We start from the raw sequence: 56,168 nt of genomic DNA on the forward strand, positions 1-56,168 counted from the left end.
TGTTCGGAGTAGTTCTTGCGGGCCATGGTCAGGATCATCTCGCTTACTCCAGCAACTGCTGGATTCGGCGTGTCCAAGAACCAGGGTCAGGGCCCCCTGGGCGGGCGAGAAAGTCTGACATCGGTATCCGTTGAGCCGCCGTGGCCTGGGACATGCGTCCTGGGCTGTGGAATCGACGACTGAACGGAGCGGCTTGTGGGCGAGCAGATGTCCAGTGATGAGGGTGTGCTGCGGCGGGTGGTTGAGTTGGTGACTCGGGCTGAGGGGATTGTTGAAGGGATTGAGGCTGCCGCTGCGGATGGGCGGTGGGCGATGACGGCGTTCAGTCGGTATCGGTTGTGTGAGTTGCTCGAGATCATGCCCTACGGCCGACCGGAGGCTGATCTTGATGCGGACCCGGTGGTGTTGCTGGATGAGGCTGTCGGGTTGGTGGATCAAATCGATGTGGCGATCGAGGATCTGAGCTGGCGGCTCGCGTTGGGGGATGCGTTGCGGGCGGCGGCCGCGGACATTCGGGTGGTGCGGGATGCCGGCGAGGTCTAAGTCCTCTGTTGGCCTGGATCGGGGATCCAGGATAGGAGTTTGAGGCGTCTGTTCGTTGAGCACTGCAACCGATCCACCGGGAGGTTGCTGTGGGCAAGGGACAGGTGCGGGCGGAGGATCTCCATCGGGCGCTCGATGCGGAGATCAGCAAGGTACGGACGGGTTCCGACTGGGCCAGGTTGCTGGACGTCGCGACGTTGTTTCCGACGTACGGCTTCGGGAACGTCGTTCTGATCAACTTGCAGATGCCGGACGCAAGCTGGGTCGCTCGTGCGGAGACGTGGGAGAAGCTCGGGCGGCGGGTGCGGACGGGGCAGGCGATCCGGATCTTGAAGCCGTTGCGGTCGCGGACCGCGATGGCGGACGCGCTGAAGGTCGCCGGCCGGAAGTACGGCGACGAAGGTTTGGTCGAGCGGCAGGTGATCGGCTTCCAGGTCGGTTCCGTGTACGACGTGACGGCAACTACCGGGCCGCCGATCTACCTGCCGCGGACGCCATCGCATTCCGATGCGGTTACGGCGCGAGCGCTGTGGGCCGGGTTGGAGAAGGAGGCCGCTTCGGAGGGGTTCGTCGTCGAGGTGTGCGCAACAGGAGATGCGTCGGAGGGCTACACCGACTACCGCGCGAGGCGAGTGGTGGTCGCGGACCACCTCGACGAGTTCCGTGCGGTCGCGCGTCTGGCGCACGAACTTGGACATGTCCGGATGCACTCACCACAGGTTGGAGACGGGATGTGTCGCGAGGTTCGAGAGGTGGAAGCCGAGTCCGTCGCGTACGTCGTACTCGCGCATCACGGCCTGTGGATCGATGCGGAGTCCTTCGACTACATCCGGAGCTGGGCGAGAGAGGTCGACCCCGTCGAGCCCGCGAACGTGATCAAGGCGACTGGCGCTCGGGTCATCAAGGTGGCTCGGCAGTTGATCGATGCAACGGACAGGCATCTGAAGGAGCACCGGGCTCCGCTCGGGCAGGTGCCGGCGCGGCCGCTGGACTCGGCGTTCCTGGCTCCTGATCTCGACGGACCGGCGTTCTGAGGTGCGCCGGGTATGGCAGCGAGTGAGCGCGTCGCCGCGCTACGGCGCGCGCGGGAACGGCAGGCACGGATCGAGACCGCGACGTCTCGAACGCTCAAAGCACAGGCGTCCATGCAGCGCGCGGTCGAGGCCAAGGCGGTCGCGATCGATAGGCACGACGAACGGGTAGCCGCGGCCGAGGAGGCCTGGGTGGCGGAGATCGCCGAGCTCGTCCGTACCTGTCGATCTGCGGAGGCCGCGGCAGAGATCCTCGGCTGGTCTGCTCGCGAGCTTCGACGCGTTGTGAAGGCCGATAGGGATCGGCATACGCCGCCTGAGCCGCGGATGGGAGATACCGATGCCAGCTGCTGAACCGGATCCGCTGTGGGACATCGATCAGGTTGCGGCCTACCTGGACGTGCCGAAACGGACCCTCTATCGCTGGCGGACGATCGGTTACGGGCCGCGAGGCAAGAAGGTCGGCCGGCACCTGCGATACCAGGCGAGCGACGTCATCTCGTGGTTCGTCGAACTGAGCGACGAGATCCTCGACGAGAGGTGGGACTGAACGATGATCGAGATCACCCACACGGCAGACAACGGCACTGTAGCCAGGGGAGTGGCGCAGAACGACGCATCGGCGGCGATCTTCGGCGCCAGCTGGCATTGGTCGCCTGACCTGGAGGCATGGCGCCTGCCCGGGGAAATGAACGTGTCGCTTGCTGGCGCGACCGCAACGGAGCTTCGGCGGGCCGGCTTCGACGTCGAGGTACAGCTCGACGACGGCGCGGAGCGGTCAGAGACCAAGTACTCCATGAGGTGGGTCGGACGTCAGATCGAACGTCTGGAGACGACGCTGCGGAAGCTAGACCGTCAGCTCGACGGTCACTTCCGGAAGCTTGAGTTGGGTGCAGAGGGCTCGGCTATGTCTGAGCTGTGGTCGATCCGCATGTTGCTTCGGCGTACCGATCTCACCGAGGAACTGCGCCGCTGGCACGAGGTGAGCGACCAGATGTCGGCAGGTGCACCTGCCCATACCCCACAAACTGTCCACCCGGGCGACTATGTTCGCATCTCGGGGCAATGGCGAAAGATTGCCCGAGTCAACCAGAAGTCGGTCACGGTCGAGACGGGCGAGTCCAGGACTGGACGGGCGCCGTACTACGACATCACAGGTCACCGGCCTGCCGACGTGCCAGATGGGCCATCGCTCTGATAGTCAGGTGCGAGCGGATCGCTCGTGACGCGCAGAGTGGTGTAAGTGCGGCGTACGACTTCCGCGAAAAGTGACGCCGCTGCAGCCGTGCCGATGTAGTCGACGATCAGGTAGCCGCCGAGCCAGCCGGATACCCGGTGAAATGCGTCGCGGTCCTCTGCCACTAGGACCGTCCTGACGTCTCGAGGCGGGTGAGGTGGCGCGCGATCTCGGCGCAGTGATAGTCGAAGTCGTTCGGCTCGTCCCACGTGATCAAGAGCCAGATTGGCCCCGCGCTGTGAACGGTGCCGGGACCGTACTCGAAGTGGTAAACCCTGTCGCCGTGCTTCAGGTCGTTCCACTGCACAGGAGTCCTCCGAACAGGGGATGCCCTGCCACCGCCCAGGGGTAGACGGCGGCAGGGCCGGGGCCTCGCCGGACATGGCGAGGGGTGGAGCGGCGCGACCGGCGCGGAGGTGAGGCTCACACGTCCGGCCTCGCCGGCTTAGATGGCGCAGGCGGTGAGCGCCGGCCCCTCGTCGGGATCGAACGGATCTGGATCGAGCCAGCGGATCTCCGACGCGCCGAGGTGACCATGAACTTCCAAGAGCTCCGCGATGCCGGGCCAGAACGTCAAGCACGGATTCGGTCCGAGCCACTTGGCGACCACCCACTGATGGCCGTCCTCGTTCGGCGGGAACTCGACCACCAGCGCGACGACGCCGGTTCCGCTGACCCCTGATGGATCGCGATATCTGTACAGCTCCCCGCGGCGCATCCTGCCCCCTCTCCTTGGGTGATCTTGTGTGTCTCAAGACTCCCGGTTCCGGACTGGACAGGAGAACCGTGTCCACGGACATTTGCGGACGTTTCGTGCTACGGTCCGATCAGACATTTACCGACATCTACCCATGGGTAAGGGTTGGCGATCCGAGTGAACGACGTGCTTCGGCGCGCGATGTACGCAGCGAATCTCACCGACGTGGACCTGTCCGCGGAGCTGGCCGTCGATCCCAAGACCGTCCGGAACTGGATGCGTGGCCAGGTGCCGCACCGGCGTACCCGAGAGGCGTTGACTCGAGTGCTCGGCGTCGACGAAGAAGCGATCTGGCCCGAGCTTCGGTCTATGAGTGCGGACAATGGGCGGCCGGAGGAGATCGCCGGGGTCTACGCACGGCGTACGTCGATCAGCTCGCAGAACTGGCTGACGTTCTTCGAAGCCGCGAAGACGGAGATCGGGATCCTCGCCTACAGTGCGCTGTTCCTCGCCGAAGACGCTCGCATCGTGCGGCTCCTGCGTCAGAAGAGCGACACCGTCCGGATCAGGATCGCCCTCGGTGCACCAGAGGGTATGAACGTCGTCGAACGCGGCGTGGAGGAGGAGATCGGCGAGGCGATGTCGGCGAAGATCCGGAATTCACTTGCTCTCCTTGAGCCGCTTCTACAGTGCGAAGGCGTCGAACTCAGGCTGCACGACACAGTGCTGTACAACTCGATGTACCGGTCGGATGACGAGCTCTTGGTCAATCAGCATGCGTACGGGATTCCGGCGGCGCAGTCGCCGGTGTACCACTACCGTCATTCGGATGCGAGCGAGATGTTCGACTCGTACGTCGCTAGCTTCGAAGCCGTCTGGGCGCGGGCCATGACCTGACAAAGCTGCGGTGCGCGTCGTATTGTCTGGCAGATGATGACTGTTGCGGAAGCGAAGTCGCTGGCCTGCCGGCTGCTAGCTGACGAGCTGCCCCGGCGCTGGGCACACACCCAGGGTGTAGCCGACCGCGCTCGGACCCTGGCGCCCATCCTTGGCGATCGGTCCGAACTCATCGAGGTCGCTGCCTACCTGCACGACATCGGCTACTCGTCGACCTTGAGCTCGACTGGATTCCATCCGCTGGACGGTGCGCGCTATCTGCGCGACGTGGTCGGCGCCGACGTAGCGCTGTGCGAGCTCGTCGCGCAACACTCGGGCGCTGCGGTCGAGGCGGAGGAGCGGGGGATCGACGCCCTTGGGCGGGAGTTCGCCGCACCTGAGCCGGCTCTGCTTCATGCGTTGACCTATTGCGACTTGACCGCGGACGTGAACGGCCAGCCGGTGAGCGTCGAGGAGCGGCTCACGGAGATCCTGGCTCGATACCCACGCGAGCATGTGGTACACCGCTCGGTCGTTCGTTCAAGCCCGGAGCTGCTTTCGGCAGTGGTGGACGTTCAGCAACGCCTGTCCGCTTAGCCGTTCTCGTAACCGGGTCGTTCAGGCGGCTGGTGTGACTCTTGGACGGCGAGGATGCTGCAGCCTGATGACGCCCTTGCGTTGTGGGACGGGTTCCCGGTTGATCGGCGGCCGCGGCCGATTGTGGTGATGGGTTCTTCGATCGGTCCGGGCGGAGGTCCGAAGGTCGAGGACAAGACCCGCGTCTTGCGGAATGCGCCGGTGGTGTCCGACGTCGACATACCGCCGTGGCTCCTGGAGGCATTGCACCCGGCATGTCCAGCGCAGCAGCAGTCCGACCCGGTGCGGGTGCCCGGCGAATGAGGCTAGCGGTGGCGGACAGCACCCACCGTTGTGGCTATGGCAGCGCCTATTCCCGGTCGGTCCGCATCTAGCTAGTCGAAGTAGAGCGTTGCTCCGGGCTCGAGGTAGTGGTCGATGCGGCGGCGCATGGTCGGGTTCATCAGGAGGTCGTTGAGTTCGGATTGTGGGATCCATCGGACCCGGGTGCTTTCGCTGCTCGGCGTCGGCGTGCCACCGGTCGCGCGGGCGCGAAGCAGAATCGAGAACTCTTGCCGGGCTTCGCCGTTGCTGGTGTAGAGAATGATGTGTTTGGGATCGGTGTAGATGCCGAGGACGTCGAGGATCTCGCAGTCGATGCCAGTCTCTTCTCTGGTCTCGCGTACGCCGGCCTGTGACATGGACTCACCGAGATCGATCGCTCCGCCGGGCAGTGCCCAGTTGCCGTTGTCGGAGCGTTCGATCATCAGGATCTCGCCGGCGTCGTTCTCGATGACGACGTTCACCGACGGGACCATGCTGTTCGCGGCCGGTGCGTCGGGATCGTCGTAGTAGTCGATCCGCTTGGCCATCACGTCTCCGTCGTCGGGATTGCATCGTCCCACACACGTTCGAAGCTCTGCAGATAGTGCTGCGCAAGTTCACCGCCGGGGATCCTACGGAGGTGCCACAGCGGTGCCTGCGCTGCTGGTAGGCCGTACACGTGGGTGTTGACGAACAACCGATCGTCTGCGCGGTAGATCGAGTTGTAGAGCACGGTGCGGTGGAGTCTGAACTCGATCCCGGGTGTGCCTATGAGCCCGCGGTACAGCACCAGCGCGTTGCGGATCTTGGCGGCCAGCGCGTCGCCGATGCCTTCCTCCTCAGCACGATCTGCAACTCGTTCGTCGGCCGGGTCGCCCAGGAGAATCCGTACGCGGGCGCCAGTCTTCGCCTTCTTCCGGAGAGTTCGTTGAAGACCGCTGTCCTCGGCGAGAAACAAGCCTGCGTAGACGAGGATGCCGATCTCGGCGCCGGCGGACTCGAACAGTTGACGCCACTCGTCGGCTGGGACGTCGGCGCGGTGCGGATAGACTCGGACGAGCTCACTCTCGGACAGCGCTGCGGCACGATCGCGTGTCAGGGCATCCGGCCACAGGTACGACTCGTCTCGGCCGAGTCGCATCGCCAGGCGATGGCGGTTGCGTGGGAACGGGAGGATATCGCCCGTGACCCAGCGCTCGACGGACTTGACATTGACTTCCAGCTCCTCTGCGAGTGCATGATGGGTCAGCCCTTGCTCCACCATCGCTGCTCGCAGTCGTTCGTTAGGCACAGGATCTAACCTAAGACATTTGAGGACATTTCGAGCGGATCCAGGACATCCTGGAGATGTCTCACCATGCGGTGACGCTGTCCGCGCCGCCGCGTCCATGCTTTCTGGCATGAAGAAGGGTGAGAGGCGCCCGAACGTTCTGCTCCGCGAGGCCCGCGGTTCGATGACGCAGGGCCAACTTGCCGACCTGGTTAGTGCAGAGATCTTTCATTCCACGGGCGAGGAGATCCTCGTCACCGCGAAGTCCATCTCCGACTGGGAGCGCGGCTGGTACACGTGGCCGTCCGCCGAGGTGCGGCAGGCGCTGTGTCGCGTGCTGCAGAAATCTGATCCCGCATAACTCGGCTTCTTCTTCAAGCGACGAATCAGCGTGCCAGTGGCAGCCGAACCGATCTCTGCTCTCGATCTCCTGGCCGGCCACATGTCCCCTCAGGGTTCTGGTGTACTGAGGCTGCCCGCCGGCCGTTCGTACGCCGGTGTGGATGTCGCAGCGCACTACTGCGAGGCGACGTTTCCGGGGCAGGGCTGGCTGATGGTCGACCCCGGTGCGGAAGCCGTGCTGAACCGGCCGGACCGCCGATCCCTTGTCTTGGTTGTCGACGATGAGCATCGGCACTATGTCTCGGACGGGCGGCGATTCGTCGACCGCGCCGGACGTCGCACCGGTCCCCAGCCCATCTCCTCGGCGATGGTCCTTGACGATCTGACGGTCGGCATCATCTGGGCAGCCACGAATACGGATGTCGCGCTCCTGGCCGATGACGCGCATCTCGCGATGAGCCAGGCGCGCCTGGCTCACTACGAGCGCCGGCACAGATCCGACGTACCGCTGACCGAGGTACCGACGCTGAACCCGGTCGGGGGCCAGTGGTTGGGCTCCAGATTCTGTGCTCGCCACATCACTCGCAACCTGGATCGGTTGTCCGGTGAGCCGTTCTTCTGGACCCGGGAGAGCCGGGGCGAGGAGGCGGCGTCCTGGTTGTTGTGGCGGCACAAGTTCGAGTATCTCCGTCGTACTTCGCGTTGGTACCCGGGGATGCGCCGCGGCTTCCGGATCTCAGAAGCCGATGTTGCGGACTCTCCTCCGTACGAACGGGTACTGCTCCTGCTTGCGATCGCGCTGATGGAGGCCTTCGGCATCACGGTGCTGCTGAGCCCGGAGCCGGAGCATGCGGCTGTCGAGGGATTCGCGCTCGGCGGCGACGCGATCGTGGCGAACTGGCTGGGCGGCTCCGGGCTCTGGTACGTCGACGCGAGCGCGCCGGCGTCGCGCCGCGCGGTGTTTCGTGACGTCGTCGGCGAGGTGTCGGAGGCGTCGTTGGCTGCGGCGCCGGACGGCCGGCTGCGCATGGAGGCGGTTGCCGACTACCTCAACGTGTCCTGGTCCTGGTTTCGACGTCGGTGCGCAGAGCTAGCGACGTCGGGCGTAGACGATCTCGCGAACCCGCGGAGCCGGCTGCTGTCGACGCGTGGTCTGAACACTGCGATTCGGTACGTTGCCTACATCGACACTCTCGAAGGAGCAGAACTTGCATGCCGCTGAACTGAGGATGGGCCGGACCTTCGCGGTCCATTTCGACCACGGTGACGACTTCTATCCAGCGTTGGCCGAGTTCTGCGCGGAGTACGGCGTGCGGCAGGGGTTCATCCCTATGTTCATCGCCGGCATGCACGACGTCCAGCTCGTCGGTACCTGCGAGAAGCTGGCGAATCCGGACGCACCGGTGTGGAGTTCAGTACACCTCGAGAACGTCGAGGCGATCGGTGGCGGCACACTCGCCTACGACAAGGAGTCGGGGCAGGTCCTGCCGCACATCCATGTCTCGGTCGGGCTGAAAGCTCAGTCTGCGACTGGTCACACCAGCCACCTGCTCGGAGCCAAGATCCAGTTCCTGACCGAGATGTATCTCGTCGAGGTGACTGATCCGACCTTCTCCCGTGTACGACAGCCCAACCTCTTCGACGTTCCGTTGCTGTCCTTCGAATAGTCCTGGATCTCTGACGCCAGGTTCCGGCATGGAGGCCGCGCGACGAGTCTCGAGGTTGTGCCACGCAATCTGCCGGATGAACCACGGCCGCGCGACCCGAACTCCACACCGACGATCGCCGAGCGGAGGCGGCTGCTCGACGTCAACCGAGCAGCCGCAATGTTCTATCGCCGGGAGTTGCTGCGGGCAAAGAAGAGCTGGGCGAGGACCTACCTGACCGACGCCGGAGTTGGCGAGGTACTGGATCCCGGATCAAGCTGGGCGATCGGATACGCTCCCGACTCGCGTTCACGGCTGGTGGACAGCTTGCGTTCGAGAGGCTTCGACCTGGCCAGCGTGCGGAACGCGGGACTAGGGCTTCTCGATCCGGACGATCGAACGATCGACCGGTTGCGTGACCATCTGATACTGCCGGCTCGCAACGAACGGCTGGAGACCGTCGGCTTCATAGGAATGCGGACAACGACGGCCCCGTACTACATGGCCTCACCAGCAAGCCAGGTGTACCGGCGCTCCAACGCGCTTGTCGGTGTTGCGGAGCAACTTGACCTCCTGTCGGAGGGTGCAGTGCCAGTGTTGGTCAACCATCCAGTCGATGCGCTGGCCGTCGAACGTATCAGCCGCTTGAGTATCGGCAGGTGGGCCGGCATCCCGTTGTGCGACACGCTCCTGTCTGTTCAGCAAGCCGCTCTTCTCGCCCGCTACACCTCAGCTGACACCGCCATCGTCGCCGTCCCCCACGCTGCGGCTGCACAGCGCGCGGCAACGGGGTTCCTTGACGATCTGAACCGGTTCTTCCCGCGGATATGGGCGGTCGAGCTTCCGAGCATGTTCCCGGATGGTCCTCCTCACGACGACCAGACCGCTCAGCAGGCCCTCCACGACGCCTTGCTGGTAACGCGTCCCTTGTCTGACTACCGCCGACCAAAACAGCGGAGGCCCCGCAGGCAGGACGGGCCCGCATCGGAGGCGCCAGGTCATGGGCCTGAGCTGTAGCGAGGATTGCCGTCGCATCTCGCTGTTCCAAGTCGACTCGGTCCGAACGTTGATCTCCGGTCCTGTGACAACGCGAAGGGATCTGAGATGAGGACAGTCGAGACGTACGCGTCAGTTGTCGGCCTGGTCGTGCATGCGGAAACAGGCGGCGCCCACCGCCAGCGGGAGGACCCCGCCCGCTGGACTATTCCAGCCTTCACCGGCCACCGCCTGACCGAGATGCTGCGCATCGAATCGAATCTGCCCGACAGCGCCGATCCCGCTGCTGACCATGCAGCGCTGTCCGGCGAAGCTGTGGCGAGCGCCGACGAGCACCTGCTTTGGCGCTCGTCACGGGCTGAAGCGTTCCGGCCCGTGCCGGCCGAGGTGTGGATGGTGTGCGGTGCGTGCGACGTATGACGAGTTGCTCCGAGTCGCGCGTCGGCGAGCGGTTGAGGCGTACAACTCGGCCGACAACGACCTGTCGGACTTGGTCGGCGGCTGGCAGGCGACCCTGTCGGCAACGCGGAACCATCTGCGATGGCTGCGGGTTGAGCTGTCGACGGCGGATTTCGGCGTCCGGGACGATGGTCCGGGGGAGGGTCCTTTGTTCCGGCTGGGGGAGTCGATCGGCGCGGCCGCCGATCTCCTTGCTTCGCAGAACAGCAACACGGCGATCATTCTGGAGGAGCAGAAGGGGCTCGTCGGTGCGCGGTCGGAGGTTGCGAGCATCGCGGCAATGGGCGCTCGTGCAGCATTGACTCGCCTCGCCCTGCGAGGGAACGAGATCGACGCTAGCGATCGGGAGGTGTACAAGCATGTGGTGGCGGTCATGGCCGAGCTGGAGTTCCTGCGTGAGCGAGGAGGACAGGACATCGGCCCCTTGGGGCGCTTGGTGACGCGACTGCCGAAGCACGGCGAGGACGAACCCACGAGGATCAGTCGCATGGCCGCGGCCTGGCAACGTGCGCACGAGGCGACATCGCCAGGCGAGCTGCTGACTCGGGACTTCCGATCCACCAGCGCCCAACTGCGGACTGTCGCCGGCTACCTCGCCCACATGGCGAGGCTTCTGCACGCCGCCAAAGCCGCGCCGTCTGCCGACCTTCGGCCGCTGGTCAGCAGCCTCCGCGAGGTTGCTGCGGCAGAGACTCGAGTAACCCAAGCCTGGCGTTCGAGAATGTCAGACGACACGGGACGTACCGACAGCCCTGTCGAGCCGGTGTTCCTGTACCTCCTGGATGCTTTGCAGGGCTGGCTCCGCGATGGCGACAAACTCAAGCCGTTCCCTGACGTCATCACAAGTCTCACGGTCGCGGACCAAGCCCGTCAGGCACTCGACGAGCTCGTGCACGCGGCCCATCGCGTCGCCGTCGTGCAGGAAGAGTCGACGCAGTGGGTGGTCGGTGCCGGACGGCTGTACGTTCCGAAACCCGCGGCCGCGGTCCGGGATCCGGAGTTCAACCATCGGCCATCGGTATGGCGGCTGCGACATCCGCAGCCGTACTGGGTACGCGCCACTCAGATCTCATGCTTCGATGAACTCCTGTCCGCCGTGGCAGACGTAGCGACACACCTCGCCGATGCCGCCAGCGCCGGTCGCCGGATCGCCGGCACCGACGACCAGCACAGACCGTACGGTCTGGACATCGGCAGCACACCGCGCGCGGCGAAGAAGTCACCCGCGCGCTGGTACCAGCCGATCTCCGACAACGACATCCCACCGATTTACGCAGAACCTCCCGGCCTCGGTGTGTGAGGGCTAGAGCGGGCGGAGGTCCTAGCCGGGGACCCAGGCGAGTTCGCCGTTCTTGTCGCGGAACTTGCCGAGCCATTCGCCGTTGTGCCGGATCCAGACCTCCAGTTCGCCGGTGGACCAGGTGGCCCGCTCCACCGGCTGGCTGGGGTCGATCCTGTTGGATCCGTCGTCGGACGGGCGAACCGTGAACCGACCAAGCATGTCTCGAGGTTAACCTATTTTCGAACAGATGTTCGTGCGGGTGGAGATGTCCATCATGTAGAGGACGAAGTCGCTTCCGGGGGTAGCGGCGATCACCGTATGCCGTTACCTAGGGTGTTGTCGACGCGGGCGAGCTCACGGGCCCAGAGGCTAGGTCTGTGCATGCATGCAGGTAGATCGGTGCGGCCCGTATGCGTGCAAGACTTCGCTGTCATGGCGTGGTTACCGATCACGGTCGTCCCTGACCCGAACGACGCGCGGGCGCGTCAGGCGTGGATTGATGCAGTCGCTGGCACCGTTTCGTTGCGAATGCTGCTCGATACCGGCACGTTCCGGTCAGCCATCCCACAGCGAGCCAACGGGACCACGCTCCTTGTGGATCACGTCTCTTCAGGGCGCGGCCTTTCTGGTGCGGCGGGGCCTAATCAGCGAGCGACTCTCGGAGGCTTGTCGGCGGGCCCGATCAGGCAGACCGATATGGTTGTCGATATCCAGGATGCAGAGCGGCCTCATCCACCGTTGTTGGGCAGAGATGTTTTCCAGCATCATCGCTGTGACTTCCAGTTCAGCAACGGAGGCGTTGAGATCGACCCTGTCGATGATCCTGTCGATCTGGCCACCTGGGGCACTTGGGGTTCCAGCGATGCCCCCGGTGTTGAGCTGCGGTGGGGCGACACTGCGGTTCGCGCGGTCTGGGACACCGGGGCGGGCATCACGATCGTTGATCGGACATGGGCCGAGAGACACCCCGAGGCCATCACAATCCTCCAGGCCGAGGACCACGGAACCGACGTCACCGGCGCTTCGGTGACCGGCGTTCGTGGCCAGATGGCCAGCTACGCCGTGGGGGACCTGGGCTTCCCGGAGCAGCAATGTGGCGTCGTTGATCTATCCGATCTCAACGCTCAGCTCACCCAGCCGATCAACATGCTCCTGGGATTGCCGCAGATCGAACTCGCCGACTGGTATCTCGACTTCCCGGAGCGGCGGTTGGGCGCGTACCTGTCACCTGCAACCTCCAGCGGAAGCCGGCAGTCACGCTGACAGTGATGGATCCACTTGGGCACCGCACGACAAGCGTCCCCCTGAATCGTCCCGAACGTCGGCTAGTACACGTCCGTCCGGCTGACTTCTTCCCTTGGAGCCACTGAGACGAATCCGCGCGCCGGGGCGAGTGCTACGTAGGCCTGCGACATCGCTGCGGTCACAGCAACTGAGCGAAGTGTCTTGGGGAGGGGTTACTGTTTGGCGGCCGGCCTGCGTGGTCGGTCCTTAATGGCCTTTGAGAATTCCTCGGGGCCGGGGCGCAACTGGGCGACGGCATCAGGTGTGCGCCATTTGAGGGCGTCGTACGGACGGATCTCAGGAGGATGAATTCTGTCAGGATTGTGCTGAGGCTCGCTCCGGCCGGACGAGCCGGATGGCATGCTCGTGTTTCGTACCCTCAAGCGCTCTATGTCCTCCAACAAGCGCTCCCTGAAGCCGAAGAGTTCGGCCAAGACGCCGAGCGGAGCCGAGAGGGCAAGCAGCGGCGAGATCACTACGACCAGTCCGCTGTCGACGGATCGCTCACGGATCACGGCCAGGAGTGGCCCGGAGAATAGAGCCGCAGTCAGCATCAGTGGAGAAGAGTTGCTCTCCAGGAGCAAGAGAATCCCGATTGTCAAACCCAGCGGTCCACGAGTGGACTGCCAACTGGCTGCGCCGAGCCTTATACCGGAAACCGCAACGAAGGTAAAGAGAATCCCGACAACTTCGGTCGCGGTCCTCCTGTCGTGCAGCCATGTCGTTATCGATTGAACGGCCCAATGGATGCCTGCCCAGTCGACCGCCGCCTGGAGCACCCTTCCGGGTTGGCGGCGTTGCGACAGCGAAACTACGGCCAGCCATGTAACGCTTGACTTCATCAGCACCTGGCTGGATCGCGTGACCATTCCGCTGGCGCGGTTCGTCACTGCGCTCGCGACTGACGAGACCATCTCAATCATGTCTGAAGTCTGCCAACAGCCACCGACAGATTCCGACCGAGGGACTCAATCCTAAGGCCGAGCAATCATTCGCAGTTGGTGAGGCGATGTGAGATTCTAGGCTCTGTGTCGAGTTCCGCTAGCCCTGGCAATGGGCCCGGTTGGCTCTCTGGGAATGTCTGGGCACGGCCCGAGAATTTCGAGAACAACCCTGTGCAACACTTGGTCGTACCCGCTGGCCGGTTTACCACGCTGTCGGGAGTCGTGGGCCAACTGACTGTGTCGAACAACTTCGGCACTTGGCCGGCCGCGACGGCCGGCCAACCCTTAGGTGCGGACGCTCTTTGGCTGAAGGTCCAAGGAACACCGGAACCGGGTGACGAATTCAAGCCAGCCGGATGGAACCGACCACGCGACATCGGCCGGTTGCCGGTCGACGAAGTTCTGGACAGCTATCGAGGAGCAATCGGGCTGGTCGACGCCGGCCGGGGCGAGCCGGGACTGCGTACGCCGCAACTGGGTGCTGTGCATGCCGTCCTGGGCTACTGGACGACCAATCGGCGGACGCCGGCGACGGTGGTGATGCCGACTGGCACCGGGAAGACCGAGACCATGGTGGCGCTGCTTGTCGCTGCCCGGCTCCCGCGACTGATGGTGCTGGTCCCATCGGATGCCCTGCGCGAGCAGGTAGCCGCGAAGTTCGCGACGTTGGGTGTGCTGCAGGAGTTGGGGATCGTGCGCAACACGGCCCACCGGCCGGTCGTCGGACGCCTTAGACACGGCTTCCGAACCGCAACTGAGGCGCGCAGCTTCGCGGAAGCCTGCAATGTTGTCCTGGTGACGCCGAACGCGCTGCGCCATTGCGAAGAGAAAGCCCGCGCAGTTCTTCTCGGGAGCTGCTCACACTTGTTTATCGACGAGGCTCATCACGTCGCGGCGACTTCGTGGGCTGAGGTTCGAGCGGCCTTCGAGGACAAGGAGGTCGTGCAGTTCACAGCGACCCCGTTCCGCGAAGACGGCCGCCCTCTGGCCGGTCGGATGATCTACGCCTTTCCTCTGCGCGAGGCCCAGGCGCAGGGCTACTTTTCCGAGATCGCGTATACATCGGTCATCGACTTCGCCGACGTCGATCGGGCCGTTTCCGAGCAGAGTGTGGCGAGGCTGCGCGCCGATTTGGCCAAGGGGTATGACCACGTTCTTATGGCCCGAGTCCGGAGTATCTCGCGGAGCAAGGAGGTGCTCGAACACTATCGGGCCTTAGCCCCCGACCTGCGTCCGATCACAATCGACAGCAGGATGGGGCAGCGCGATCAGGACGCGGCCCTCACCGCTCTGCGAGCTCGCGATTCGAAGATCATTGTCTGCGTCAATATGCTCGGCGAGGGCTTCGACCTCCCAGCGCTCAAGGTCGCCGCAATTCATGATCCGCAGAAGAGCCTCGGTGTGACACTCCAGTTCGTCGGCCGGTTCGCCCGTACGTCGACCAACGCCGCCTACGGGACTGCCTCGGCCTTCGTCGCTCGAACTGAGCTCGAAGTCGACCGCCGTCTTCGAGAGTTGTACGCGGAGGACGCGGACTGGAACCTGATCCTCCGTGACCTATCACAGGCAGCTGTGCAAGAGCAGCAGGACGCAAGCGACTTCGAGGAAGGTTCACGAGTCTTCCGGAAGAGATCGACCTTCGGAGTCTCCTGCCGAAGATGAGTACAGTCGTCTATAAGGCCCCCCGCCATGAATGGGAACCCCATCGCATTCTCGACCACTTCGGCCAGGAGAACCTGTTCACGCTTCCGATCGGGCTCAATCTGGCGGCGGGCGTCGCCTGGTGCGTCGTCGAGAACCGCGGAACAGTCCGGTGGGGCAACGTCAAGACGATCCAGGAGGTCACCTACGAGCTGTTCGTCCTCTATTTCGACCGTGATCGAAGACTCTTGTACATCAACAACTCCGCGAATGACGGAGTCTTCGAAGACCTCGCCGAGTCGGTTCTCGGGGCCGGCGCGGAGCGTTTCACCGGCTCCACGGTCTATCGCGTGATGGCCGACATCGATCGGCTCGTTCCGACCAACGTCGGTGTGATCGACATCCACGACCAGTTCCGGAGGTTCTCGATGCACGTCGGGTCCGACGTCACGGCGAGCTTCTCCGAGGCGGAAGCAGGGACGAAGGCACAGACGAACATCTCGGGCGGGGGCTTCCGTCAGGGCGAGCATGTGAACATCAGCGCGTCCTTGAAGGGGCGTATCTGGTCCCATGCGACAGCTACGAGCCTCAAGGACTGGCGCGAATGGTGCGACGAGATCGGAGACAAACTCCTCGACGACACGATCAGCATCGAGCAGGTCATCAACCAGTTCATCCTCCCGGAACGTCTGAAAGACAGGCCGCCCGGCGTGCTTCTCGCGCTCGAGTGGCCTTGGATGATCCAGCTGCAGCAGGCTGAGACAGTTCGTCTAGCGTTCGACGGCAAGACGCATGAAGCTGCCTACACAGACCTTGTTCCGGACACCAGCTCGACCACCGGACCCTTCCAGTTTGAGGTTCGGTCAGGGTCGTGGTCGGTCCGATACGAGGCATCGGTCGATGCCACCGGTCACCTGGTTTACCGCTGCCTCGGTGCCAACGAAGTGATGGTGGTCCGAGCCCGGTCCGAGGTGCCGCTCAGCGTTTGGCTTCAAGCCAACGGACTCGTGTTCCTGCTCGACGACGACAGGCTGATCGAGGACGACCTGCTGTACCGGCCCAAGGCCGGCGGCGCCCCATTTGATCGGGGACAGCTCCACGTCGTCGACTGGTCAGGTAGCGGAACTGACCTGACTGTCGAGTCGCAGACGAAGGACAAGTTCAAGCACTCGATCCAATATCGCGCGATTCAGGACCTGCTGGCCGCGACGCCTCCTTGGGATGTCGTCATAGACGATGACGGTACGGGCGAGATCGCGGATGTTGTCGCTCTGCGCATCGATGGTGACGAACTCGTGGTACTTCTCGTGCACTGCAAGTTCTCTCACGACAAGGCTCCAGGTGCCCGGGTCGCAGATGTCTACGAGGTCTGCGGACAGGCACAGAAGTCGGTCAGATGGCGCCGTAACGACCTCCGGCCGTTCTTTCGCACTCTCGTGGACCGAGGGCGGAAGAAGCAGGCGCGCACCGGAGTCAGTCCGTTCGAGGCCGGAGACCTACGCAAACTGTTCGAGATCCAGGACATGGCCGCCGTGCTTCGGAGACGTGTGGAGATGATCATCGTCCAGCCCGGCCTCTCTCAGAGTATGGCGTCGGAGCAGCAACTCGACGTCCTGGCGTCGACTCAGGCGTACCTGCGCACAACGATCAACGCCTCACTGGCTGTCTGGTGCAGCAGTTGACGACCATCCTGATTGAGGGTCAGCGGCGGTCCCCCCGTTCCTGTAGCGGTGAGCGAGACCGAGGTCGAGCCGGGCAAGCAAGCCACGATCCGTAACCGGCGTTGCCTGTCGGACCTTGGCAGCGCGAACGAGCAGCCGTCTTCTATGACGTGAGAAGTCACGAAAGTTTACGGATCCCGACAAGTTCCATCGTGATCGCCTTGCAGAACACGGACTCGGTCCCGAAGGCAGCTAGGCGGCAACGGCCGCACCGTATGGCAGCGCGCAGGGGAGTCTCGACTCTGCGTTGGGATCGTGCTGCGGCCAGCCTCAGTGTCAGCGGCTGCACAGCAGGTTGGTCGGGCGGTTTGGCCGCGGATGGTCGCCGGGAAGGTACTCCACAGGCTGACGCGGCGCTCAGCGGTTGCCGGGGAACCTGCGGGCCAGAGGCACTGAGGTTCTATGGATCGTGGGATTGGCCCAAGTCGAACTCGCACATGGCACATTTTGTCGCCGTCACGTCGGTCAACAGTGCGCGGGGCTGCACAGGTGATCGTCTCCAGACTGCGCAGCTACGAGGTCTCGAGCTTGTCGCGGAGCGCGGTCGACGACTTGGTGAAGGTGAACTGCAGGCCGCATCGGCGGCGCAAAACGACTGTTGCAGCGCCGATGCGGACAGACGCCGACCCATGTCAAGCCGGCTGAGCTAACTGCGTGGCGACCTGCGCTGCTCCGTCACTGCTCCGTGGGACGCTGACAAAGGTCCATCACTGGTGCGCGCGGATGAGGGATAAACCTGCAGGTCAGAGCTGTGTCGAAGCAGTTCTAGTACTCGCCGTAGATCTGGACCTTGGTGCCTATTGGGGTGTCCTCGAAGATTTGGTGGATCTCCGGGCGGAGGACGCGGACGCAGCGGTGGCTGTCGGGGTACGGCTTGACGAGGGAGTTGACGCGCGAACCGTGCAGCGCGATGCCGGGGCGGTCCTTCAGGAAGTACAGCGAGTCGTACATGTACGCGTCCGGGTACAGGCTGCTCTCGTGCGCTCCGGCCCACTTGCGCCACACCTTGCCGGTGCGGTTCGGTGTCTCGTACCCGGGGCCGCCGGTCGAGATCCAGACGATCCGCTTGTAGGTCTTGCCAACGATTTGGTACAGGATCTGGCAGGTCTTGTTGACGTAGATCCCGGGCTCGCGGGTCGGTGCCGGGCGGCTGGTCGCGTTCAGGACGGAGTACGCGTCGTCGAGCGTCAGGCCGCGGCGGCTGACCGGCATCCCGTGGGTCTCGCGCCACGCGCAGAGCGCCTGCTTGGCGCGGACGGTGATGTCGCCGTCGATGTCGCCGACCGGGTACCCGAGTTTGTCGAGCTGCTGTTCGACCCGGAGCGCGTAGTACGCCGGCTTCTGCTTCACCTTCGGCGTCGGCTTCACCGTGGGCTTGACGGTCGGCTTCGCCGTCGGCGTGACCGTCGGCTTACTGCTGCTCGGGGTTGCTTGTGTGAGCGAAGGCGAGGGCGACGTCTCGCTCGCGGCGACGTCCGCGCAGCCGGTCAGGGCGAACGACAGAACGACGGCAGCGGCGACCAGACCACGGCGACGAGACACGGATTCCCCTCTCCTCAGCACTTTTCAGCGTCGCAGAACCACGCCCGGTAAGCGTGCAGCGACCCGCCGAGACTAATCCGCGAACGGTGCCATCACCGTGTGCTAAGCGGTTCCCGTCACCGAACCGTTGCCGAGCACGGGCTCCGGATCGTCGCGCAACCGGCTGTACAGGTACCCGTCACGGAGCTTCCCGGCCCGGAACTCGCACCCGCGGATCACCCCTTCGAGCCGGAAACCCGCCTTCTCCAAGGACTTCTGCTCGGCGATGTTCTCCGGATGCGTCGCCGCCTGGATGCGCTGCACCGACGTGTGCTCGAACAGGTACGCCGTCAACGTCGCCTGCGCCCGCCATCCGATCCCACGCCCGCGGTACTCCGGCAGCAGCGCGATCCCGATCTCCCAGTACGACGTACGCCCGTCGAACGACCCGGAATGCCAGCTGACGAACCCCGCCGTCTCGGAGCCCGTCCGGACGATCAGCCGCCCGTCCTCCTTGCCGAGGAACCCGTCCTCGGCGAACCGGCGTACCGGCGCCTGCGGGTCCCGGTACCCGTTCCAGTCCAGCCCGATCAGGCCGGGCTCGACCGCGAACCGCTGGAACAGGGGCAGATCGTCTTCCACGACAGGCCTCAGCGTGACATCCATGCCTGTCAGACTAGGCCGGTGAAGTGGCTCGACGAATACTCGCCCGCAGCGATCGCCGACCTCGTACGGCAGGTGGCACCGCAGCTGGGCGACCTCCCGATCGTCACTCGCGAACTCGTGAACAAGGACGAGCCCCTGTGGTGGTCGTCGAGTGCCGTCCTCGGCGGGCGGTACGTCGCCAAGTTCGCCTGGTCCCGCCCCGCGGCGCTCCGCCTGGCGCACGAGGTCGCCGTACTCGACGCACTGTCCCGCGAACCGGTCGTCCCGTACCTCCCGAAGGTCGTTGCGAGCAGCACCGATCCGCTCCTGCTGGTGACCGAACTTGTGCCCGGTACGTCGTTGTTCGAGGTCGTCGACGCCATCGACCGGGACGAGGCGGGCCGTCAACTCGCGCACTTCCTCGGCCAGCTGCACCGGGCGGGGGAGCGGCTGGGCGAGGTCCCACCGGCCGCGCTCCAGCCGGCCACCACCGACACGCTGCGTGCTCGGATCGGGAAGTGGATCCGCCCCGAGCAGCTCCCGTCGGTACTGCGGTGGTGCGACTGGGCGGACCAGGTACTGGGCACGCCGCGCCCGTACGTCCTGACGCACGCCGATCTGCACGGCGGCAACCAGGTCTGGGACGGCGGCCGGCTCCACGCGATCGTCGACTTCGAGACGGCGGGCCTCGCCGAACCGGAGTACGACCTCCGCGCGTTCCCCGGGACGGGCCCGGGCGTCGAGCTGGTGACCGCGACCATGCACCACTACCGCGAACTCACCGGCTACCGGCTGGCGACCGACCGGATGATGGCCTGGCACCTCCGAACAGCCCTCGGCGACGTCCTGTGGCGCAGCGAAGCCGGCACCTCACTGGCAGACCGCCGCACCCCACCAGACTGGATCGACGACCTCACCACCCGCTTCAGCGCCCTGGGTCTTTAGAGCCCGAGGTCGCGCAGGAACTCCGGCTTGTACGCCTGCAACACGACGTACCGCGGATCCGGAACCTCCATCCCCGCGTTCTTCGCCGCGTCCCCGGCCGCGTCATGCGCCCCGACCGGCACACTCGGGTCCGTCCACTCCTGCTCGGCAGCGTTCCAGTGCGTAATGGTGGACGTGGCCTCCAGCCGCTCGGCCGCCACCAGTTCCTTGGCGGTCCGCTCCGCCTCCTGCGCGTCCTCGAGCGAATGCGTGTACATCAGCATCCGGTCACCGTCCCGGGTAACCGTCACCTGACTCCCAAGCCGCTTCTGCGCGTCATCATCCAGATCCAGCGCCCGCAACCGATCCCAGAACGTGAGCCTGTGCCCCTCGTCCCCCAACACAACCTCAACCCGAAACTCCTCATCCGCCATGCGTCACACCCTACCGACCGCAACCTCCGCCCCAGCCCGCAGACCCGCAGGCCCCCACGCCTCCCGCGACTCCTGAGGTCTGCCTGTGCCGCAACACCTCTTGTACTTTCGTTCGGACCCACACCAGCAGGGCTGGTTGCGGCCCGGCGGCCAGGCAACGCCGACCCGGTCGCGCCGGGTAGCTCCATGCGTCGGTTCGCCCGCCGCGGACACGGCGAGCAACTGCTCCGCCGCCTCGACGCATTTCCCGAACGTTCCGAACGTCCACAGCTCGATCATCACGCGCTCGTCGCAACTGCGGAGCGCACTCTCGAACTGCTGGTAGTACGCCTCAACGCTTGCCGCGGTTACACGCCTGGGCCACTGTTCGCGGGCCATGATCAGTTCGTCCCGGCTCCAGGCCACCACCCAGCCGTGCGCGATGCGAGGTTGGCGCAGCAGGTCGAGCAAGTTGAAGTACTTGTCGACAGCCTCGACTTCTCCGGCCTCACCCAGCAGGTCGAGTCCGCTGAGCTCGAGTCCCATCGCCCACTTCACCCTGCGTCGGCCCGTCGCCATCAATACGGCCCACCTCGACGACTTGACCTCCGCCTGGGTCATTTGGTCGATGACCTCTGAGTACACGGCGAGGGCCTCGGTCAGCATCCCTTGCCTCTCCAGCAGCAGACCCGTCCACATGACGGTCAGCACGGACTCGCCGATCTTTGCTTTGGTGTTTTCCAGCGCGCTCCATTCGACGTCGCCGTACCAGTGCCGGAGAACGTGGTCGATGTAGTCCGCTGCAGCGTCGTTGCCGGCGCTCCCTCCTTCGGCGGCCAACTCCCGCCAGATCGCTGTCGCTTGATCGCGTTCGCCCTTGAGGGCGTGCGCACGCGCGGCCTCGGGAGGCGTCAAGAGTCGATCGAGGTGATTGTCATGGTCGGGATCGCGGAGCTCATCCGCCAGTTCGGCTTCCATGCGAGGGAAAGTATTCGGATCGGTGCGGCTCGGAGCACGCTGATTCGGCGCTGTGGATACATGTGGGGCCGCAGAATCGGTTGGGTTCGATCGACTACAGTTCTTAGTCATGGAGCTGAGGCACTTGGAGCACTTCGTGGCGGTGGCCGAGCAGAAGCACTTCACGCGGGCTGCTGAGGCGATGTCGATCTCGCAGTCGGGGCTGTCTGCCTCGATCCGGGCGCTGGAGCGGGAGTTGCGGGCGTCCTTGTTCGTGCGGAACACGCGCAGCGTCGAGCTGACCGAGGCGGGGCGGGCGCTGCTCTGTGAGGGGCGCCGGGCGCTGGCCGCGGCCGAGGCGGCGAAGGACGCGGTTGCCGCGGTGCAGGGGCTGCTGCGCGGTCACCTCACGGTCGGGCTGGAGCAGTGCCTCGGCGTGGTCGACGTACCGGCGTTGCTCGCCAAGTTCCGGTCGGCGTACCCGGGGGTCGAGATCGAGGTGCGTCAGGCGGGCTCCACCCCGATGCTCGACGAACTCGCTTCCGGGCGGCTGGACGTCGCGTTCGTCGCGACCGCCGGCGACCCGGTCGACGGGCTCGACCTGCGGCCGTTGTCCCGCGAGTCGATGGTGCTGGTCTGCGCCCCTGATCACCGCCTCGCGAAGGCGTCCGGCGTCACGCTCGACGACCTGGCGGGGGAGTCGTTCGTCGACTTCGACCCGACCTGGGGCGCCCGTTCGATCTCGGACCGCGCGTTCGCGACCGCCGGCGTCGCCCACCCGGTGACGATCGAGGTGAACGACGTACACACCCTCCTCGCCCTGGTCGCGCACGACCTGGGCGTCGCGCTCGTCCCCGAACGCATCGCCGCCAAACGCGGCGATCACATCACGGTCAGCCTGGCGCCTGGTACCGCCTCCGACTGGCAGGTCTCGGTCGCCGTACCCACCGGCCCCGCCGCCTCCCTGGCCGCCGACGCCCTGATCGGCATGCTCCCCACGACCGCCGGCCACAACTGAAACAGCCGGCCGCCACAGAGGACGGCCGGCTGCGTTCCCGATTACCAGGCGTAGTCTTCCGGGGCTGTCTTGTACCCCGGGAAGATCTCGTCCAGTCGAGCCAGCGCCTTGTCGTCGAGCTTGATGTCGACCGCGCGTACGGCGGACTCCAGCTGCTCCATCGTCCGCGGACCGACGATCGGCCCGGTCACCGCCGGCTGGTGCAGCAGCCACGCGAGGGCCAGCTCGCCCGGCTCGTGCCCGAGCTCGTCCGCGAACGCCTCGTACTGCTCGATCTGCGGCCGCAGCCGGTCCAGGGTCTCCTTCGAGCGACCCTCCAGCCGCCGGACCCCTTCGTTCTCCTTGCGGATCACGCCGCCGAGCAGACCACCGTGCAGCGGCGACCACGGGATCACTCCCAGCCCGTACGCCTGCGCCGCCGGCAGCAGCTCACGCTCGACGTCACGCTGGATCAGGTTGTACAGCGACTGCTCGCTGACCAGACCGTTGAAGTTCCGCTGCGCAGCCGCCTCCTGCGCCTGCGCGATGTGCCATCCCGCGAAGTTGCTGGACCCGGCGTACAGCACCTTGCCCTGCTGTACGGCGACCTCCATCGCCTGCCAGATCTCTTCCCACGGGGTGTTCCGGTCGACGTGGTGGAACTGGTACAGGTCGACGTAGTCCGTCTGCAACCGCTTCAACGAGGCGTCGAGCGCCCGCCGGATGTTCAGCGCGGACAGCCGGCTCGTGTTCGGCCAGTCCTGCCCCATGTCGCCGTACACCTTGGTCGCGAGCACCGTCTTCTCACGGTTCTTCGCGTCCTTCGCGAACCACTCCCCGATGATCTCCTCGGTCCGCCCCGGGTAGATCGACCGCCCGTACCCGTTGGCGGTGTCGAAGAAGTTGATCCCCACCTCATGCGCCCGCTCCATGATCGCGTGCGCGTCCCCCACCTCGGTGAGAGGCCCGAAGTTCATAGTCCCCAGAACGATCCGACTAACCGAAAGCCCCGTCCGCCCAAGCTGAGTAAATTCCATACCCCCAACCCTCCCGCGCCCTCGCTCAGACTTCCAACAGAATAATCCACTTGCTGTGATCAGCAGAACTTCTTAAATCCCGGTACGGCGCACAGGTCGAAGTCAGCGCATCTCGTCGATGAGGGTCCGGTTCGGGACCTCGACCGGTGTCGAGCTCACCAGAGGAGGCTCCGACGGCGTGTCGAACCAGTTCCGGGTCATCGCGGCGTCGAGTGACGCTGCGTCGATCCGCAGGCCGAGCGCGGCTGCAAGCACGTGGACGGCCAGTCGCGGTGGGATGGCGTTGCCGATCTGCTGAGCCTTGTCCTTGCCGGACCACGGGTAGTCGCGAGGGAAGGTCTGGAGTGCCCCGGCCTCCGAGGATGTGAAGCGTTCGATGCGGCCGTTCCGCATCTTGACCCGGTTCCGGGTGATCTTCCCCGTGACCGTCGCTGACGGTTGGTCGGAGCGACGACGGCCACGTTTCTTGGGATCACCGCCTGTGCCGTAGTTCGAGATCACCGTGAACGGCTCCGGTCGGCCGAGGGCCTCTGCCATCGTCCGCCAGGGCGCGAGTGTGGGGTCGCCTTCTCCGCGTCCGACGCCTTGTCGGAACGCGCGATGGGTCGGAGCGGGAAGCTCGACGCTGCCGCTCCGGCGGGCGATCAAGATCGCGCGACGTCGGGTTTGTGGTACTCCGAACTGCTCGGTTCGGAGGACCTTGCACTCACAGCTGTACCCGATGCCGATGAGAACTTCCCGGATCGTCTTCCAGACGGGGAGCACTGTCGGCACCTGTTCGAGGACGACGGCCTCGAACGGATCGCCTGCTCGATACGCGTCGAGCGCCCACCGCAGTGGCTCGAGAACGAGCCGCGTCCGGTCGTCCTCGACAGCGGTCAGAACCTCTTCCGTGTCGTCACCTGCGGCCATGTTCCTGGCGGCCTGGACGACCAGTTCCAACGCACGCCTGCCGTCGCCGTTCCCGGCCACCGTGTACGTCTGGCAAGGTGGCCCACCGGCCAGGATGTTGGCGTCGGAGAACCGCTTCGGCTTGAAGTCGCGTACGTCGCCCTTGTGGGTCGTCAGGCCGGCGGTGCGTCGCGTCTCACACGCGTCGTCGTCCCACTCGATTCCCTCGACCGTGACGCCGAGCCACCGGGCGGCGACGTCGAGTCCACCCGGCCCCGCGAACAGATCCACCATGTGCAGCTTCGACGGCAGACCGTTCTGATCCCGCGTCATGCAGCGAAAGTATAGGGGGTTCGCAACCGGCCGACGCCACCGCAACGCGGGCTGCGCCGTTCGCCCTTCACGTGCGACCGACTGGAAATGTACGGCGGTTCAGAAGACAGTACGGGCGCATCGTGAGAGGTTGGCAGCGTCATGGACAGAGATCGCGCAGCCGAACGATCGACGCCGCCGGACGCAGCGACGCGGATCGGCTCACGTCCGGTGCTGAAGACCACGGCACAGACCTCCTCGAGGATGTCGCGTCAGGCACGGCGTGACACCAAACCCGAGATCGAGTTGCGTAGGAGACTGCACAAACTGGGATATCGCTACCGGGTCAACCATCCGCTGTCGGGCATGCCCCGGCGACGTGCGGACCTGACCTTCACGGCGAAGCGGGTGGTCGTGTTCGTCGACGGCTGCTTCTGGCACGATTGTCCCGAGCACGGAACGAGTCCCCGCAACAACGGTGCCTGGTGGGCGGAGAAACTCCGGAAGAACGTCGCACGCGACCGTGAGACCGACGCCGCCCTCGACGCCGCCGGGTGGTCCGTAGTGCGGATCTGGGAGCACGAGGACCCGGACACGGCCACGCTGCGTGTGGTCGGAGCCTTGACCGCGGCGGCCAGTTCGGGTGACTGTACGTAACGTTCCATTGTCTAGTCCGATATAGGCGCAGGGGAGCGGCCGGCGGAACCGGAGAACGGAGTCCGTGGGTTGTCGATCCGGTGAGCGTCGAGTGCAGCGAGCGTGGGGAACCGATGAGTGACGAGATCGAAGCCAAGTACGAGGTGTTCCGGGACCTGCTCGAGACCAGGACACCGGAGGAGGCGGTCAAGTCTCTCGAGGTTCTCGGGCTGCAGGACCAGGTGATCCAACGGATCATCGAGCGCCATGAGCAGCGGGTGATCGAGATCCGCGAGATGGACGAGCCTCGCGTGGTCTACGAAGGCAATCGATACACCTGGTACACCGGCCCGAGATCCGGCGACAGGTGCTGGCCTGCCCTGGTCGATCGGCTTGTTGCCGCGGGATGGAAGCAGGACCCGGCAATCGATGCGCTCGACGCGGCTTCCACCAAGGTGGTCTCGCTGTTGAGCCATCCGAAGGAGCGGACCTTCTCGACCCGTGGCCTCGTCGTCGGCTACGTGCAGTCCGGAAAGACGACGAACTTCACCGCGGTCATGGCGAAGGCCGCCGATCGTGGTTACAAGCTGTTCATCGTGCTCGCGGGTATCCACAACGGCCTTCGTCGACAAACCCAGGCGCGCCTTGTACAACAGCTCGTCGAGCCGAACCCGACCCGTTGGTTCCAGCTGACCGACCTGGACAGGGACTTCGTCCCGACGGCGAACGCGGCATCCTTCTTCGGCAAGAGCAACCGCACGCACGTCCTCTGCGTGGTCAAGAAGAACGCGACCGTCCTGCGGAAGTTCGCCGACTGGCTGCGGTCGGCCTCGGAGTACCTGGGCGACTGCCCGGCGTTGGTCATCGACGACGAAGCGGATCAGGCGACCGTTGCCACCAAGACGATCAACCCGCTGATTCAGGAGATCCTCGGCGTCCTGCCGAAGTCGGCGTATGTCGGGTACACCGCATCGCCGTTCGCCAATCTTCTGATCGACCCGAGTGCAGACGGTGACTTTTATCCGCGGGACTTCATTGTCAATCTGCCAAAGCCGCTTGGACACTTCGGCACGGAGGTCGTCTTCGGTCGGTACGCGCTCGACGGCGAGAGCCCGGAGGACGTCGATGACGGGTACGACATGATCCGTACCGTCCCTGAGTCGGACGTCGAGCTTGTGCGACCGATGCGTCGGGTCGACATCGAGTCGTTCCAGCCGACGCTGACGCCGACGCTCAAGACGGCGATCGAGTACTTCTGGCTGAGTACTGCGGCCCGTCGGGTCCGCGGTACCGGGGTCAAGCACAGCACGATGCTGATTCACACGAGCGTCAACACGGTCGTTCACAACCGGTTCCGGAAGCCGCTCGAAGACCTGCGCATGCAGCTGAACGCAGGTCTGGGTTCGGCGGACGTGCTCCAGAGGCTCCGATCTCTGTGGGCCTCAGAGAGTGCGAAGGTCTCCGCAGCCGAGTTCGGCGAGCGCCCGGTCGCCTTCGACCAGCTGCTCCGCGAACTGCCAGGTGTTGTCGACGACTGCAAGATCATCATGGACAACTCGAGCAGCGAGGATCGGCTGGACTACGAGTCCGGCCCGGTGGTCGCGATCGCCGTCGGCGGAAACACGCTGTCTCGAGGTCTGACCCTCGAAGGCCTGTCCGTCAGCTACTTCGTCCGTGCCGTGTCGGCATACGACACTCTCCTGCAGATGGGACGCTGGTTCGGCTACCGTGACGGGTACGCCGACCTGCCCCGGATCTGGATGACCGACGAACTGCAGGACTGGTTCCGCCACCTGGCGACAGTCGAGACGGAGATGCGTCGAGACATCGATCTGTACATGATCGAGGACAAGGACCCGCTGACGTTCGCGGTACGCCTGCGGACCCACCCGGCCTTGCGAGTCACGACGGCTGCAAAGATGAAGGACGCGGTCCCGGCGATGTCTGCGTACGGCGGACAACGCGTCCAGACCAGGTACTTCCGGCGGAACAAGGACTGGCTGAACGTCAACCAGGACGCGTCGAAGGGCCTTGTCACGCGGGCGAAAGAGACCGGTGGGCACGAGCCGGACGCCAAGAACGGCCGACACGTCTTCCGGAATGTGCCGAGCGAGTACGTCCTTGAATTTCTGCGGGCATATCAGTTCCACGAGAAGTCGCAGGAGTGCGACTCCGACCTGCTGATCCGCTACATCGAGCGCCGGAAGCGGGAGGCCGACTCGCTGTCGCAATGGAACGTCGCGATTGTCGGCAATCCCGTCGACTCCGAACTGGGCAATTTCGAGTTCGCACCTGAGGTCGAGGTCGGTCGTATTGTTCGTGCCCGACTCGGTTCGGACGACCCAGGCCTGGAAAACCCGGCTGAGGACGACTTTGCAGACATCAAGACGCTCATGAGCCGCCGGGATGCGGCGATCGATCTGGTCGGCGAGACCGGCAGGTTCAACGAGGAGAAGATCAAACAGGAGCGTCTTGAGCAACTCCCGGACACAGGCCTGATCGTCCTCTATCCCATCGACAAGACCTCGACGCCCAAGCCGGTCGCACCTGGGAAGAAGCAACGTAAGGCGCTCGACGCGGAGACAGATGTGATCGGCGTCGGCCTGGTGTTCCCGCAGCCGGGTGTCGACAGCCCGATCGAGTGGAAGTACATCTCGGCAGACCTGTCCAAGATCGACATCGAGGAAGAGGATTTCGAGGCGCTGAACGCGGAGGAGCCTGCGTGACCGTAACGCTGCGCGAGATCATGCAGCAGCACTGGGAGGCGTTGGACAGTCACGGCGCCGCTGTCTCGGGGCTTCGGGTCGCAGACCTTCCCGTCGAGACCAGCGTCGGACCGGTGATTGCGGCGGTCGATCGTGCCGGGGATCGGCACATCCTGGTGCCGATCGAGACGCACCGGAGAGTACGAGGCGGACTCGACGGACCGGCATTGCTGCTGAAGAAGACGCCGCTCGAGGACGACGCCGGACGACGTACCTTCGCAGATCTGCGCTGCGCACGCCCGGATCTGAACGACGTGTTCACCGGACTGTGCGCGGACGTGTTGGCAAGTATCGAAAGTCAGCCGGCGGATGCACTGAAGGCGCTCTACCGGCAGCTCGACAGGTGGCGTGCACTGTTCCAGACGACGAGCAACGTACTCGGCGTCGAACAGCAGGCTGGCCTGTTCGGCGAGCTGCTCTTCCTGGACATGCTGCTCGGGCGAGATGCGGGTGCACATCTACTGTGGAAAGGGCCACTCGGGCATCGACACGACTTCGCCTCTGCGCAGCACGCCGTCGAGATCAAGTCGTCGCTGGCGACGGACGGTCGACGGGCTCGCATCCACGGGCTCGATCAGCTCGATGCTCCGGCAGGTGGCCTTCATCTGTACTGGATCCGTCTCGAGACAGGCGGTACCGACGCGAGGAGTCTCAACGACTTGGCGAGGCAGGTCGTCGACAGGTGTGAGGACGAGAGCGCCGTACGCTCGTCCCTGTCAGCGGCAGGCTACCGGTTCGTCGATGCGGCACAGTACGAGAAGACGCGGTTCGTTGTACTCGAGGAACGCTGCTACGCGGTCAACGAAGGATTTCCTCGCTTGGTGGCGAGCGAACTGACCGCGGCGGGTGTGGCGATCGACGTGACCGACGTTGCCTACACAATCGATCTCTCCTCCGAACATCCAGCTCCGCTCGATGACGAGGCAACGGAGAAGCATGTCGAGGATCTGCTGCTCGAGGGGGCGGGATGACGACGGCCTGGTTGTCACAGACATTTCCTCCTGAGGGTGCGAGCGCAGCCGAAGGAATCCGGAACCAGCTCGGACGGCCGGAACTCGACCTGCTGACGATCCTGGTCCGGGAGGCTGCGCAGAACTCGTGGGATGCGCGTCGGAACGACGTACCCGGGGTGGACTTCCGGCTGTCGATCGGTTCCGTCAGTGCCGCTCACCTGTCGGCATGGAGGGACCTGCTGTTGCGCAACGCACCGATCGACGGGCACCTCCCACTGCGTCGGATCCTGCGGCGGTCTGACATCCGCACGCTGACGGTCTCCGATCGTGGGACGAGCGGTCTTGGCGGTCCGACACGGGCGGATGCGCTGCACAGCAGCAACCACGACTTCATCTCGTTCGTCCGCAACATCGGCGAACCGAGGGACAAGGAGCTCGGCGGTGGAACGTACGGTTTCGGCAAGGGAATCTTCTACCTGCTGTCGACTGCCGGCACAGTGTTGCTGCACACCCGGTGCGACGACGGCAGCGGTCGGCTGCAGACCCGGCTGATCGGCTGCGCGCTCTGGAAGAGTTACATCGGGAAGGACGGGGCCGACGAGCGGCGGTATACCGGTCGCCACTGGTGGGGGGACGTGAGCGACGGCATCGCCGAGCCGCTGGTCGGCGACTCAGCGGCCGAGGCAGCTCGCAGGCTCGGTCTGGAATCGTTCGAGGACGACGAAACCGGGACGGACGTCGTGGTCCTCGATCCGATTCTCGACGACCGCGACTCGCTGCAGACCGCCGAGTACCTGGCCGAGACCGTTTCCTGGCACCTGTGGCCGAAGATGCTCGCCCGGTCGAACGGTCGCCCTGCAATGCGATTCTCGGTGCGGTGTGACGGCGTCGACGTACCTGTGCCGGACCCGGAGTCGACCCGTCCGCTCGACCTTTTCGTGGCTGCTTATCGGAGGCTGCAAGAGGGCGGGCGAGATCTCGAATGCCGCAGCCCGAAGAAGTTGCTGGGACGGCTCGGTCTCGTCAAGACGGTGGCACCCGCCCTGACGCCGACGGCCGCGGGGCTGACAGCAGGTGTGGACACCTTGGTCCACCATGTGTGCCTGATGAGGCCCGCTGAGCTCGTTGTGACCTATCACCGCGGCCCGAAGCCGCCGAGTGAGCTCCTCGCGTACGCGGGCGTCTTCCGAGCGGATCAGGCGATGGACGAGGTATACGCGCGCGCCGAGCCGCCGACACACGACGGCTGGAACCCGCAGTCGCTGCAGGCTCCGGAGAACACTTTCGTTCGGACCACATTTCGACGCATCCAGGAGGCCCTTGACGGATTGCTCGAGCTCGGCGGAACCTCCAGGGGAGGTACGGCTGCACTGGCGCTCGGCGCTGCCAGCAGTCACTTCGCGTCGTTGGTGGTCGGGGTGGATGGACTCGGTGGCGCAACCGACTTCGGGTCTTCGCCGGGAAGCCGAAACGGTTTCGACGGGAACAAGCGCGGGCGACACAAGAAAGGCGATTCGCGGCCGGGCAGTGCGAGGTCGTCGATCGAGTATGTCGACGACCCTTATCTCGATGAATACAACGGCGAGACCGTCGTGGTGCAGGCGTTCCGTCTGCCTTCTGACGGCGACCACGTCGTCACCGCGAACGTCGCCGTCCTGGCTGGCTCGGGTGGACGTGAAACGGATCCTCCGGTGGGTGCCGATCAACCTGTGGTACTTGGGTGGCAGGCCCGCGACGGGCGCTTCGTGTCGGAGCAATCACCACCGCTGCGGGGTGGGGACGGGACGACCTGGCGGGTGATCGTCCGGCCAGCACACGACACTATGACCGAGGTGTTGATCACCAGTCGATCGGACGCCGAGCGATGACGCGGCAGGCAATGCCGTACCGACTTCCGGCCGGTGAGACGGTGGTCGCCGGTGAATGGGTACTCGTGATGGGGGAGGAGCAGCTTCCGCTGCCGGACAGGCTTCCGGACTGGGACTATCAGACGAACCTGATCCTGCGACGAGCCGTCGAGGTCGACGCCAAGTCGTTGCGTATCGGCGCGGGGCTGGCACCGGACACGCCGCTCGCCCTTGCGGTGATCTGGATTGCGAGCGGGTCCGGGCTCCGGGCGCCGGGATACCGCGTGGCGTTGTCCGGACAGGACCAGGAGGTTTGTCAGATCGAGATCCAGATCCCTGGAGCCGAGGTCGGCGGTCGCCTGAGCTTGGACACGGTTGCTGTTCTGGACTCTCGCAACTCGACCGGAGGACCGACCGCACCGCGACGGGCCGGCTCGGTGCTGTGGCGAGACAGGTATGAGGTCCAACTCCAGGGGGACGCGCCGCAGTTCCCGATCTCGGTCATCGACTTCGCGAAGACGTCGTTCCCGAACGACGCCGCCTGGCATGTTCAGATCTCCGGCAACCTGTTTTCGGCGACGATGGGCGGCATGATCCTGCTGGTGAACGAGCGCAACGCAGCGATGGTGCGTGCGTTCCAGAACGCGGCGCGGCCGCGGACGGTCGACAAAGCTGTGTTGTCGGCGGTGTACTTCGACGTCGCTCGGGCGATGGCAGAACACGGGCTACGGTCGGAAGAGCTCACGGAAGGGACTCCGTATCCCGAGGGGACCCTTGGTGCCACCGTCATTTCGCTCCTGGATCGTTTGTTCCCAGGCGTTTCGCTCGTCGAACTGAAACTGCGGATGGAGCAGTCGCCTGCGCACTTCGCATCTGAGCTACGCGCCGCTGTCAGGCTGTTCGAGGAGGTCGAGTGAGCCTCCTTTACCCCAGGCTTCTGATCGAGCAGGCGAAGCCGTTGCACGAGCAGTACAGAACCCTGGGCATCGAAGAACTCGGGCACCGCGCCGGGACGTCGCACCAGTCAGCTATCTATGCGGCAACCGGCGGTGACCGGGTGTCGACCGGACAGCTGGCAGAGCTTCGGAGCGGGGTTCTGCAGCTCGCGACGCAGTACGGATTCCCGGCTGAGTCGTCGCGTGGCGCGCGCGGCGAGTTCGACCTGCGGTTGGCGACGTACTTGCATCTCGGAATGAAGGTCATCCCGGCCGAGGCGGCCTCCGGTGATGTCTGGGCCTTCCTCGCGTTGGTGCTGTTGCCCGACGTCGCGTACTGGCGGTATCCGCAACCCCCTGGCGACCGCGTTCTCGGAACAGATATCACCCGGCATGTTCTGGGGCGGTTGTGGTGGCGAGCTCAGCTCGTTCACTCACCGGACGAACCCGATTCCTACAAGGCGTTGGAAGTCCTCGGCGAAGCGGCGCTGGACCAGATCTACACCCGCCGTAAGGCGCTCGGCGGCAGCCCCCTTGTCGTTAAGGCGATCCTCCGAACCTGGACGACTCTCGAACTGGACGGGCTCGAGGAAAGAGCCGTACTGCGTGACTTCCTCCAGCGCCTGTTGCGGCTCAGCCCGTTCGTCGCATTCGAGGCACTGGACCCCGTCGTTCTCGAAGAAGAGCTGCGAGCCGTGGCAGTGGAGACAATGACCGCCCTTCGGGCGGTGAGCAAGGATCGGGTGGGGCCAATCCCGGCCGGAGCCGGAGAGTGACAAGCCTTGTCCTAACTTGAGTCGACCCGACGTTCGGTACGTTTAAGACCTTTGAAGCGCAGACGTAAGGAAAGACATTGGTGAGCTCACCTCTGACGCTGCAATTCGATCCGCTCACCATTGAGCATCTCGGCTACAAGATGTACTCCCATCTGCCCAACGCACTGGCCGAGCTGATCGCGAACGCCTACGACGCGGATGCCACGGACGTTCAGGTCGTTCTGTTGGACGACGAGCACGGCCGATCCGTCACCGTTCGGGACAACGGTCATGGCATGAACCTGGGTGATCTGCGGGAGAAGTACCTGCGCATCGGGCGCAACCGCAGAGTCGAGGGCGAAGGCCGCTCCGAGTCTGGCCGCCGTGCTGTCGCCGGCAAGAAGGGCCTGGGAAAGCTGGCGCTGTTCGGGATCGGTGAAACGATCCTGCTGACCACGAAGCGCCGCGGGGCGTCCGAGAACCTGCATGTCGCACTCAGCTGGAACGAGATCAAGAACGCCACCGGAACCGAGTACCACCCGGATCTGACCCGAAGTGAAGCGGCTCCGGACGTCCACGGAACCACCGTCGAACTGAGCAACCTGCGTCGACGAACGCCTGTCAACGCGAGAGACCTCGCCCACAGCCTCAGCCGGCTGTTCGGATACGTCGACGGCGACTTCCGGATCGAGGTGATCGATGCGGCCGGGGTCAGTCGTCCGATCAACCGTGATTCCCGACTGGACGGAGTCGCCATGGACGTGGAGTGGCGCATTCCGGAAGATTTGCCGGACGACTTGAAGGCAGCCCTGCCGAACGCCCGGATTCACGGACGCGTCGTCGCGGCAGAGAAGCCGGTCGGCGTCGAGTACAGAGGAATTGCGCTCTACGCGCACGGTCGCCTCGCCAACGAACCGGAGTTCTACGGGGTCTCCGAGTCGAGCTATGCCTTCTCGTACCTGACCGGTTACCTGGATGTCGACTACATCGACGACGGTGTTGCCGATGTCATCTCGACGGACCGCCGCTCCGTCAGCTGGGACAGTGATCTCACGGCGGAGCTCAACGGCTACCTGCAGAAGCTCCTGCAATGGGCGTCTCGGGAGAGAAGGAACGCACGTCGAACCGCAACCAAGGAGCGGATCAGGACGGATCATGGAGTGGACGTTGACGAGTGGGTCGGTTCCATCAGGAGCTCCGAGCGTGATGCGGTCGGACAAGCCGCCTCGATTCTGGTCTCGCCGGACTCTGCGTTGGCGGAGGAGGATCGAACCTCGTTGCTCACCAGCCTGCGTACTATCGCACCGGACTACGCGGACTTGCACTGGCGGCATCTGCACCCGGCGATCAAGGACGTTGCCGACTCCTACTACGAGTCCGGCCACTTCCATGCAGCACTGTCTGAGGCGCTGAAGCGTTTCGTCAATGATGTCAGGAGGTCCGCCGGGCTCGAGAACATGGAGGCCTCCAACATCATGAGCAACGCCTTCAGCGTCTCTGGCAACGATCCTGCCCGCCTGGACATCACACGTCCGTATGCCGATGCCGGGTTCGACGTGAAGACCTTACGCACCATGCGCATGGGCCAGTGGAAGCTGTCGGAAGGCGCTGTTGCGGCGTTCCGCAACCCGTTCGCTCACGAGGAGGAAGCCCGACTCGTCGACACCGAGGCGATGACGTATCAGGACTGTCTCGACGGGCTGAGCATCCTGTCGCACCTCTACAGACATTTCGAGCATGCCATCGAACAGCCGCTCGGTGCGAATGCTGACCACCGGTCGTGACGCGCCGAGCCGACGAGTCCTGTCAGTGGGATCGGTCCCGGACTGTTGTCCGAGGTGTTGAGTTGGTCGATGAGGCTGTTACTGGGTGGTACGTGACGGCCTTGTAGTGGGCGCCACGTTGGGGCTACGGCCGACCGCTCCGCGCACAAGCAGACTGGTGCCGTCGTTGCGAGCAAGTGAAGGGTGGCCCGGGGGCCGGGCCCCCTAGCGGTCACCGGTTGCGGAAGAACGTTCGGAGGTCGGTGGTTACGTCGTCGGGGCGTTCTAGGGAGGCGAAGTGGCCGCCCTTGGGGAAGGTGGACCAGTGGGTGATGTTGGGGTTGTCGCGGGCGGCGAGAGGGCGGATGGTTTTGAAGTCGTCGGCGAAGACGGCTACGCCGGTGGGGGCGTGGTTGAGGGCGGGTTCGGTGCCGGCGTTGGCTTCTTCGTAGTGGTAGCGGCCGGCGGCGGCCGCGGTGTTGGTGAACCAGTAGAGGGTGACCTCGGTGAGGATCTGGTCGGGGGTGACCAGGCTGGTGCCGTTGCCGAAGTTGTTGAAGAGTTCGTTCCAGGCGAGTTGGCCGACGGGGGAGTCGGCGAGGCCGACGGCGACGGTCTGCGGGCGGGTGGAGTTGATCGCGTTGTAGCCGCCGACGGACTGGAACCACTTCAGGTGCTCCAGGGCCGCGTAGTCCTCCGGTGTGAACTCCGAGAACTCCGACGGGTCGCCGGACGGGAACGAGAACAGTTGCAGGACGTGCAGGCCGAGGAAGCCGGGCGGGCTGAGTACGCCGAGTTCGCGGGCGACCATCGCGCCGCCGTCGGAGCCGTGGGCGCCGTACGAGTCGTAGCCGAGGCGCCGCATCAGGGTGTCGAACGTGCGGGCCACCCGCGCCATCGTCCAGCCGCGGTCGATCAGCGGCGTACTGAATCCGAAGCCCGGGATCGATGGCACGACGACCGAGAACGCGTCCTGCGGGGAGCCGCCGTACGCCGCGGGGTCGGTGAGCGGGCCGATCATGTCGAGGAAGTCGACGAACGAGCCCGGGTACGTGTGGGTGAGCAGCAGCGGGGTCGCGCCCTCGACCTTCGACGGTACGTGGATGAAATGCACGGTCTGGCCGTCGATCTCGGTCAGGTAGTGCGGGAACTCGTTCATCCGGGCCTCCTGCGCGCGCCAGTCGAACCCGTTCTGCCAGCGGTCGACCATCTCGCGGAGGTAGTGGTTCGGGGTGCCGTAGTCCCAGTTGTCGCCGGGGGCGGCCTCGGGGAGGCGGGTGCGCGCGAGGCGGGCGTTCAGGTCGTCCAGGTCGGCCTGGTCGATCGTGACGGTGAAGGGCCGGATGCTCTCGTTCGTGTTCATGGCTCTACCGTAGGATCCGTATAGGAATATTAGATTCCTAATTAGGAGACTGATTTGCTGGAGACCTCGCAGCGCCTGTTGAGCCTGCTCGCATTGCTGCAGACGCGGCCGGCGTGGACCGGTGCCGAGCTCGCGGAGCGGCTCGAGGTGACGACGCGGACGGTGCGCAACGACATCGACCGGCTGCGCGAGCTCGGGTACCCGGTTGATGCCGCGCGCGGTCCGGCGGGGCACTACCGGCTCGGGATCGGCGCGAAGCTGCCGCCGTTGCTGCTCGACGACGAGGAGGCGGTCGCGGTCGCGGTGGGGCTGCGGACCGGCGCCGGCGTCGTCGGTATGGCGGAGAGCAGCCTGCGGGCCCTGACCAAGCTCCAGCAGGTCCTGCCGCATCGGCTGCAGCGCCAGGTGAACGCGATCAACGACGCGATGTCGGAAGGCCCGGAGAACACCCGGTCGAACATCGATCCGCCCGAGATCGACACCGTCCTGTTGTCGACAATCGCCGCGTGCATCCGGGACGAGCACTACCTCCGGTTCGAGTACGCCGTACCGGAAGGGGACTCGCTCTACAAGGCCGGGTCGAGTACGACGCAGGACCTGCCGATCCTGGTGGAGCCGTACCGGTTGGTCAGTTGGCACGGGTACTGGCATCTGGTGGCGCGGGACGAGACGGGGGAGTGGCACACGTACCGGGTCGACTGGATGTCGTTGCGGATGGCAACGGGTCGCAAGTACCGGCCGCGGCCGATGCGGGACGACGAGTACGCCGATTTCGTACTGCGGGACGTGGCGTCGGCGGGGTGGAAGGTGCATGCGCGGATCACCGTGTACGCGCCGGCGCGGGAGGTGTTGTCGCGGATCCACGCAGCGGTCGGGATCGTCGAGTCGGTGGACGAGGAGACGAGTGTGCTGGTCACCGGCGCGGATTCGTACGAGTTGATCGCGGTGTACGTCGGGATGCTGGGGCTGGACTTCCGTGTTGACGGGCCGCCCGGGTTGGTCGCGCATCTCTCGACCGTCGGCGAGCGGTACTTGAGGGCGATCGGCGTACCGAACAACGGGTAGTGGCGGAAAGGGCGACTACCCGTCCTTCGGTACGCCGAGGCCGGCGTTGCGGGCCTGGATGATGGCGGTGGCGCGGTCGGCGGTGCCGAGTTTGGTGAAGATCGTGGAGACGTTGTTCGCCACGGTCTTCGGGGCCAGGTCGAGGCGGGTGGCGATCGCGGGGTTGGACAGGCCGGCGGCGAGGAGGTCGAGGATCTCGCGTTCGCGGGTGGTGAGTTCGGGGAACGGGTCCGTGGGCGGTGGCGCGGCGAAGAACGTGAGGACGCGGCGGGCGACGCCCGGCCCGAAGATCGCCTCGCCGGCGGCGACGGCGCGGATGGCGCGGGCGATCTCCTCCTGCTCGGCGCCCTTCACCAGGTAGCCGCGGGCGCCGGCCCGCATCGCGGCGAAGACCGAGTCGTCGTCCTCGAACATGGTGAGCACGAGTACGGCGACCTCGGGCGCCGAGCGGGCCAACTCGCGGGTGGCGGCGAAACCGTCGAGGTCGGGCATCTGCAGGTCGAGTACGGCGACGTCGGGGCGGGTGGTGACGACCTCACGGATCGCCTCCCGGCCGGTCGCGGCGACGCCGACCACGTCGATGCCGGGGAGCGAGGTCAGGAGCGCCGCGAGGCCGGCGCGCACCACCGGATGGTCGTCGGCCAACACAACGCGGATCACCGCACCTCCAAGGAGGCCGCGTCATTTGGCGAACGGTGCTCCGCCCCGCCGGTGGCGGAAGCGGTGATTGTGGTTGGGAGAGGCGCGGTGGTGGGGAGGGGGAAGCGGGCTTGGACTTTGCTGCCGGTGGGGGTTGGGCCGGCGGTTAGGGTGCCGCCTAGTTCGGCGGTGCGGTCGTGCATGGCTTGGAGGCCTACGCCGGGGTGCCAGGCGCCGGTGGGTGTGCCGTTGTCGGTGATCTCGATCTCCAGTTCGGTGCCGCAGCGGAGGGAGAGTACGGCGGTCGTCGCCGAGGCGTGACGTACGACGTTGGTCAGGGCCTCGGTGGCGATGCGGTACGCCGCGACCTCCAGCGCGGCGGGCAGCGGCGGTAGACCGTCGGCGGTGACGGTGACGCGGATCGGGGTGCCGTCCGCGCGGATCGACATCTGGTCGGCGCGTTGCTGGAGGGCGGCGATCAGGCCGAGTTCGTCCAGCGCCGGCGGGCGGAGGTCGTCGACGAGCCGGCGTACGTCGGTGATGGCCGCGCGGGTGTCGGCGCGCAAGCGGGTGAGCAGTTCGACCGCTCGTGGGGTGTCCTTGGTGATCAGGTTCGCCGCGGCGTCGGCGGCGAACGCGACGCCCGTGAGTGTCGGCCCCAGTCCGTCGTGCAGGTCGCGCCGCAAGCGTCGACGCTCCTCCTCGCGCGCCGACACCAGCTTCTCCCGGGACGTCTGGAGCTCCGCGGACAACCGCATCGCGTGGACCGCGACTGCCAGCGGTACGGCGACCAGCGCGAGCACACTGCGGTCCGCCGACGACAACCCGGCCTCGCCGGACCGCGTCCCGACCTCGAGCAGCCCCAGCACTTCCCCACCATAGGAGAGCGGTACGACGGACACCCCAGCTGCCGGCGGACTGCCGGCGGAGGCGATCAGCGTGCCGTCTACTCGGATTGCTACGTAGGGGAGGCGGAGGGCCGAGCGGGTTGCGGCTACTACGCCAGGCAGGCCGGCGGAGAGTTGGGAGCCGACTCGGGAGGCGACGCGGGCGGGGTTGTTGCGGTCGCCGTACAGGGCTCGGTCGACGAGTTGCTGCAGGCGTGGGAGTACCGGGGCGATGATCAGGGCGACGAAGACCGTTACCGCGGCGGAGCGGCCTACCTGGGATGCGATCAGGGAGTCGAGCAACGCGACCAGGGCGGCATAGATGCCGATGGCAACCAGCGACAGGAGGGCCCAGGTCAGGGCGCGGGAGACGACCAGGCGGATGTCGAGGAGCTGGTAGCGGACGATCGCCACCGCGACGGCGATCGGGATCAGCGGGATCGCCAGCAGGACGAGGATCGGCGTACCGGCGACGAATGCCCACGGGGTGACGAACAGCAGGGCGATGACCGACGCCAGGAGCAACCACAGCAGTTGCCGGCGGCCTGCTTCGTCGGCGCGGCGATAGCGGATCGCCAAGCAGACCAGGGCGAGCACGATCGCGGCCAGGTTGCGTACCTCGGTCGCGGTCCAGAGCGGCTGCAGCGCGTCGAACCGTGGGATTGTCAACAATCCGACAGGTAGGTCGGGAGAGACCGGCTCGCCGCTGCCGGCCATCTCGAGGACGAAGAGCGGCGAGGTCGCGATGATCGCGATCGCGGCCCAGCGCCAGCGCGGTGACAACAGCCGGCCGTCCGGGAACAGCAGCAGCGCGAGCGGCAGGAACAGGCCGATCGACCACGGCCAGGCGGCCAGCGAGATCGTGACGAGGAGTTGCTGCGCGACGTGGCCGTCGACCGCGTGAGCGAGTGCGTCGGCGACCGGCGTCGTCGCGTGGCCGATGCCGTCCGCGAGGAACAGCCAGCCGATCGGGTTCGCCGGGCGGTGCCAGGCGATGACCGCGCCGCAGAGGCCGAAGGTCAGGGCCATCAGCCCGTTCGTCACGACGAAGTTGTCGACAAGGTCCTGCCAGCCCCAGCCGGCCGCGACGCCGTACGCGACGGCGAAAACCACCTCGACCACGACCAGCGCGGCGAGCGCGCCGGCGAGGCCGCGGCGGTTCCCTGAGGTTGTCATACCGGCAGTGTGCTCCCGGAACGTTCCCGGCGTCTCGGGATCGTGATCCCGGATCCGGCGGGGAACTGCCCGCGCCGTCGGGACCCCGTCCCCGGGCTGCGGCCGGTCGTGGGACCGCACTGTGGTGCCGAACCACGACACAAGGGGGTAGGAGATGTACAGATTCGGACTGGTGCTGCTGGGGTTGCTCGCACTCGTGGACCTCGCGACGCCGCTCACGACGGACGGGGAGCACCCGCCGATGAGCATCGCGATCGGGTCCGCGGTCGTCGGTCTGATCAGCCTGGCGCTGGTCGGTCTCGCCTGGCGCGGGAAGCGGTGGCCGCTCGCGCCGCTGATCACGTTGCGCCTCGCGTCGGCGCTGCTCGCCGTACCGGCGTTCTTCGCCGACGGCGTTCCGGCGGTCGCAGTGGTCGCGGCGGGGATCGGCGTCACGGCGACCGTGGTCGGGGTGATCTCGGTACTGCTGCCGAAGCGCGAGTTGGCGGGTGCGCGATGACCGAGACGGTCAGCCGTACGACGGCGCGCGCGGACATCCGGCCTGTCTGGCGGTGGGTGGCGGCGGTGGTCCTGCCGATCGGGCCGGCGGCGGTGGCGCTGCTGCGATTCCTGCTGCCCTACAACACGGCGGACGATGCGTCGACAATCGTCAATAGGATTGTCGACAATCTGGGGCGGAGCTCGTTGGTGATCTGGCTCGCGTACGTCGCGATCCTGACGCTGGTGCCTGGGGTGTACTTCGTGGGGCGGCTGACGCGGCGCGGTACGCCGTGGTTGACGGGGATCGCGTTGTTCCTGATGGTTCCGGGGTATCTGTCGTTGCCGTGGACGGCGAGCAGTGACGTCTTCACGTGGGCGGCCGGGACCGCGGGGATCGATCGGGGGGCGATCACGAAGATTGCTGAGGTCTCGCACGGTTCGATGGACCTGGCCGGGTTGGTGTTTGTGGTCGGGCATGTGCTCGGGACCGTGCTGCTCGGGATCGCGATGTGGCGGTCCGGGGTGGGCGGCCGGTGGGCTGCGGTGGCGGTGGGGATCTCGCAGCCGTTGCATCTGACGGCGGTCATCATCAGCAGTCATCCGCTGGATCTCGTCGGGTGGGGGCTGCAGGCAGCCGGGTTCGCCGCGGTGGGGTGGGCGATCGTCCGGATGCCGAATGCGGAGTGGCAGCCAGTTCCGTGATGGGGGTCCGGGTTCGCGTTACGCTCGGCTTACCTGGAGGGGGAGCGGGATGAGCGAGGGAGTGGGCGGGCCCGGGTTCGTCACGGAGCGCGGGAGTTTCCGGGCTGAGCACGTGGCGGATCAGAACGCGGAGCGGCAGGCGTTCGTGCTGGATCAGATCGCTGGGCGTCCTGCGGTGCGGGCGTTGAAGGCGTGGGCGTTGGAGCAGGTGGCGCCGGCCGCGGGGGAGACGGCGGTCGATGTGGGCTCGGGTACGGGGGAGGACGTGCTCGCGTTGGCGACGTACGGCGCGCACGCAATCGGCGTCGAGCCCAGCCCAGGTCTCCGCGCCGAAGCAGCACGTCGCGCGGCCGCGACCCAGGCCGGGCGGGCTGGTGGGGTGGAGTTTGTTGAGGGGCGGGCGGAAGGGTTGCCGTTCGGGGACGGTGCGGTGGATGTGGTGCGATGTGAGCGGGTGTTGCAGCATGTTGATGAGCCGGGGGATGCGGTGCGGGAGATGGCTCGGGTACTGCGTCCCGGTGGGCGGGTCGTGTTGATCGACACGGACTGGGGTACGGCGATCATCCACCCGGCGGATCCCGACGTACTGCGGCGGATGCTCGGCTACTTCCGCGACCAGACCGCCAACCCGTACTCGGGCCGCCGGCTCCGCGAGGTACTGACAGACGCCGGGTTCGAGATCACCGGCGAGACGGCGGCAACGTGGATCGAACCTCAGGAAGGCGCCACCACGGGCTTCGTCGGAATGATGCACACGACGGCGGCTCGGGCCGGCGCGATCACCGAGGACGAGGCCGCGGCGTTCACGAAGACGTTAAGCGACGCGGCTGAGCGCGGCGCCTTCCACATGTCCCTCACCATGTACGCGGTCAGCGCGCGCAAGCCGTGACCGCCGCGGCCACTGCACGACCAGCACCGCCGACAGCACCAACGCGCCGCCGAACCACTGCGCGGGGCTGAGTTTCTCACCGAACACCGCGGCCGCCGCGACCACCGTCACGACCGGCTCGAAGATCGACAGGATCGACGCGACCGAGGCGCCGACCCGCGCCATCCCGGCGAAGAACAGCAGGATCGCCGCGACCGTACTGATCAGCGCCACCGCGGCCAGCCACAACCAGCCGATCGGCGCGAACCCGAAGTCGGTGCCGCCGCGCAGAAACCCCAGTAACACAAAGGTTCCGAAGGCCCCGGTGCACACCAGCGCGGTGAGTGCGAGGGGCGGTACGTCGACCGAGTCGCCGACCAGGATGTACCCGGTGTAGACGATCGGCGCGCCGAGTGCGAGCAGCGCGCCGGACCAGTCGAAGTGGCCGGACAGCGCGCCGCTGAGCACCAGGCCGATCCCGAGCAGCGCGATCACCAGCGCGGCCACCCGGCGGCGCGAGGCGGGTTCGCGGCGGAGCGCGATCGCCGTACCCATGACGAGGACCGGGTACAGGTAGAGGATCAGCGCGACCAGCGACGCGTCGATCCGGGCGAGCGCGGAGAAGTAGAACGTCGACTGCGCGGCGTACCCGAAGGCGCCCATCGCGAGACCGGTGAGCACGGCCCGGCGTGGCAGGTTGCGCAATGCGCCACGGGCGAGGGCGATGCCGAGCAGCAGTACGGCGGCCAGCCCGAACCGGACGAGCAGCAGCGCGTCGACGGACACGCCCGCGTCGTACGCGAGCTTGCCGAACACGGCCATCACGCCGAAGGCGGCGGCGGAAAGAAGGCAGAAGAGGCGTCCCACGACATCGATGGTGGGACCGGTGAACCGTTCACGTCTATCACGGCTTCTCGGACAGCATCGTGAAGCTAAGCTGAACGGATGATGGATCTGCACCGCCTTCGCCTCCTGCGTGAGGTCCACGGCCGTGGCACGGTGCACGGCGCGGCCCGTGCGCTCGGTTATTCGCCGAGCGCCATCTCGCAGCAGTTGGCCGTTCTCGAGCGCGAAGCCGGTACGCCGTTGCTCGAACGCGTCGGCCGCAACGTACGGCTGACCGCGGCCGGCGAGGTCCTCGTGCGGCACGCGGCCGCGCTGCTCGAAGGCGTCGAGGCGGCGGAGGCGGAGCTGGCGGCGGTCGCGGCCGGGCGGGTCGCCGGGGTGGTGCGGATCGGTGCGTTCCAGTCCGCGTTCATCCGGGTCGTCGCGCCGGCGATCCGTCACCTCGCGGCGACGCATCCCGACATCCGCGTGCAGGCGACCGAGTTGGAGGTCGAACAGGCCGCGCCCGCGCTGCGGATGCAGCAGCTGGACGTGATGGTGGGCGACGAGTACGACGGCCAGCCGCGCGCCGTGCACGCCGATCTGCGTCGAGAGCACCTGCTCCGCGAACGGATCAGCGTCGTTCTGCCGGAGGACCATCCGCTGGCCGCGAAGCGCCGGGTCCCGCTCGAACTGCTGCGCGAGCTGCCCTGGGCGGCGTGTCAGCCCGGCACCGGGCACCGCGAGATGCACGTCCGGGTCTGCCGCGAGCTGGGCGGATTCGAGCCCGACATCCGTTACAGCTCGGACGATTTCCGCATCCTGCTGGAGCTCGTCCGTACGACGGGCGCCGGCGCGCTGCTCACCGAGCTGGCGATCGACGCCGGCGCGCCAGGTGTCGCCGTACGACTTCCGGCCGAGGGTGAGGTCGGTCGCGCGGTCTATCTGCTGACCCGTCGTACCCGGACTCCTGCGGTTGCCGCCGTGGCGGACGCGCTGGCGGCGGCTGCCACTCAGACCAGGTCGTGACGCAGCAGCACGGTCCGGTTGTCGAACGAGCGGGTCTCGGCCAGGCGGAGGGTGCGGCGTCCGGTGGGCTGGTGGACGGGCTTGCCGCCGCCGAGGATCACCGGGTGCACGATGACGTGGTACTCGTCGAGCAGCCCGAGCTCGGTCAGCGCGGCCGCGACGCTCGCGCTCCCGGTCAGCAGGATGTCCTTGCCCGGCTCGTCCTTGATCGCGGCGAGCTCGTCGGCGGCGCGGACGATCCGGGTGTTCCAGTCGGCCGATCGCAGGGTTGTCGACAGCACGACCTTCGGCGTCCGGCGCCAGACCGGCGCGAACTCGATCGCGTGCTGGTCCGGGTTCATCGCCTCGGCGTTCGGCCAGTACGACGACATCAGCTCCCACACGTTCCGCCCGTACAGGAACAGGTCGGCGCGGTCGGTCAGCGCCATCGAGTACGCGCCGAGCTCCGGGCCGAGCTCGGCCCAGTCGAACTCGCCGTTCGGGCCCGCGGTGAAGCCGTCGAGCGACTGGTGAACGTAGTACATGATCTTCCGCATGGTGTCCTCCGGGTGCTGCTGATTGTGCCACCTGGTCGGAGCCGGGTCCGCGGAATTGACATGGCTTCGGCCGGTTGCTCAGCGCGTTGCCGGAAAGGGATTGACGAAACCCTCCCGGCTTGGGAGATTCGGAGGGAACGGGCGGGTCTGGGGGAGGGCCGGCCGCCCGTCGGGGGTTCAGACGTTGTCTGGGGTTCGTGCTGTGCTCGACGGCGATGCCGGTCTGCACGGCGTACACGATCGTATGTACGCCGATCTGCGACAGAACGCGCATAGGGGAGCGAGCGCATGATCGAGAACCTGCGGGAACGCACGCGGGGACGGGTGTTCACGGTGGGCGACGAGGAGTACGACGCGGCGCGCCGTGTCAACAACTGGATGATCGACAAACGGCCGCAGGTCATCGTCCGGTGCGAGAACGCCGGTGACGTGATGGCGGCGATCGACTACGCGCGGACGAACGACCTGGAGATCGCGGTCCGCGGCGGTGGGCACAGCGTGCCGGGATTCGGAACGGTCGACGACGGCCTGGTCATCGATCTGAGCGGGATGCGCAACGTCCGGGTGGACCCGGTGAACCGGACCGCACGGGCCGGCGGCGGCGCGACCTGGGGCGACTTCAACGCGGCCACGCACGCCTTCGGGCTCGCGACGACCGGCGGGATCATCTCGACCACCGGTGTCGGCGGGCTGACGCTCGGCGGCGGCATCGGGTACCTCGCCCGCGGGCTCGGGCTGTCCTGCGACAACCTCGTGTCGGCGGACGTGGTGACCGCGGACGGGAAGTTCCTGATCGTCAGCGAGAAGGAGAACGAGGACCTGTTCTGGGCGTTGCGCGGTGGTGGCGGCAACTTCGGCGTGGTGACCGCGCTCGAGTACCGGCTCGCACCGTTGTCGACGATCTACGGCGGCCCGATGTTCTTCGAGCTGTCCGACGCGGCCGCCGTACTGGCCGGGTTCCGGGACCTGATCATGGACGCGCCCGAGCAGCTCGGCGGGTTCCCGGCGTTCCAGATCGCGCCGCCGCTGCCGTTCATCCCGGAGAACCGGCACGGCGAGCCGTTCGCGGCGATCGTCGGCTGCTGGGCGGGCGACCTGGACGAGGGCGAGACGCAGATCTCGAAGTTCCGCTCGTTGGCCCCGGTGGTGGCGGAGATGGTCGGGCCGATGCCGTACCCGGCGCTGAACAGTGCGTTCGACGCGCTGGTGCCGCCCGGGCTGCAGCACTACTGGAAGGCGAACTTCGTCACCGAGCTCACCGACGAGGCGATCCAGGCGCACCTGCGGCACGCGGCCGGCCTGCCGGCGGTGAACTCGACCGTGCACATCTACCCGATCAACGGCGCCTGCCACCGGGTCACCCCGGACGCGACCGCGTTCGCCTACCGGGACGCGAACTTCGCCACGGTGATCGCCGGCATGTGGCCGGACCCGGCGCAGAACGAGGCGTCGATCGACTGGGTGCGGTCGTACTACGACGACATCGCGCCGCACTCCGAGGCCGGCGGGTACATCAACTTCATGGCCGGCGACGACCAGGGCCGGATCCGGGACAACTACCGGCAGAACTACGACCGGCTGGCGGAGGTGAAGCGCAGGTACGACCCGGACAACGTGTTCCACCTGAACCAGAACATCGTTCCGTAAGGGGGTGCGGTCCGGCCGCACCCCCCGCGGGGGCTACTTCTTGGGGCCGAGCTTGTGGACCACGATGCCGGACTTGAACGTCGTGGTCCCGAGCAGCTCGAGGTGGGTCATCTCGATCCCGCTGCCCTGCAGCATGTTGGTGCCGTCGGCAACCACCGGGAAGATCCAGAAGTGGTACTCGTCGACGAGCTTGTGCTCCAGCAGCGTCCGCGAGAACGACCCGGTGCCGTACTTGATCAGGTCACCGCCGTCGGACTCCTTCAGCCGCCGTACCGCGTCGGCCGCGTCGCCCTCGAGCGGCTGCGCGTTCCACTTCCAGTCGGTCAGCGTGCGGGTGGCGACGTACTTCGGCATCGCATTGAAGATGTCGGCGGTCGGGTCGCCGGCGCGGGACAGCCAGGCGTCGGCGAAGCCTTCGTACGTGACGCGGCCGAGTACCTGCGCCTCGACGCCGTCCATCAGGCTCTGGCTGTACGCCATGTGCTCGTCGTCCCAGTACGGCGGGCTCCAGTTCTGCGGCTCGTCGATGACGCCGTTCAGGGTGACGAACGTGGATTCGATCAGCTTCCTCATGGGTCTTTCCTTTCAGGGTTGGTACGGGCGCCGGTTGCGGGCGTCGCGTAGTACTTCGGCCCACCAGACGAGCTGGTCGAGCATGAGCTTGGCTGTTGCCTCGTAGCCGGCGGACGGCTTCGGCCAGCCGCCGTCCGCGGTGAACTGCTCCCAGTAGCAGGGCAGTGCGACGGTGTTGCGGATGGTGACGGCGTGGAGCTCGGTGAAGACCTGTCGCAGCTGAGCGGTCGCATGGCAGCCGCCGTACTCGCGGCCGTAGCTGACGATGGCTACCGGCTTGGCGTGCCACTCCTCGTAGTACCAGTCCAGAGCTGTCTTCAGTGGGGCTGGGAAGCTGCTGTTGATCTCTGGGGTGACAACAGCGAACGCGTCTGCTGTTGCGAGCCTGGTGCCGAGTTGCTGGACCTTCTGCGGTGGTACTTCGTCGGTGTCGGGCAACGTGTCCGGCAGGTTTGCCGTCACCAGGTCGACCAGGTCGACCTCGAACTGCTTGGCGGCCTGCTGCGCGAGCCAGTGCGCCACGGTTGGGCCGAAGCGGCCACGGCGGGTGCTGCCGATGATCACTGCCAGTCGCATCTGCCGTCCTCCTTCCGTCTGACCCAGACTCTGCCGGAAGGCGTTTACGGTTTCTTTCCGGTTAGTGTTCGGTCGTGCGCTTCGGGGTGCTGGGACCGGTGACGGCCTGGACGGACGCGGGAACGCCCGTGGTCATCCAGGGGCTGAAGGTGCGTGCGTTGCTGGCCGACTTGCTGGTGCACGAAGGGCGTCCGGTGCCTGCTGACCGGCTGATCGACCACCTGTGGGGCAGTGCGCTGCCGGGTAACCCGTCAGGGACCCTGTCGGCGAAGGTGTCGCAGCTGCGGCGCGCGTTTGAGGACGCCGAGCCAGGTAGTCGCTCGCTGGTGCGGTCAGGGCCGGCGGGGTATTCGATCGACTTGGAACGCGGGTCGTGTGACGCCGTCCGCTTCCGTGAGGTGGTTGCTGCGGGGGCTCTTGAGGAGGCCTTGGGGTTGTGGCGTGGGCCGGCGTACGCGGACTTTGCTGACGAGGCTTTTGTCGAGACGGCTGTGGCCAGGCTGACGGACGAGCGGCTGAGTGTGTGCGAGCGGGCGGACCTGTCGGTGGCTGACCTGTCGGACCTCGTGCGTGAGCACCCGCTGCGTGAGGGATTGCGGGCCGCGCACATGAGGGCCTTGTACCGTGCGGGGCGTCAGAGCGAGGCCCTGGCGAGTTTTGACGAGGCGCGCTCGCTGCTGTTGGAAGAGCTCGGCCTGGACCCCAGTCCGTCGTTGGTGGCGCTCCAGCAGTCGATTCTCACGCAAGAACTGCCGCACGCGCGGAACAACCTGCCGGCCCAGCTGACCGAGCTGATTGGTCGGGACGACGCTCTGGCTGAGCTTGGCGCTGCTCTCTGCGGCACGGCTCGGTTGCTGACGCTGACTGGGCCTGGTGGTGTTGGCAAGACCCGTCTGGCTCTCGGAGCGGCTGCTGCAGTGGCTGATCGGTTCGCTGACGGTGTGGTGCTGGTGGAACTGGCTGCGGTGACACCGGATGCTTTGTCGGTCAGTAATGCGCTCACCGATGCCGTGCAGGCCGCTTTGGATCTGCGGGACACCGGAGAGGCCATTGTCGATCGCTTGGCCGCGGTGATGGGCTCCCGGCTGCTTGTGCTGGACAACTGCGAGCAGGTGGTTGAGGAGGTCGCAGTACTGGCCGACCGGTTGCTGGCAGCGGCTCCGGGGCTCCAGGTGCTGGCTACGAGCCGTGAGCCGCTGGGGCTGGCTGGTGAAGTGGTGTGGAGCGTTCCGCCGCTGGTGATCCCGGGCGTTGATTCCGAGCCAGAGACGGTGCAGGAGTGCAGTGCGGTGCAGTTGTTCGTCGCACGGGCTGCTGCGGCGTCACGTGGGTTCGCTCTGACCTCGGAGACGGTTGCCGATGTGGCGGTGCTGTGCCGGCGGCTGGACGGGATTCCGTTGGCGCTGGAGCTTGCGGCGACACGAGTACGGGCGCTGGGCGTGCGTGGTCTGGTGGCGCGGCTGGACGACCGCTTCCGGTTGCTGGCGACCGGGCATCGCGGTGCGGCGCCACGGCAGCAGACGTTGCACGCGATGATCGACTGGAGCTGGGAGCTGCTCGACCCGGCGGAGCAGTCCGTGCTGCAGCGGCTCGCCGTACCTGCAGATGGCTGTACGGCGGAAGCGGCGGCGGCTGTTTGCGGTACGGACGACGTACTGGATGTGCTGGTGCGGCTAGTCGACCGGTCGCTCGTCGTACCTGTCGACGGGACGCGGTTCCGGTTGCTGGAGTCGGTGGCGGCGTACTGCATGGACAAGCTGCAGGACGCCGGCGAGTTAGAGACTGTGCGGCAGCGGCACTTGGAATACTACGTGTCGCTGGCCGAGGCGGCGGAGCTGTTCGGTGCGGAGCAGGGTCGCTGGTTGCAGTTGCTGGACGAGGACTCGGCCAACTTCAGGACGGCGTTGGATCGTGCTGTGGCCACGGGGCAGTTGGAGTTGGCTGAGCGGCTTGTGGTCGCGTTGGCGTGGTACTGGTTCCTGCGTGGGCGTCATTTGGAGGCCCTGCGGTCGCTGGAAGCAGTACCGGGGTCAGCGCGTGCTGGGGTCTGGCGGGCCGGGTACTTGTACCTGCTGGGGCGTCCTGAGGCTGCCGTGGAGCGGGACCGCTGGATCGATGCTGCCGATGCTCTGGGGCAGTGGTGGATCGGTTACGCCGCTAGCGATGCAGGTGACCTGGCTGGGTGTCAGACGTTGCTGGACAGCGCACTGAAGCGTTTTGAAGCAGACGGCGACCAGTGGGGCGTTGGCGCCGTCCTGGCGGCACGGGCGAAGCATGCGCATGTACGAGCCGACCTGCCGGCGCTGTACGACGACGCTTTCCGGAGCATCACGATCTTCCGGGCGTTGGGGGACCGGTGGGGCGTGCTGCAGGCGACCAGTTGGTTCGGAGCGCACGCGGAGCTTGTCGGTGACTTCGACGAGGCGGAACGGCTGCACCTGGAAGGCGTGGCGGCTGCTGAAGAGATCGGGCTCTGGCCGGAGCTGGCGAACGAGCTGGGCATGCTCGGTTGGACGTCGATCCGGCAGGGCCGCTACGACGCGGCACGGTCGTACGGCGAGCGCGCAGTACGGCTGGCCACCGAGCAGGGGCAGCGCGCCACGCAGGCGTTGGCGGAGATCGTGCTGGCGTTCGCGGCTCGTCGTACCGGGGCTCTGGACGAGGCGTCGGAGCGGTTGCAGGTGTTGATCGACGTCGCACGCCAGCAGCAGGAGGCCGTGCTGTACCTGTCGCTGGTGCTGGACGAGCTCGGGTTCGTCAGGGAGCTGCAGGGGCGGCTGGCGGACGCCCTCGAGCTGCACGTGGAGGCTTTTCGGGTGTCGGAGGAGTTCGACTCGCTCCGCGGCATGTGCTGGGCGCTCGAGGGGATTGCCGGGTGCCATCCGGACAAGACACTCGCAGCGGTCCTGCTGGGATGTACGGCGGCCACTCGGGCGTCCGAGAACTACCTGAGGGCCGCCACCGAAACGGAGGACCTCGACCGCGCGGTCGCCGCGGCGGCCTCGGCTCCGGACTACCAGGCGGCGTACGCGCGCGGTGCCGAGCTCAGTCCGGTCGAGGCGTTCGCGCTGCTCGTCCGGCAGTAGATGTTCTGTAGTTGAGATTATTCACCTAGCGAAGTAGTTTTGCCGCATGGACTATGGGCATGAGTTGGTCTTCGGCACGTTCCTGACCCCCGCGGTCGACGCCCCGGACCGGGTGATCGCGCTGGCTCAGCTGACCGAACAGGTCGGGCTGGACCTGGTCAGCTTCCAGGACCACCCGTACCAGCCGCGGCTGATGGACGCGTGGACGCTGCTGTCCGTCGTCGCCGCGCAGACCGAGCGCATCAAGGTGACCACCAACGTAGCCAACCTCCCGTTGCGCCACCCCGTGGTCCTGGCGCGCAGCGTCGCGACGTTGGACCTCATTACGGGTGGCCGTGTGGAGCTAGGGCTCGGTGCCGGCGGGTTCCTGGAGGCCGTTGCGGCCAACGCTGGGCCGCGGCTGACCACAGGGCAGAGCATTACCGCTCTGGAGGAGGCCATCGCGATCATGCGCGAGGTCTGGACGCCTGGAGGCGGTGGGATCCGCCTTGAGGGCAAGCACTACACGGTGGCCGGTGCCAAGCGCGGCCCGGCGCCCGCGCACGACGTGTCGATCTGGCTGGGCGCGTACAAGCCCCGCATGCTGGCTCTGACCGGACGGCTCGCCGACGGCTGGCTGCCGAGCAGCGGGTACGCCGGGCCGGACGAGCTGGCCGCTATGAACAAGGTGATCGACGAGGCGGCTGTTGACGCCGGCCGGGAGCCTGCGGCGATCAGGCGGCTCTACAACATCGCCGGGCAGTTCAGCGGGCGCGGTGGATTCCTGCAGGGCCCTGAGGAGGTGTGGATCGACCAGCTGACCGAGCTGACGCTGGGGGAGGGCATCAGCACGTACATCCTTGCCTCGGACAACCCTGACGACATCAGGCGCTTCGCTGAAGTGGCTACCGGCGTACGTGAGGCTGTTGAGGCGGCACGGTCCGGCGCCGTGGTTCCTCCGGCTCCGGTGTCCAGCTTTGGCGTCGTACCGACACCACCTCCGGCTGTGCGACGTAGCGCAGTACAGCTGCTGGACGAGTCGGCGCGGCCAACCGGGCCTGGTCAGGACCCATCGCGGACGTATACGCCGTACCAGCTGCAGTCGGGGCAGCACCTGATCGACGTACACGACCATCTGCGTGCTGAGCTTGAACAAGTGCGTGATCTGGTGGAGCAGGTCGCTGCTGGGACGCTCGGGATCGGTGCTGCTCGGTCACACATCAACACGATGACCATGCGGCAGAACAACTGGACGCTGGGGACGTACTGCGAGTCGTACTGCCGGCTGGTGACTACGCACCACTCGCTGGAGGATGCGTCGCTCTTCCCGCATCTCCGGCGCGCTGACCCTGCGCTGGCGCCGGTCGTGGACCGGTTGCAGGAGGAGCACAAGATCATCCACGACGTACTGGAAGGTGTCGACAAAGCGTTGGTCGCGCTCGTTGACGGCTCAGGCAGCATCGACGGACTGCGCGCCGCCATGGACCTGCTCGACGACACGCTGCTGTCGCACCTGTCCTACGAGGAGCGCGAACTGGTGGAGCCGCTCGCGCGGCTCGGGGTGCTGTAGCTACTTCGCTTCCCCCAGCAGCGAGGCGAGGATGTCGAGCAGGCGCAGCGTCGGCACCTCGCCGAGCAGCCGGGCGGCGCTGGTGGCCGGCTCCGCGATCAGGCGGACCTGGAGCAGCTTGAAGTCGCGGATGTTGGCCGGGTTGACCAGGTCGTCGCGGACCGCCGCCAGGAACGCCGAGCCGGCCGCCGACGTACCGTAGGTCATTCGGATGAAGCTGTCCGTGACCGGATACAGGTACGGCCGCTTCAGGTGCAGCAGCTTCGACTTCTTCGCGTGCCCGAACCCGCGGTGCCCGGTGAACTTGTCGTCCAGCGCCATCGCCGCCTCGAACAGCTCGCTGCCCGGCGCCGCGTCCTCGAGCCGCGCGTCCACCGGGATCGCCGCCAGCTCCTTCTCGGTCTCGACCTCGAGCAGCCACGGGATGTCCATCGCGCGCAGGTCCGACCCGATCACCATCGTCCGGGCCAGGTCCTCGAACGTGATCCGGTTCGGGTCGGAGCCGCCGACGGTGGTCATCCCCGGCAGCCCGTCGTAGTACTGCAGCACGGCGCCGTTCGTCTCGGCGTACAGCCGCAACTGCGCGATCGCCTCGTCGACGACGATCTTCCGGGTACCGATGTTCATGAGCCACACCCTCACACTCTTGGTGGCAGACCCGCCAGCGGGCGGACCATCATTCGAACGTTCCTCACACTGTTTCCGCAGATCGTAGCGACTTCCGGGGGACCTGCACGCCAGGGTCACTTCCCGTTGTCCACAACCTGTAATCATCCCCGCCGCCGGAGTGCCGTTCACCATAAACTCTCTGTCACAACCCCACGACTGAGAGGAGGCAAACCGTGCGCAGACTCCTCGCCCTCGTCCTGCCCGTCCTCCTGCTCGCATCCCTCGCAGCACCCGCCCAGGCCACCCCGCCGGATGCCTACTACTGCCTGCACCCCGACCTCGCCGTCTCCGCCGAGGGCCAACTGCTGAGCAGCGGCGACCAGCTCGCCCTCGACGGCGGCATGGCCCACGCCGGCACCGGCCTCACCCTGGACTTTCAGGCGCACACCGTCAACACCCCGATCGACCTGTGCAACCTGCGCATGACCGACGCCCGCGTCTGGCAGGTCGACCACTGGCCCTGCACGAACGCCCCCAAACCACAGCCCGCCCGCAGCCAGTCGTTGAGTTGGTCCGTCCACGTTCCGCTCGACTGCAAGTTCATCGGCTCGCCGAACCTGCTGTCCGTCTCGCTGACGAACGGCAAGGGCTCGGCGGCAGCCAACGTGATGATCTACGCCGGGGCGCCCGGGTTCGTGCTCCCGGACAAGCAGGCACGCGCGTTCTTCGGCCCGTTCGCGATGCAGTCCGATCCGGTCAACTCGCTGACCGGCGCGCTGGCCGCCGTCGAGACCGATGCCTCCGTGACGGCCGTCGGACTGCCGCTGACGGTCACCCGGACGTACAACTCGAACGACACCGTCGCCGGTGCGCTGGGCGTCGGATGGCGATCGTCGTACTCGGACCGTCTGGTCCTGTCGGCGACCGGCGCGCGGTACCTGGCGTCGGACGGGCGCGAGATCGGCTTCACGCGGAAGGGCCCCGCGTTCGCGGTGGAGGCCGGGCCTGGGCGGTTCACGCTGGCGCGGTCGGGGTCGACGTACCTCCTGACGAGCATCGACCAGACTCGGATGCAGTTCTCCACGTCCGGCGAACTGGAGGCGATCCGGGATCGCAACGGTCAAGGCGTGACGATCTCGCACGCCGCGGGGCGGGTCCAGACGGTCGCAAACGGTCGACGCTCGCTGTCGTACGACTACGACTCTCAGGGACAGCTCACCTCGGTGCGGCTGTCCGGTCCGGGCGTCGCACCGCGGACCGTGCGGTACGAGTACGCGGACGGTCACCTGGCAGCGGCCGTCTCACCGGGCGGGATCCGGACGCAGTACGAGTACGTGGACCGGCGGCTCACGTCCGAGCGCGTGGGCGACGCGACCGCGTTCGTGACGGAGTACGACACCGACGGGCGTGTCGTCGCGCAGACAGACGGGGACGGCGGCCGATCCACCTGGTCCTGGGACACCGACGGCATCCGCGGCACGTCCACGATGACCGACCCGACCGGCGGTAAGTGGCTCAACGAGTACGAGCGGAACTGGCTGATCCGCCAGACCGATCCGACCGGCGCCACCGCGACGTTCCACTACGACGCCGAGGGCAACCTGATCCGCGTCTTCGACAACCTCGGACACGGTGCGCGGCACGAGTACGACGCGCTCGGTCGGGTGGTGGCGTCGACGGACGCGGCCGGCGCCGTCACCCGGCGGACGTACAACCCGCGGAACGACGTCGTTGTGACAGTGGATCCGCTCGGGCGGCGCACGACGTACAGCTATGACGCCCGCGGCAACCCGACAGGCACGTCGTACGGCGGCCGGACCTCGTCGGTCACCTACGACCGGCGCGGGCTGGTGACCGCGTCCCGTGATCCGCTGGGGCGCACCACGCAGTATGCCTACTCCGTCGACGGCGACCTGGTGCGCGTCGTGGATCCTGCACGCCAGATGACACGAGTCGAGTACGACGGGTGGGGACGACCGGTCAAGGTGACGTCTCCGCGCGGTGCGGTCAGCACGGTCTCCTACAACGACGACGACCAGCCGCTCGAACAGCACGGCGCGCTCGGTGTCTCGACAAGGCAGACCTACGACGCGCAGGGCCGAGTGTCGACGCTGGTCGACGCCCGTGGGGGCACGACGAAGCTGCGTTACGACGGGTCGGGCGCGGTGGTTGGTGTCACCAGACCGTCGTTGCCCGAGGCCACGACGGCTTACGACGCCTCGGGGCGAGTCACCAAGACGGTGGACGCCGGCGGCCGCGCGCAGACCTTCACCTATGACGGCGCCGGTCGCACTACCGAGGCGACGTACGGAGACCGGACCTGGCGGTTCACCTACGACAAGGCCGGACGCCTGATCCGTACGACGCTGCCCTCCGGTAGGAGCGCGTCCTTCACTTTGGATGCGCGCGGTGCGCCGCTACGGATCGCCTACTCCGACAAGACCCCCGCCGTCAGCTTCACCTGGGACGCCGCGGGCCGCCGTACGTCGATGACCGACGGGACCGGTGTCACCCGCTTCGGGTACGACAGCTTCGACCACTTGTCGTCGTCGACAGGCCCGTCCGGGGTTGTGAGGTACCAGTGGGACGCGGTTGGGAACCTCGCAGGACGGACCGCCGCCGGCCACACGGAGTCGTACACCTGGGACCCTGTCGACCGCCTCGTCTCCGCCACCGCCGACGGGAAGGCGCTCGCGTCGTATCGCTACGACCTCGCCGGCGGAACGATCACCACGACGCAGCCGGGCGGACTGGTCAAGACCGAGCAGGTGGACCTCCGCGGCCGAACAACCTCGTTGTCCGTCACGCAGAACGCCCGCCCTGTCCGCACCATCACGTCTGCGTACGACGCAGCCGACAACCTCACCCACTCGAACGACTCCGTCGCGGGCGAGGCGTCGTACGAATACGACCCGCTCAATCGTCTGACAGCCGCCAACTCCATCCGCTACGCGTACGACGGAAGCGGCAATCGCACCTGGGAGCAACGCCCATCCGGGAGCACGTGGTCCCTGTACGGCGCCTCCAACGAGCTCCGGGCCGCGATCACCACACCGGCCGACTACCCTCTCGCCCCGCCGTCCGCCCGTTCCTACACGTACGACAAGGACGGCAACCTCACCTCCGACGGCACCACGACGTACACCTGGTCCGCCGCCGGTAAGCCCGTCACCTCGACGACAGCCGGCGCCACCACGACGTACACCCACTCCGGAGACGGCCGCCGAGCCACCTCCAGCACCGGCCGCCAGACCACCCGCTACCTGTGGGACCCGCTCTCACCCCAGATCCTCAATACCTCCACCGACGCCAAACCGACCCGCTACCTCTACGGCAGCAGCCTCCTCGCCGAACAAGCCGGGGCCACTCGGACCCCCCTCACCACCGCACCGAACGGCTCGCTCCTCACCACCGCAACCACGAAGCCAACCCAGCACGACTACGAGCCCTACGGCCAAACCCGAGCGGGCCCCGCAGATCCACCCACCACGTCCGGCACACCATCCGCCCAGCCAACTCCCGGCTACATCGGCGGCCTCAAACTCCCCACCGGCAACTACCTCCTCGGCCAACGCGAGTACAACCCCACCACCGGCACCTTCCTCACCACAGACCAGGCCGGCTCCGCCAACCCCTACGCCTACACCACCGGCAACCCTCTCAAAACCACCGACCTCCAAGGCCTGGACGACGTAGAAGGCACCCTCACCGACGTCTCCCACATCTCCGGCTACATCTCCACCGCCGCCCTCGCCGGCGCCGTCATCTGCGCCATCGCCCGAGCCTGCGCCCCCGCCATCCCCATCTTCCTCGAAATCTCCTCCGCCACCGGCGTAATCTCCGCCGGCACCGCCGGCATCCTCGACTCCGAGGCCTGCGTCCTGAAGGGCAACTGCTCCCAACTGGCTGCGCAGATTGCTGTCGGACTGGTTGCGACCAGGATCCCAGCGGCTGCGCTCGTAGAGCGCGCCGGACCGGAGATGGTGACGGTTTACCGCATCGAAGGAGCTGGCAACCGAAGGCTGCTGATCGGAGACACCGGAGATGTATCAATTCAAGGCCAGGGAATGCTGTTCCTGAACTTCGGTGACAAGGAGCGCGCACTGAGCTATTACCAGCGACGTCACAGTCAGGGGTACGGCGACAGTCAAATGAAGGCCTTCGAGGTACCTCGCTCGTATGTCGACTCGCTTCGCCGAGCCGCGGTTAGTGAGCGTGCCGCGAAAGCCAACCCCAGAGCTCCACTGTCAGTCGACCGGTCGAAAGCCGGCGACCAGTTCGGTCTGCGAAGCTGTCACTTTCCAGAGTTACTCGAGCAGGTACAGCCCGGTAGTGGAA

54 protein-coding genes (1 of these 54 running past the window's edge) are annotated in these 56,168 nt (G+C 66.4%); 35 read left to right on the top strand and 19 right to left on the bottom strand.

The genetic code is table 11. The features are described 5' to 3' along the window. The first annotated feature begins 195 nt into the window (after positions 1–195). The 5 genes from ACFV9C_RS32655 (at position 196) to ACFV9C_RS32675 (ending at position 2,772) form a co-directional block, all read left to right on the top strand. Positions 196–543 (top strand): hypothetical protein, encoded by a 348-nt coding sequence (locus ACFV9C_RS32655; protein WP_380199501.1) that lies wholly within the window; start codon positions 196–198, stop codon positions 541–543. An 89-nt stretch (positions 544–632) separates the two neighbouring features. Continuing rightward, positions 633–1,577, top strand: a complete 945-nt coding sequence (locus tag ACFV9C_RS32660) for an ImmA/IrrE family metallo-endopeptidase (RefSeq protein WP_380199503.1) — start codon at positions 633–635, stop codon at positions 1,575–1,577. Between the two features lie 12 nt (positions 1,578–1,589). Further along, entirely contained in the window at positions 1,590–1,928 is a 339-nt protein-coding gene (locus tag ACFV9C_RS32665) for a hypothetical protein (protein ID WP_380199505.1), read from the top strand. Further along, positions 1,915–2,124 carry a helix-turn-helix transcriptional regulator gene (locus tag ACFV9C_RS32670; RefSeq protein WP_380199507.1) on the top strand — a complete coding sequence of 70 codons (210 nt, stop codon included), beginning with the start codon at positions 1,915–1,917 and terminating at the stop codon, positions 2,122–2,124. The genes ACFV9C_RS32665 and ACFV9C_RS32670 overlap by 14 nt, the downstream gene beginning before the upstream one ends. A gap of 3 nt (positions 2,125–2,127) precedes the next feature. Next, the gene (locus ACFV9C_RS32675; protein WP_380199509.1) at positions 2,128–2,772 is read left to right on the top strand and encodes a hypothetical protein; all 645 of its coding nucleotides are present in this window, start codon (positions 2,128–2,130) and stop codon (positions 2,770–2,772) included. A gap of 484 nt (positions 2,773–3,256) precedes the next feature. On the opposite strand, the gene ACFV9C_RS32680 is transcribed toward ACFV9C_RS32675, so the two are convergent. Further along, positions 3,257–3,529 (bottom strand): hypothetical protein, encoded by a 273-nt coding sequence (locus ACFV9C_RS32680; RefSeq protein ID WP_380199511.1) that lies wholly within the window; start codon positions 3,527–3,529, stop codon positions 3,257–3,259. 156 nt (positions 3,530–3,685) lie between these two features. On the opposite strand from ACFV9C_RS32680, the gene ACFV9C_RS32685 reads away from it, so the two are divergent. From ACFV9C_RS32685 to ACFV9C_RS32695, 3 genes are read left to right on the top strand one after another with little or no spacing between them, the layout of a single operon-like run. Continuing rightward, the gene (locus ACFV9C_RS32685; RefSeq protein WP_380199513.1) at positions 3,686–4,405 is read left to right on the top strand and encodes a multiprotein-bridging factor 1 family protein; all 720 of its coding nucleotides are present in this window, start codon (positions 3,686–3,688) and stop codon (positions 4,403–4,405) included. A 33-nt stretch (positions 4,406–4,438) separates the two neighbouring features. Further along, the gene (locus ACFV9C_RS32690) at positions 4,439–4,981 is read left to right on the top strand and encodes an HD domain-containing protein (protein ID WP_380199515.1); all 543 of its coding nucleotides are present in this window, start codon (positions 4,439–4,441) and stop codon (positions 4,979–4,981) included. A gap of 54 nt (positions 4,982–5,035) precedes the next feature. Next, positions 5,036–5,284 (top strand): hypothetical protein, encoded by a 249-nt coding sequence (locus tag ACFV9C_RS32695; protein WP_380199517.1) that lies wholly within the window; start codon positions 5,036–5,038, stop codon positions 5,282–5,284. A gap of 71 nt (positions 5,285–5,355) precedes the next feature. On the opposite strand, the gene ACFV9C_RS32700 is transcribed toward ACFV9C_RS32695, so the two are convergent. Both ACFV9C_RS32700 and ACFV9C_RS32705 read right to left on the bottom strand, forming a co-directional pair. Further along, positions 5,356–5,832, bottom strand: a complete 477-nt coding sequence (locus ACFV9C_RS32700) for an NUDIX hydrolase (RefSeq protein WP_380199519.1) — start codon at positions 5,830–5,832, stop codon at positions 5,356–5,358. Beyond that, the gene (locus ACFV9C_RS32705) at positions 5,832–6,548 is read right to left on the bottom strand and encodes an XRE family transcriptional regulator (protein WP_380199521.1); all 717 of its coding nucleotides are present in this window, start codon (positions 6,546–6,548) and stop codon (positions 5,832–5,834) included. Before ACFV9C_RS32705 ends, ACFV9C_RS32700 begins: the two co-directional genes overlap by 1 nt. A gap of 136 nt (positions 6,549–6,684) precedes the next feature. On the opposite strand from ACFV9C_RS32705, the gene ACFV9C_RS32710 reads away from it, so the two are divergent. From ACFV9C_RS32710 to ACFV9C_RS32735, 6 genes are all read left to right on the top strand, one after another. Beyond that, entirely contained in the window at positions 6,685–6,915 is a 231-nt protein-coding gene (locus tag ACFV9C_RS32710) for a hypothetical protein (protein ID WP_380199523.1), read from the top strand. A gap of 138 nt (positions 6,916–7,053) precedes the next feature. Then, a complete protein-coding gene (locus ACFV9C_RS32715) occupies positions 7,054–8,118 on the top strand; it encodes a hypothetical protein (protein WP_380199525.1) in 1,065 nt (354 codons plus the stop codon). Continuing rightward, positions 8,105–8,563, top strand: coding sequence for a PPC domain-containing DNA-binding protein (locus ACFV9C_RS32720; protein ID WP_380199527.1), 459 nt, complete (start codon positions 8,105–8,107; stop codon positions 8,561–8,563). The genes ACFV9C_RS32715 and ACFV9C_RS32720 overlap by 14 nt, the downstream gene beginning before the upstream one ends. Before the next feature lie 57 nt (positions 8,564–8,620). Then, entirely contained in the window at positions 8,621–9,559 is a 939-nt protein-coding gene (locus ACFV9C_RS32725; RefSeq protein WP_380199529.1) for a hypothetical protein, read from the top strand. Between the two features lie 87 nt (positions 9,560–9,646). Further along, entirely contained in the window at positions 9,647–9,958 is a 312-nt protein-coding gene (locus ACFV9C_RS32730) for a hypothetical protein (protein WP_380199531.1), read from the top strand. Positions 9,959–10,145: 187 nt separating this feature from the next. Further along, on the top strand, positions 10,146–11,297 hold the full coding sequence (locus tag ACFV9C_RS32735) for a hypothetical protein (protein ID WP_380199533.1): 1,152 nt from the start codon (positions 10,146–10,148) through the stop codon (positions 11,295–11,297). Positions 11,298–11,318: 21 nt separating this feature from the next. On the opposite strand, the gene ACFV9C_RS32740 is transcribed toward ACFV9C_RS32735, so the two are convergent. After that, positions 11,319–11,498: a hypothetical protein gene (locus ACFV9C_RS32740; protein WP_380199535.1), complete on the bottom strand. Its 180-nt coding sequence runs from the start codon at positions 11,496–11,498 to the stop codon at positions 11,319–11,321. 213 nt (positions 11,499–11,711) lie between these two features. On the opposite strand from ACFV9C_RS32740, the gene ACFV9C_RS32745 reads away from it, so the two are divergent. Next, positions 11,712–12,542: an aspartyl protease family protein gene (locus ACFV9C_RS32745; RefSeq protein ID WP_380199537.1), complete on the top strand. Its 831-nt coding sequence runs from the start codon at positions 11,712–11,714 to the stop codon at positions 12,540–12,542. A gap of 194 nt (positions 12,543–12,736) precedes the next feature. Here the strand turns inward: ACFV9C_RS32745 and ACFV9C_RS32750 are convergent, their stop codons facing one another. Continuing rightward, positions 12,737–13,486, bottom strand: a complete 750-nt coding sequence (locus tag ACFV9C_RS32750) for a hypothetical protein (protein WP_380199539.1) — start codon at positions 13,484–13,486, stop codon at positions 12,737–12,739. Positions 13,487–13,729: 243 nt separating this feature from the next. Between ACFV9C_RS32750 and ACFV9C_RS32755 the strand changes: the two genes are divergently transcribed. Continuing rightward, positions 13,730–15,169 (top strand): DEAD/DEAH box helicase, encoded by a 1,440-nt coding sequence (locus ACFV9C_RS32755; protein WP_380199541.1) that lies wholly within the window; start codon positions 13,730–13,732, stop codon positions 15,167–15,169. Continuing rightward, positions 15,166–16,830 carry a hypothetical protein gene (locus ACFV9C_RS32760; RefSeq protein ID WP_380199543.1) on the top strand — a complete coding sequence of 555 codons (1,665 nt, stop codon included), beginning with the start codon at positions 15,166–15,168 and terminating at the stop codon, positions 16,828–16,830. The genes ACFV9C_RS32755 and ACFV9C_RS32760 overlap by 4 nt, the downstream gene beginning before the upstream one ends. Before the next feature lie 804 nt (positions 16,831–17,634). Here the strand turns inward: ACFV9C_RS32760 and ACFV9C_RS32765 are convergent. Continuing rightward, entirely contained in the window at positions 17,635–18,411 is a 777-nt protein-coding gene (locus ACFV9C_RS32765) for a L,D-transpeptidase family protein (protein WP_380199545.1), read from the bottom strand. 102 nt (positions 18,412–18,513) lie between these two features. Continuing rightward, positions 18,514–19,056 carry a GNAT family N-acetyltransferase gene (locus ACFV9C_RS32770; protein WP_380199547.1) on the bottom strand — a complete coding sequence of 181 codons (543 nt, stop codon included), beginning with the start codon at positions 19,054–19,056 and terminating at the stop codon, positions 18,514–18,516. An 18-nt stretch (positions 19,057–19,074) separates the two neighbouring features. Between ACFV9C_RS32770 and ACFV9C_RS32775 the strand changes: the two genes are divergently transcribed. Beyond that, positions 19,075–19,980, top strand: a complete 906-nt coding sequence (locus ACFV9C_RS32775; protein WP_380199549.1) for a phosphotransferase family protein — start codon at positions 19,075–19,077, stop codon at positions 19,978–19,980. On the opposite strand, the gene ACFV9C_RS32780 is transcribed toward ACFV9C_RS32775, so the two are convergent. Both ACFV9C_RS32780 and ACFV9C_RS32785 read right to left on the bottom strand, forming a co-directional pair. Then, positions 19,977–20,393 (bottom strand): hypothetical protein, encoded by a 417-nt coding sequence (locus ACFV9C_RS32780; RefSeq protein ID WP_380199551.1) that lies wholly within the window; start codon positions 20,391–20,393, stop codon positions 19,977–19,979. The genes ACFV9C_RS32775 and ACFV9C_RS32780 overlap by 4 nt on opposite strands. Positions 20,394–20,396: 3 nt before the next feature. Continuing rightward, positions 20,397–21,350 carry an SEC-C domain-containing protein gene (locus ACFV9C_RS32785; protein WP_380199553.1) on the bottom strand — a complete coding sequence of 318 codons (954 nt, stop codon included), beginning with the start codon at positions 21,348–21,350 and terminating at the stop codon, positions 20,397–20,399. Positions 21,351–21,459: 109 nt separating this feature from the next. Here ACFV9C_RS32785 and ACFV9C_RS32790 point away from each other — a divergent pair, with 109 nt between their 5' ends. After that, positions 21,460–22,347 (top strand): LysR family transcriptional regulator, encoded by an 888-nt coding sequence (locus ACFV9C_RS32790; RefSeq protein ID WP_380199555.1) that lies wholly within the window; start codon positions 21,460–21,462, stop codon positions 22,345–22,347. A gap of 41 nt (positions 22,348–22,388) precedes the next feature. Here ACFV9C_RS32790 and ACFV9C_RS32795 read toward each other — a convergent pair whose 3' ends face one another. Further along, on the bottom strand, positions 22,389–23,303 hold the full coding sequence (locus ACFV9C_RS32795; RefSeq protein ID WP_380199557.1) for an aldo/keto reductase: 915 nt from the start codon (positions 23,301–23,303) through the stop codon (positions 22,389–22,391). 162 nt (positions 23,304–23,465) lie between these two features. After that, positions 23,466–24,587 (bottom strand): DNA cytosine methyltransferase, encoded by a 1,122-nt coding sequence (locus ACFV9C_RS32800; RefSeq protein ID WP_380199559.1) that lies wholly within the window; start codon positions 24,585–24,587, stop codon positions 23,466–23,468. A gap of 141 nt (positions 24,588–24,728) precedes the next feature. Between ACFV9C_RS32800 and ACFV9C_RS32805 the strand changes: the two genes are divergently transcribed. From ACFV9C_RS32805 to ACFV9C_RS32835, 7 genes are all read left to right on the top strand, one after another. Continuing rightward, on the top strand, positions 24,729–25,223 hold the full coding sequence (locus ACFV9C_RS32805; RefSeq protein ID WP_380199561.1) for a very short patch repair endonuclease: 495 nt from the start codon (positions 24,729–24,731) through the stop codon (positions 25,221–25,223). Positions 25,224–25,336: 113 nt separating this feature from the next. Continuing rightward, entirely contained in the window at positions 25,337–27,928 is a 2,592-nt protein-coding gene (locus ACFV9C_RS32810) for a Z1 domain-containing protein (RefSeq protein ID WP_380199563.1), read from the top strand. Continuing rightward, positions 27,925–28,938: a PD-(D/E)XK motif protein gene (locus ACFV9C_RS32815; protein ID WP_380199565.1), complete on the top strand. Its 1,014-nt coding sequence runs from the start codon at positions 27,925–27,927 to the stop codon at positions 28,936–28,938. The genes ACFV9C_RS32810 and ACFV9C_RS32815 overlap by 4 nt, the downstream gene beginning before the upstream one ends. Further along, positions 28,935–30,788, top strand: a complete 1,854-nt coding sequence (locus ACFV9C_RS32820) for a hypothetical protein (RefSeq protein ID WP_380199567.1) — start codon at positions 28,935–28,937, stop codon at positions 30,786–30,788. The genes ACFV9C_RS32815 and ACFV9C_RS32820 overlap by 4 nt, the downstream gene beginning before the upstream one ends. Next, positions 30,785–31,684 carry a hypothetical protein gene (locus ACFV9C_RS32825; protein WP_380199569.1) on the top strand — a complete coding sequence of 300 codons (900 nt, stop codon included), beginning with the start codon at positions 30,785–30,787 and terminating at the stop codon, positions 31,682–31,684. The genes ACFV9C_RS32820 and ACFV9C_RS32825 overlap by 4 nt, the downstream gene beginning before the upstream one ends. Then, positions 31,681–32,478 (top strand): DUF6339 family protein, encoded by a 798-nt coding sequence (locus tag ACFV9C_RS32830; protein ID WP_380199571.1) that lies wholly within the window; start codon positions 31,681–31,683, stop codon positions 32,476–32,478. Before ACFV9C_RS32825 ends, ACFV9C_RS32830 begins: the two co-directional genes overlap by 4 nt. A gap of 80 nt (positions 32,479–32,558) precedes the next feature. Continuing rightward, a complete protein-coding gene (locus ACFV9C_RS32835) occupies positions 32,559–34,241 on the top strand; it encodes a TIGR02391 family protein (RefSeq protein WP_380199573.1) in 1,683 nt (560 codons plus the stop codon). A 211-nt stretch (positions 34,242–34,452) separates the two neighbouring features. Here the strand turns inward: ACFV9C_RS32835 and ACFV9C_RS32840 are convergent, their stop codons facing one another. After that, positions 34,453–35,583 carry an epoxide hydrolase family protein gene (locus tag ACFV9C_RS32840; protein WP_380199575.1) on the bottom strand — a complete coding sequence of 377 codons (1,131 nt, stop codon included), beginning with the start codon at positions 35,581–35,583 and terminating at the stop codon, positions 34,453–34,455. A 54-nt stretch (positions 35,584–35,637) separates the two neighbouring features. Between ACFV9C_RS32840 and ACFV9C_RS32845 the strand changes: the two genes are divergently transcribed. Continuing rightward, the gene (locus tag ACFV9C_RS32845) at positions 35,638–36,648 is read left to right on the top strand and encodes a helix-turn-helix transcriptional regulator (protein WP_380199577.1); all 1,011 of its coding nucleotides are present in this window, start codon (positions 35,638–35,640) and stop codon (positions 36,646–36,648) included. A gap of 15 nt (positions 36,649–36,663) precedes the next feature. Here ACFV9C_RS32845 and ACFV9C_RS32850 read toward each other — a convergent pair whose 3' ends face one another. Then, positions 36,664–37,308, bottom strand: a complete 645-nt coding sequence (locus ACFV9C_RS32850; RefSeq protein ID WP_380199579.1) for a response regulator — start codon at positions 37,306–37,308, stop codon at positions 36,664–36,666. After that, complete coding sequence (locus tag ACFV9C_RS32855; RefSeq protein ID WP_380199581.1) at positions 37,305–39,350, bottom strand: histidine kinase; 2,046 nt, start codon at positions 39,348–39,350, stop codon at positions 37,305–37,307. Before ACFV9C_RS32855 ends, ACFV9C_RS32850 begins: the two co-directional genes overlap by 4 nt. A 154-nt stretch (positions 39,351–39,504) precedes the next feature. Between ACFV9C_RS32855 and ACFV9C_RS32860 the strand changes: the two genes are divergently transcribed. Genes ACFV9C_RS32860 through ACFV9C_RS32870 form a run of 3 tightly spaced genes read left to right on the top strand, consistent with a single transcriptional unit; the run spans position 39,505 to position 41,421 of the window. Then, a complete protein-coding gene (locus ACFV9C_RS32860; RefSeq protein ID WP_380199583.1) occupies positions 39,505–39,849 on the top strand; it encodes a hypothetical protein in 345 nt (114 codons plus the stop codon). Next, positions 39,846–40,532, top strand: a complete 687-nt coding sequence (locus ACFV9C_RS32865) for a hypothetical protein (protein WP_380199585.1) — start codon at positions 39,846–39,848, stop codon at positions 40,530–40,532. The genes ACFV9C_RS32860 and ACFV9C_RS32865 overlap by 4 nt, the downstream gene beginning before the upstream one ends. 49 nt (positions 40,533–40,581) lie before the next feature. Then, complete coding sequence (locus tag ACFV9C_RS32870; protein WP_380199587.1) at positions 40,582–41,421, top strand: methyltransferase domain-containing protein; 840 nt, start codon at positions 40,582–40,584, stop codon at positions 41,419–41,421. Here the strand turns inward: ACFV9C_RS32870 and ACFV9C_RS32875 are convergent. Then, positions 41,347–42,267 (bottom strand): DMT family transporter, encoded by a 921-nt coding sequence (locus tag ACFV9C_RS32875; RefSeq protein ID WP_380199589.1) that lies wholly within the window; start codon positions 42,265–42,267, stop codon positions 41,347–41,349. The genes ACFV9C_RS32870 and ACFV9C_RS32875 overlap by 75 nt on opposite strands. Positions 42,268–42,345: 78 nt before the next feature. Here ACFV9C_RS32875 and ACFV9C_RS32880 point away from each other — a divergent pair, with 78 nt between their 5' ends. Further along, entirely contained in the window at positions 42,346–43,254 is a 909-nt protein-coding gene (locus ACFV9C_RS32880; RefSeq protein ID WP_380199591.1) for a LysR family transcriptional regulator, read from the top strand. Here ACFV9C_RS32880 and ACFV9C_RS32885 read toward each other — a convergent pair. Next, a complete protein-coding gene (locus ACFV9C_RS32885; RefSeq protein ID WP_380199593.1) occupies positions 43,239–43,790 on the bottom strand; it encodes a dihydrofolate reductase family protein in 552 nt (183 codons plus the stop codon). The two genes, ACFV9C_RS32880 and ACFV9C_RS32885, sit on opposite strands and share 16 nt — an antisense overlap. Positions 43,791–44,078: 288 nt before the next feature. Between ACFV9C_RS32885 and ACFV9C_RS32890 the strand changes: the two genes are divergently transcribed. Next, the gene (locus ACFV9C_RS32890) at positions 44,079–45,437 is read left to right on the top strand and encodes an FAD-binding oxidoreductase (protein ID WP_380199595.1); all 1,359 of its coding nucleotides are present in this window, start codon (positions 44,079–44,081) and stop codon (positions 45,435–45,437) included. 33 nt (positions 45,438–45,470) lie between these two features. On the opposite strand, the gene ACFV9C_RS32895 is transcribed toward ACFV9C_RS32890, so the two are convergent. Further along, positions 45,471–46,010: a dihydrofolate reductase family protein gene (locus ACFV9C_RS32895; protein ID WP_380199597.1), complete on the bottom strand. Its 540-nt coding sequence runs from the start codon at positions 46,008–46,010 to the stop codon at positions 45,471–45,473. Positions 46,011–46,022: 12 nt separating this feature from the next. After that, on the bottom strand, positions 46,023–46,586 hold the full coding sequence (locus ACFV9C_RS32900) for an NADPH-dependent FMN reductase (protein WP_380199599.1): 564 nt from the start codon (positions 46,584–46,586) through the stop codon (positions 46,023–46,025). Between the two features lie 74 nt (positions 46,587–46,660). Between ACFV9C_RS32900 and ACFV9C_RS32905 the strand changes: the two genes are divergently transcribed. Then, entirely contained in the window at positions 46,661–49,672 is a 3,012-nt protein-coding gene (locus tag ACFV9C_RS32905; RefSeq protein ID WP_380199601.1) for a BTAD domain-containing putative transcriptional regulator, read from the top strand. 46 nt (positions 49,673–49,718) lie between these two features. Further along, entirely contained in the window at positions 49,719–51,221 is a 1,503-nt protein-coding gene (locus ACFV9C_RS32910) for an LLM class flavin-dependent oxidoreductase (RefSeq protein ID WP_380199603.1), read from the top strand. Here the strand turns inward: ACFV9C_RS32910 and ACFV9C_RS32915 are convergent, their stop codons facing one another. Beyond that, a complete protein-coding gene (locus ACFV9C_RS32915) occupies positions 51,222–51,848 on the bottom strand; it encodes a DUF6308 family protein (protein ID WP_380199605.1) in 627 nt (208 codons plus the stop codon). A gap of 215 nt (positions 51,849–52,063) precedes the next feature. Between ACFV9C_RS32915 and ACFV9C_RS32920 the strand changes: the two genes are divergently transcribed. Next, positions 52,064–56,168 carry the 5' portion of a DUF6531 domain-containing protein gene (locus ACFV9C_RS32920; RefSeq protein WP_380199607.1) on the top strand. 14 nt of this gene lie beyond the right edge of the window, so only the first 4,105 of its 4,119 coding nucleotides appear in the window; the start codon lies at positions 52,064–52,066; its stop codon lies off the right edge, out of view.

Source organism: Kribbella sp. NPDC059898, assembly GCF_042730855.1.
Classification (GTDB): Bacteria; Actinomycetota; Actinomycetes; order Propionibacteriales; family Kribbellaceae; genus Kribbella.

Excerpts from the sequence above, each read along its gene's own strand:
- ACFV9C_RS32770 (WP_380199547.1), bottom strand. The coding sequence starts at position 19,056 with ATGGATGTCACGCTGAGGCCTGTCGTGGAAGACGATCTGCCCCTGTTC.
- ACFV9C_RS32705 (WP_380199521.1), bottom strand. The coding sequence starts at position 6,548 with ATGGTGGAGCAAGGGCTGACCCATCATGCACTCGCAGAGGAGCTGGAA.
- ACFV9C_RS32700 (WP_380199519.1), bottom strand. The coding sequence starts at position 5,832 with ATGGCCAAGCGGATCGACTACTACGACGATCCCGACGCACCGGCCGCG.
- ACFV9C_RS32780 (WP_380199551.1), bottom strand. The coding sequence starts at position 20,393 with ATGGCGGATGAGGAGTTTCGGGTTGAGGTTGTGTTGGGGGACGAGGGG.
- ACFV9C_RS32870 (WP_380199587.1), top strand. The coding sequence starts at position 40,582 with ATGAGCGAGGGAGTGGGCGGGCCCGGGTTCGTCACGGAGCGCGGGAGT.
- ACFV9C_RS32670 (WP_380199507.1), top strand. The coding sequence starts at position 1,915 with ATGCCAGCTGCTGAACCGGATCCGCTGTGGGACATCGATCAGGTTGCG.
- ACFV9C_RS32695 (WP_380199517.1), top strand. The coding sequence starts at position 5,036 with ATGCTGCAGCCTGATGACGCCCTTGCGTTGTGGGACGGGTTCCCGGTT.
- ACFV9C_RS32665 (WP_380199505.1), top strand. The coding sequence starts at position 1,590 with ATGGCAGCGAGTGAGCGCGTCGCCGCGCTACGGCGCGCGCGGGAACGG.
- ACFV9C_RS32895 (WP_380199597.1), bottom strand. The coding sequence starts at position 46,010 with ATGAGGAAGCTGATCGAATCCACGTTCGTCACCCTGAACGGCGTCATC.
- ACFV9C_RS32795 (WP_380199557.1), bottom strand. The coding sequence starts at position 23,303 with ATGAACTTCGGGCCTCTCACCGAGGTGGGGGACGCGCACGCGATCATG.
- ACFV9C_RS32855 (WP_380199581.1), bottom strand. The coding sequence starts at position 39,350 with ATGACAACCTCAGGGAACCGCCGCGGCCTCGCCGGCGCGCTCGCCGCG.
- ACFV9C_RS32820 (WP_380199567.1), top strand. The coding sequence starts at position 28,935 with ATGACGACGGCCTGGTTGTCACAGACATTTCCTCCTGAGGGTGCGAGC.
- ACFV9C_RS32760 (WP_380199543.1), top strand. The coding sequence starts at position 15,166 with ATGAGTACAGTCGTCTATAAGGCCCCCCGCCATGAATGGGAACCCCAT.
- ACFV9C_RS32915 (WP_380199605.1), bottom strand. The coding sequence starts at position 51,848 with ATGAACATCGGTACCCGGAAGATCGTCGTCGACGAGGCGATCGCGCAG.
- ACFV9C_RS32860 (WP_380199583.1), top strand. The coding sequence starts at position 39,505 with ATGTACAGATTCGGACTGGTGCTGCTGGGGTTGCTCGCACTCGTGGAC.
- ACFV9C_RS32840 (WP_380199575.1), bottom strand. The coding sequence starts at position 35,583 with ATGAACACGAACGAGAGCATCCGGCCCTTCACCGTCACGATCGACCAG.
- ACFV9C_RS32745 (WP_380199537.1), top strand. The coding sequence starts at position 11,712 with ATGGCGTGGTTACCGATCACGGTCGTCCCTGACCCGAACGACGCGCGG.
- ACFV9C_RS32675 (WP_380199509.1), top strand. The coding sequence starts at position 2,128 with ATGATCGAGATCACCCACACGGCAGACAACGGCACTGTAGCCAGGGGA.
- ACFV9C_RS32810 (WP_380199563.1), top strand. The coding sequence starts at position 25,337 with ATGAGTGACGAGATCGAAGCCAAGTACGAGGTGTTCCGGGACCTGCTC.
- ACFV9C_RS32750 (WP_380199539.1), bottom strand. The coding sequence starts at position 13,486 with ATGATTGAGATGGTCTCGTCAGTCGCGAGCGCAGTGACGAACCGCGCC.
- ACFV9C_RS32890 (WP_380199595.1), top strand. The coding sequence starts at position 44,079 with ATGATCGAGAACCTGCGGGAACGCACGCGGGGACGGGTGTTCACGGTG.
- ACFV9C_RS32740 (WP_380199535.1), bottom strand. The coding sequence starts at position 11,498 with ATGCTTGGTCGGTTCACGGTTCGCCCGTCCGACGACGGATCCAACAGG.
- ACFV9C_RS32730 (WP_380199531.1), top strand. The coding sequence starts at position 9,647 with ATGAGGACAGTCGAGACGTACGCGTCAGTTGTCGGCCTGGTCGTGCAT.
- ACFV9C_RS32710 (WP_380199523.1), top strand. The coding sequence starts at position 6,685 with ATGAAGAAGGGTGAGAGGCGCCCGAACGTTCTGCTCCGCGAGGCCCGC.
- ACFV9C_RS32800 (WP_380199559.1), bottom strand. The coding sequence starts at position 24,587 with ATGACGCGGGATCAGAACGGTCTGCCGTCGAAGCTGCACATGGTGGAT.
- ACFV9C_RS32785 (WP_380199553.1), bottom strand. The coding sequence starts at position 21,350 with ATGGAAGCCGAACTGGCGGATGAGCTCCGCGATCCCGACCATGACAAT.
- ACFV9C_RS32880 (WP_380199591.1), top strand. The coding sequence starts at position 42,346 with ATGATGGATCTGCACCGCCTTCGCCTCCTGCGTGAGGTCCACGGCCGT.
- ACFV9C_RS32865 (WP_380199585.1), top strand. The coding sequence starts at position 39,846 with ATGACCGAGACGGTCAGCCGTACGACGGCGCGCGCGGACATCCGGCCT.
- ACFV9C_RS32910 (WP_380199603.1), top strand. The coding sequence starts at position 49,719 with ATGGACTATGGGCATGAGTTGGTCTTCGGCACGTTCCTGACCCCCGCG.
- ACFV9C_RS32900 (WP_380199599.1), bottom strand. The coding sequence starts at position 46,586 with ATGCGACTGGCAGTGATCATCGGCAGCACCCGCCGTGGCCGCTTCGGC.
- ACFV9C_RS32680 (WP_380199511.1), bottom strand. The coding sequence starts at position 3,529 with ATGCGCCGCGGGGAGCTGTACAGATATCGCGATCCATCAGGGGTCAGC.
- ACFV9C_RS32805 (WP_380199561.1), top strand. The coding sequence starts at position 24,729 with ATGGACAGAGATCGCGCAGCCGAACGATCGACGCCGCCGGACGCAGCG.
- ACFV9C_RS32885 (WP_380199593.1), bottom strand. The coding sequence starts at position 43,790 with ATGCGGAAGATCATGTACTACGTTCACCAGTCGCTCGACGGCTTCACC.
- ACFV9C_RS32825 (WP_380199569.1), top strand. The coding sequence starts at position 30,785 with ATGACGCGGCAGGCAATGCCGTACCGACTTCCGGCCGGTGAGACGGTG.
- ACFV9C_RS32790 (WP_380199555.1), top strand. The coding sequence starts at position 21,460 with ATGGAGCTGAGGCACTTGGAGCACTTCGTGGCGGTGGCCGAGCAGAAG.
- ACFV9C_RS32690 (WP_380199515.1), top strand. The coding sequence starts at position 4,439 with ATGATGACTGTTGCGGAAGCGAAGTCGCTGGCCTGCCGGCTGCTAGCT.